We start from the raw sequence: 57,671 nt of genomic DNA, 5'->3' as shown, positions 1-57,671 counted from the left end.
TTCCATTGTGAGCTCCCGCCTGCTCAGCCATATTGCGCAGGCCCATGGGCTTAAAAGCGAACCCACGCTTACTGGTTTCAAGTGGATTGGCCGGGTGCCGCAGCTAAGTTTCGGCTATGAAGAGGCGCTGGGCTATTGCACGGACCCGGAGTTTGTGCGCGATAAAGATGGCATTAGTGCCTGCCTGAGGATGGCGGACCTCGCCGCCCGGCTACACGCCACCGGCAAGACCCTCCTCGAGCAGCTAGATGAGATCTACCAGAAGTACGGATACTTCCGCACCGAGCCGCTGACCTTGAGGTTTGAGGATTCTTCGCAGATCATGCCGCTTCTTCAGCGCGTGCAGGCACATCCCCCGCAACACCTCGCCGGCTCGCCGGTCGTGGAAACCACCAACCTCGCACACGGTTTCCATGGGCTACCGGGCACCCCCGGGCTGATGCTGCGCACCGCCGATGATTCCCGCGTCATTATCAGGCCTTCAGGTACGGAGCCGAAGCTCAAGTGCTACCTCGAGACCATCGATCAGGACCCCGCCCTCGCAGATCAGCGCATGCAGGGCCTGCTGAAGGATCTCCGCAGTGCATTGAGCTAGCCCCACCCAAAAATCCCGCACTCACAGGTGGTGCGGGATTTATTTTGCTTCCCCCGAGATCCGTGTGTTGCGGTGCGCACCCCAGCTCAGCGCCAGCAAGAAGCTGGGGCTTGCCACACCTAAAAAAAATTTTTTAACGCGAGTAGCTTAGGCTCTGGCCAGTGGCAGCGCCAGCTCCATCATGGTGGTAAACGCGGTTTGGCGTTCCTCAGCAGTGGTTTGCGCTCCGGTAACTAAGTTGTCGGAAACTGTGAACACACCTAAAGCCTCCGCACCGCAGGAAGCCGCCACCGCATAAAGCCCAGCAGATTCCATCTCTACGCCAAGTACCCCCATAGCTGCCCAGCGCGCCGGGACGGTGTTATCCGGGTTATAGAAAACATCGGAGGAAAGAATATTGCCCACATGGGTGCGCACGCCCTTGGCTTCGGCTTCTTTTTGGAAGTTATTGAGCAGATTCCATGACGCAATGGGCGCGTAGCTACCAGGTAGGTTGTATTGCTCAATAAAGCGTGAATCCGTACACGCCCCCTGGGCAACAATGATCTCATAGGTGTCAATGTCTTTTTGGAGGCTGCCGCAGGAGCCCACCCGGATAAGTTTCTTGGTGCCGAAGACATTAATGAGCTCCCAGGCATAGAGGGAAGCAGAGGGAATCCCCATACCGGATCCCATAACGGAGACTTCGGTGCCTTCATAGGTGCCGGTGTAGCCGAGCATATTGCGGACCTCGTTGAATTGGACAACATCCTCGAGGTAAGTATCGGCAATGAACTTGGCGCGCAGCGGATCGCCGGGCAGCAGCACGGTCTCCGCGATGGGGCGGCCCTTGGGGTCAATATGTGGGGTGGCGTGCGACTGCGAGTTGCTAGACATGGCGGGGATGCTTCCTTTCAACAGGGTGTCTCTTCCCAGGCTAGCTATCGCGGTAAGGTAACGCCCATGGAACTCATGATCGGGCGTGTTATCAAGCCGCATGGAATCAAAGGTGAGGTAGCCATTGAACCCACCACCGATGAACCAGAAATCCGCTTTGCCCTAGGCGAGGTCTTAGCCGGCCGCCAGGGTAATAAGGAAACGCAGCTAACCATTAAAGCGGTGCGCGCGCACCAGAATCGGCTTTTGATTACCTTCGAGGAAATCCCGGATCGCACCGCCGCGGAAAGCCTCCGCGGCATGCGCTTTTTCGCCGAGCCCCTAGAGCGTGAGGAGGAAGATGAAGAAGGCTTCTATGATCATGAGCTCATTGGCCTAAAGGTACTGGATGTTCAAGGTGCACACCTTGGGGAAGTAGCAGATGTGCAGCATGGGCCGGCGGGCACCTTATTAGAGGTAGATCTTGGGGGGAAAACAGCGTTGGTGCCTTTTGTGCATCAGATTGTGCCGGAGGTTGATCTTTATACCGGGCATGTGACCATTGACCCGCCGGAAGGGCTGCTGGATCTCTAATGCGCATTGATGTCATCACGATCTTCCCGGAGTACCTAGAGCCCATGCGGCACGCCCTATTGGGCAAGGCGATCGAACAAGGCCGCCTAGAAGTAGGTGTACATGATCTCAGGAATTGGGCTGAAGATAAGCACCGCTCGGTAGATGATTCCCCAGCTGGCGGTGGCCCCGGCATGGTGATGATGCCCACGGTGTGGGGTCCGGCTTTAGATGATGTGGCGGCAAAGAAGGTACCGGCGAACCTGGAATCCGCGGAAGCGCACTTAAATCGGCCGCGTCATGATGAACTTGAAGGTATCGAGCCGAAAGCCTATGAGGCGAAGGAAGACTCGGAACTCCCACTACTGATTGTTCCCACCCCAGCAGGTGCACCTTTTACCCAAGCTGATGCGCAGGCATGGTCTACCGAAGAGCACATTGTGTTTGCTTGTGGCCGCTATGAAGGGATTGATCAGCGGGTATTTGAAGACGCCAAGAAACGCTACCGCGTGCGGGAAGTCTCGATCGGTGATTATGTGCTCATCGGTGGGGAAGTGGCGGTATTGGTGATGAGCGAGGCGATTGTGCGCCTCATCCCCGGGGTGTTGGGGAATCGGCGTAGCCATGAGGAAGATAGTTTTTCCGATGGGCTTTTAGAAGGACCCTGCTACACCAAGCCACGCGTGTGGCGTGGCCTGGAGATACCAGAAGTGCTGCTCAGCGGTAATCATAAGCTGATTGAGGCCTTCCGTAAGTCAAACTCAGTTGCGCGAACAAAAAAGGTGCGGCCTGACCTGATAACCCGGGCGCTGAAGGAAGGCACTATCTCGCCGGCGGATCTCGAGCAAAGCTAATAGTAGACTCAGCGGGATGATTGTCTCGACCATCGCCCGTGAACTGGGTGTGCCTGCAGAAAATATTCGTGCCGCGATTCAGCTACTCGATGAGGGCAATACGGTGCCCTTTATTGCGCGCTATCGCAAGGAGCTGACCGGCGGGCTGGATGATACGCAGCTGCGCGCGCTGGAGGAGCGGCTCGGGTATCTGCGGGAGCTAGAGGATCGCAAGGCGGTGGTGATCGCGGCGATTGAGGAGCAGGGGAAGCTCACTGAGACGCTGCGCGCGCTGATTGAGGGGTGTGAGACCAAGGCGCGGCTGGAGGATTTGTATCTGCCCTATAAGAAGAAGCGGCGCACCAAGGCCGATGCCGCACGGGAAGCCGGGTTGGAGCCGGCACTGCGGGAGTTGGTGGAATCTGAGGATGCGGATCTGAGTAAGTATTTCTCGGAGGCCTACCCGGATGCGCAGGCTGTGAAAGAGGGGGCGCGGGCGATTTTGGTGGAGGAGTTTGCCACCGATGCGGATTTGGTGGGGGAGGTGCGCGAGAAGATGTATCGCACTGGGGTGATGGAAGCCTCGGTGGTAGAAGGCCAGGAAAACAGCGGCGCGAAATTCCGAGATTATTTTGATTTCTCGGAGAGTTTTGTGGATTTGCCTTCGCATCGGATTTTGGCGTTGTTGCGGGGTGAAAAAGAAGGGGTGTTGCGGCTGAATCTGAATGCGGGGGAGGATGCCGAATATCAGGGGATGATTGCCTCGCATTTTGATGTGGATACCGCGAATTCTTTTGTGGCGGATGCGGTGCGGTGGGGGTGGCGCACGAAACTTGAGGTTTCTTCGGCTTTGGATGTGCGGATGCGGTTGAAGGAAAAGGCTGAGGAAGGCGCATTGGAGGTATTTAAGAAGAATTTAAGAGATGTGCTCTTGGCGGCACCGGCCGGGCAGCGCGCCACCATTGGGTTGGACCCGGGGTTTAGAAATGGCGTGAAGTGCGCGGTGGTTGATGGCACCGGGAAGGTGCTGGATACCGTGATTGTGTATCCGCACCAACCGCAGAACCGCTGGTCGGAGGCGGTGCAAAAGCTGGCACATGTGTGTGCACAGCACCGCGTGGAGTTAATGGCGATTGGTAATGGCACCGCATCGCGGGAAACCGAGAAACTTGGTGCCGAGGTTGCGGGGTTGATTAAGCAAGCCGGTGGGAAGATTACCCCGGTGGTGGTCAGTGAATCTGGGGCATCGGTGTATTCGGCCTCGGAGATCGCGGCGCAGGAATTCCCGGATATGGATGTGTCTTTGCGCGGGGCGGTATCCATTGCGCGGCGGTTGCAGGATCCCTTGGCGGAATTGGTGAAGATTGATCCCAAGTCCATTGGGGTGGGGCAATACCAGCATGATGTGAACCAGGTGGCTTTAGCGAAAACCCTTAATGGTGTGGTGGAAGATGCCGTGAATGCGGTTGGGGTGGATGTCAATACCGCCAGCGCGCCGCTTTTAGAGCGCGTAGCTGGGGTGACTGCCACCTTGGCGAAGAATATTGTGGCCTACCGCGATGAACACGGTGAGTTTAATAATCGCAAGGAATTAAAGAAGGTTCCGCGATTAGGGCCGAAGGCTTTTGAGCAGTGCGCAGGTTTCTTGAGGATCCATGGCGCAGAGCCTTTGGATGCTTCAGCAGTGCACCCAGAAGCCTATGCGGTGGTGCGCCGTATTTCAGAGGCTACGGGATGCTCGGTGGCGGAGTTGATTGGTAACTCTTCGGTGTTGCAGCGCCTGCGGGCAGAAGACTTTGTGGATGAGATCCATGGGGTGCCGACGGTGAGCGACATTATTGCGGAGTTGGATAAACCAGGCCGTGATCCGCGACCGGAGTTTAGTACCGCGACCTTTAAAGAAGGCGTGGAGAAGATCTCTGATTTGCAGCCGGGGATGGTGCTTGAAGGCACCGTCACCAATGTGGCGGCTTTCGGGGCCTTCGTGGATGTGGGGGTGCACCAAGACGGTTTGGTGCATGTCTCAGCGATGGCGAATCACTTTGTTAAGGACCCGCATGATGTGGTGCGTTCCGGACAGGTAGTGAAGGTGAAGGTGCTGGAGGTCGATGTGGATCGCCAGCGCATTGGGCTAAGCATGCGCCTGGAGGATGAGCCGGAATCTGGTGATTCTGGTGCTGGTTCGCGTAGCGGTGGTTCACGGCAGAAGCCGCGTGGTGGCCAACGCGGGGGTCAAAACCGGGGCCAAGGGCGTGGCCAGGGACGTGGCCAACAAGCTGGGCGAAGTGGCGGCCAACAAGGCGCCCAGAAACCCCAGAACAGTGCCTTGGCGGAAGCCCTGAAGAAGGCTGGGTTCTAGAGTTTGAAAGGTGTAGGCCTACATGCAATAATGCTTGGGTTGCCTGCGAGCTAGATCAGGCGCACACATATGTCGTGGTCATGAACCGGCACGAGCGTTAGGCCGCCAGGGTCCTCTGATCAGAAAAAGTGAAGGATTGTTATGAACATTCTCGATAAGGTCGATGCAGCCTCCCTGCGCGACGATATCCCCGAGTTCCGCGCCGGCGATACCCTCGACGTTTGGGTCAAGGTTATCGAAGGTAAGACCACCCGTACCCAGCTGTTCAAGGGTGTTGTTATTCGCCGCCAGGGTGGCGGCATCCGCGAAACCTTTACCGTGCGTAAGGTCTCCTTCGGCATCGGTGTGGAGCGTACCTTCCCGGTTCACTCCCCGAACATCGATCGCATCGAGGTTGTGCGCCGTGGCCGCGTCCGTCGCGCCAAGCTGTACTACCTGCGCGATCTGCGCGGCAAGGCCGCCAAGATCAAGGAAAAGCGCTAAGCTTTCTCGCCTCTCGCCCTCAGCGCCCCGCCTTTGCGGTGGCCCTGGGGGCGTTTGTCATTTCCGCAGCGGTGCGAAGGTCGAACAGGAGTTAAGTAGCAAAATGTGTGTCTGGCCCCGGGCAATCTTGTTCCCCCACCAGCGGTTACCCCGAAAACAGGCACTTAACTAACCCCGCACCTGGAGAATTGCCATGACAAAGCAAACGCCCCCAGGCCGATGCCGAAGTGGCACGTCCCTGAGAGCTGACCTATCCCGTATTACTGATTTCTGTCGGGTTGTCTACCCCGCCGTCCTGCCATCGCGCTAGTGATCGGTTCAGGTGGAAGATGAGCGAGGATGTGATGCGTGGGGTCGATAGCGTTCCGATCATGCGGGCTCCCGGAAGAACTCAGGTTATTAGCCCCGGGCTACTCGCGTTCGAAAACGAATAAGGCGCGGCAAACCCCAGCTTCTTACCCGCCTTCAGCGGGCCTGTGGTGCCCAACCCCAGGATCTCAAGGAAAGCAAAGAGCACAGCACAGAGCCTGGTGCCGCAGCTTATCTGCGTGGGACGTGGGAGGGGGCGGTTATATCCGCAGGGATCACAGCTTAAAGTGCTAGGCTTCCTCAACGTGACTCATAGTGACGTGCCCTTTAATGAAGCGACCTCGAATGATGTGACGGCTGGCGGACAGCCGGAAAAAGAGAAGTCGCTGCCTTGGTATGTAGAGATTCCGGTCATCGTGGTGTTGACGATGCTGCTGGTGTTTCTTCTGCAGACCTTTGTGGGGCGGGTGTATGTGATTCCGAGTCAGTCGATGGAACCGACTCTGCATGGGTGTGAAGGTTGCGTGGGGGATCGGATTGCGGTGGATAAACTCAGCTACCGGTTTAGCGACCCTGAGCCGGGGGATGTGATTGTTTTTAAGGGCACGGAGTCTTGGGACACCACTTTTGTGTCGCAGCGTTCTGCGAACCCGGCATTAAGGGCTGTGCAAAATCTTGGGTCCTATGTGGGTCTGGTTGCGCCGGATGAAAATGATCTGGTGAAAAGGATTATTGCCACTGGTGGGCAGACTGTGAGCTGCCAAGAAGGTGACCCGGGGATCATGGTGGATGGCAAGAAGGTTGATGATTCCTATACCTTGCATCCGCTGTATTACCCGCCGAATCCGGCGACTGGTTCGGAGGAATGCGGTGGCCCCTATTTCGGGCCGATTACCGTGCCGGAGGACCATTACTTCATGATGGGCGATAATCGCACGAACTCGCTTGATTCGCGCTTCCATACTGGGGATGCCGAGCAGGGCACTATTCCGAGGGAAAATATCCGCGGCAAAGTGCAATTTATTATCTATCCCTTCTCGCGCATTGGTGGGGTAGAGGACTACGACATTCAGCACTAAAAGTAATAAGCGATAAGCATGCGCCGGCTGAAACAAAAGCGCACCTATGAGGTGGCATTAAGCTGCTTTGGGCATGTTGCTGGAGTAGATGAAGCGGGGCGTGGGGCGTGTGCTGGGCCGATCACCATTGCGGCGTGCATTTTGCCCCCGAAGATTATTCCGGAGTTGGATCGGCTGGCTGACTCTAAGAAGCTTTCTGCGAAGGTGCGTGAAGAATTAGCGGCGGTAATTAAAAAAGTGGCGCTGGCGTGGTCGGTGATTCATATTTCTGCCGAAGAGATTGACCGTGACGGGATTCAATGGGCGAATGTGTGCGGTATGCGGCGCGCGGTGGCGAACCTTCAGATCCAACCGGGCTATGTGGTGACCGATGCTTTGAAGGTCCCGGGTTTAAGTGTGCCGCACCTGCCGATTATTGGTGGTGACGATGCTGCGCGTTGTATTTCTGCAGCTAGTGTGTTGGCGAAAACCGCGCGTGACCAGGTGATGCGGGAACTGGATGAGCAGCATCCGGGCTATGGGTTTGGAAATCACAAGGGCTATGGGACACGAGTGCATATGGATGCGGTGCGCCGCCACGGTGCAAGCCCACAGCACCGCTACACTTATGCCAATGTGACCGCGGCACACCAGGAATGGTTGTCCCGCGGTTGCTGATCGCTAAGAAGTAGGGCATGAGGAGGCCAAAAGCATGAGCGCCGAAGAGCTCGACAACTATGAGGCAGAGGTTGAACTCTCCCTATACCGTGAATACCGCGACGTGGTCAGCCAATTCTCCTATGTGGTGGAAACCGAACGGCGCTTCTACCTCGCGAATGCTGTTGAACTGATTCCGCATAGCAATAACGGTGAGGTGTACTACGAAGTCCGTATGTCTGATGCTTGGGTATGGGATATGTACCGTCCCGCCCGCTTTGTGCGCTTCGTCCGCGTGATCACCTACAAGGATGTCAATATCGAGGAACTCGATAAACCAGATTTGGTCATCCCGGATTAAACCTGTGAATAACCGCGACTCGGCATAAGTTATCCACAAGCACAGGACCTAGCTCCTAGCGCTCCCCCGAAGAAGTAGTTCAAGCTGAGCTCATCGAGCACAGAATGCACAACCTTCGGGGGAGATTTTTTATGAGCAACCTCGCTACTTTGCCCAGCGGCGAAAGAATCGGGATCGAAGCACATGGCAGTAGTACTGCCGGCTACCGACTGGGTATTAGGGCCCATGGGGAGGTGAGGGATGGTGGGGCGGTAGGTGCTTTCACGAAGCCTGCCACTAACCTCGGCGCCTTCCACACCACCCAGATCTCCAACTACGCGCTAGGAAAACTCGGCGAAGATATCGCCGCCGGATACCTCCACCGCATCGAAGGCCTGGAGATCATCGAACGCAATGCCCACAGCACGGTAGGCGAAATAGACCTCATCGCTGAAGGTACAGATGAGCTTGTCTTCGTTGAAGTAAAAACCCGGCGCGGTTCCACCCGCGGGGCGCTATCGGTTAACCCCCGCAAACTCCACCGCATGAGACGCACCGCCGAAATCTGGTTAGCCCAGCGCAGTAACTATCTTCCGGCGCGCTTCGCAGTCATCGAGATTGAGCTACCGCGTACCCGCGGGTTTGGTTTCTTGCACTACTTCCCGGAGGTCGACAGTGGCACTCGCTAAAACACACTCCGTGGCCTTAGAAGGTGTCAGCGCCCTCCCGGTATTAGTGGAAGCCAATATCGGCCCCGGGTTACCAGGCTTCTACATGGTGGGCTTGGCCGATACCGCAGTAAGCGAATCCCGCGACCGCATCCGCACCGCGATCAGAAACCTCGACTTGGATTGGCCGCGCTCAAAGATCACCATCAGCTTAAGCCCCGGATCTTTACGCAAAGCCGGCTCTCACTTTGATGCCGCGATTGCGCTGGCCGTGTTATGCGCTCATTGTGGTCAGGCCGAACCCTACCGCGTGCTTGCCAACACCATGATGCTCGGTGAGATTGGTTTAGATGGTTCGCTGCGTGGTGTACCCGGGATCCTGCCGGCTTTGATTATGGCCAAACAGCAGGGGCTTCGCTGTATTGTGCCTTCGGAAAACCAAGCCGAAGCAGCTTTGATGGAAGGCCTGGAGATCTACCATGCCGCTAACCTCATGCAGCTATGGAATTGGCTTAATGGGGTCCCACTTCCCACCCCGAAAGGGGAAAGCCCGCAGGAACCACACATCCCTGATATGGCGGATCTAGCTGGCCAAGATGAAGCCAAATACGCGGCAGAAGTAGCAGCCGCTGGGGGACACCACATGGTCATCATTGGTCCCCCAGGTAGCGGCAAATCCATGCTCGCACAACGCCTACCCGGAATCCTGCCGCCCCTTAACCGGGAGCAAGCAATCGCTACCACCAGTGTGCATTCGGTGGCTGAAGATGGTTTCCACGGCAGTATCCACCACGCACCTTTTATCGCCCCGCATCACAGCATCAGTCGCGCCGGGCTACTTGGTGGTGGTTCCGGCAGGGTCCGCCCAGGGGCAGTATCTTTGGCACATAACGGGGTGCTCTTTTTAGATGAGATCTCTGAAATCCCCGCACGCATCCTCGATAGCCTGCGAATGCCATTAGAACAACGCCATGTTCGTCTACTTCGGGCGCGCCGGGAGATTATTCTGCCCGCTAATTTCCAACTCATTTTGGCAGCTAACCCCTGCCGTTGCGGGGCGGAGGAAGCCCAAGAATGCGAATGCACCTCACGCCAGCGCGCCACCTACTTGGATAATCTTTCCGGCCCTATGCGCGACCGCTTGGATATCCATCTAAGAACCACCGGGCATGGGGCGGTCCTTAACAGCGAGGCGGAAAGCTCCGCGAGTATCGCTACTCGGGTGGCGGCAGCACGGGAACGCTCCATCGCTCGGTGGGGTGTGCTTAATAGCCACATGGATCCGCATATTTTAAGAAAAAAGTGGCCAGCTGATGATGCCGGAATGGCGCTACTGGGGGTGTATTTGGCCGAAGGGCGGATCACCCAACGCGGGGTGGATAGGATCCTGAGCCTCGCGTGGACGCTCTGCGATTTAGAAGACATTAAACGACCACAGCTTGACCACATTGCGCGAGCACTGGAACTCGGGGAGGACCTCACATGATAGAAGCATGGGCATATCTCAATCGCGTTGTCGAAGGCCCACACCGCCGCATCCACGAACTTTTATTAGAAGGAAGAAGTGCTGATGAGATTGCCGCTGGCATTAAACAGCGCGACACCTGGATCGGCGAGGCCCTTTTGGCTAGCACCGAGCAGCGCTATCGCACCGCCGAACACGGGTTAAAGGAAGATCTCCAGGCTGCCCGCCGGCATAATATGCGCTTAATCCACCCCGGGCACCCAGAATGGCCAGCTGAAAAACTAGATCCTGCCTTCAGATTCCTCGCCCTTTCCGAGGGCACGACCACCCGCAAGGATCAAGCTGATGCGGTACCGCCACACGCTTTATGGGTACGTGGCGAAAGTCTCAAAAAGCTCACCCACCAAGCAGTAGCGATCGTGGGAACCAGGGCCATTACCGCCTATGGCAGAGCCGCCACCAGAAGCATTTGCAGCAGCCTCGCCCAACACCAATGGACCCTGGTTTCTGGTGGCGCTGCTGGGGTGGATCAGGTAGCCCACAGTGTGGCCTTGGAACACCAAACACCAACGGTGGTGGTGCAGGCTTGTGGGCTTGATCGCGCCTACCCCAGTAGCCACCGTGAACTCTATGAGCAGGTGGTCAAACAAGGTGGGGCAGTGGTCTCTGAATACCCACTCACCAGCTCACCCATGCGGCATCGCTTCTTAAGCCGTAACCGCTTAGTCGCAGCCCTTACCCGCGGCACCATCGTCATGGAAGCGGCGTGGCGATCCGGTGCTTTAAGTACCTTGACCTGGGCAGAGGCTTTTGGTCGTGCCACCATGGCAGTACCCGGGCCAATCTTGAGCGCGCAGTCTTTGGGGTGTCATCAACGCATCCGCGATGGCCGCGCCACCTTAATCTCTACCGCCGATGAGGCCAGAGAAATCATGAGCACCAGTGGGGCAGTGGATGTGGAAGCCAACTATGAACTCGTCTTCCCACCCACCAGCATCCAAGAGCTTTCACCTAATGAATTGAAGGTCTATGACGCCATCGGATTTGAGGCTTCCGATAGCGCCGCCATCGCCCATAAAGCCGGGCTTACATTGGCGCTAAGTATCCACCTTTTGGTGGAGTTAGAGCGGCGTTCCTTGGTGGTGCGTGAAGGGTCTTTGTGGCGGCGGCTTGAACTGGGTGCCGGTGACCTGCAATGATGGCGCTAGAAAAAATTTTTTGAAGAAATTTCGGTCTAGGGGTTGCGCTCAAACGAAAGTTGGCATATCTTAGGTAACGCAAGCCTAAGTGAAAGTCTTCTGGGGGCGGGCTGGTCCTCAAGAAGACGCTCCGGCCGAGAGCTTCTCACGGATCGCTAAGGTTGTGCACTATGGGTGAGTCAGTGCCGAAGGCGGCGGAGCGAGATGTTCCGCCGCCTTCGGTGATTTCCCTTATTGATGAGTTCTGCGACTACCTCGAACTCGTCAAAGGACGCTCCGCTGCGACCATTAAAGGCTACCGCCGCGACCTCCTCGACCTAGCCGACTACCTCGGCTCAGATGGACTCAAAGAATTCACCCTCCCGGAACTTCGCGCCTGGCTGGCACACTCAGCAAATAATGGGCTAAGTCGCGCCACCCTTGCCCGCCGTACCGCCGCCGCGCGTGTTTTTAGCACCTGGGCGAGCCGCCACGGGCATATCCCCAGCGATGAAGCCGCCCGGCTAGTCACCCCCAAGGTCAACCGCGAGCTACCCACCGTGCTGCGCCCAGACCAAGCCGAAGCCATGGTCACCAGCACCGCGGATAACGCCAGCAGTGATGACCCGGTTGCCATCCGCGATATCGCCATCATTGAGATGCTCTGGGCCACCGGCATGCGCGTGGCAGAACTATGTTCCTTGGATCTCGGCAGCATTGATCGCGCCGGTTCGAGCGCCCGCGTGATCGGCAAGGGCAACAAGGAAAGGGTGGTGCCCTTCGGCAAAGCCGCCGCCGAAGCACTGAAACGCTGGGAAACCGAGGCGCGCCCGAAACTGATGAAGAAAACCACCAATGCGCTTTTCTTAGGGGTTCGTGGTGGCCGCATCGACCCGCGTCAGGTGCGCCGCATCGTCGATACTGCCGCCCACAACGCCGGGGTATCGGCGCATATCTCCCCGCACTCGCTACGCCACACGGCCGCCACCCACCTCTTAGAAGGCGGCGCGGACCTACGCGTGGTCCAGGAGATGCTCGGCCATTCCTCCCTGCAGACCACGCAGATCTACACGCATGTCTCCGCCCAGCGCCTCAAAGACGCCTACCGCCAAGCGCATCCACGCGCATAGGCGCTTCCACGCGCATAGGCGCTTCCACGCGCATAGGCGCTTCCACGGGCGTAGGCCCATCCGCAGGCACTCGGGTCGCCTATCTCACCGGTTTTAAGCGAATCGTCGGCGCCTCTAAAAGATCCAGCGGATTGCGATACTCATCCTTACCCACCCGCGCACCCCAATGTAGCCCCGGATACCCATCACCTTGCTCCGGATACCCCAAAGTCCCAATCTCCTGACCCTCCCGCACCACCTCGCCAGCCTGCACAAACGCCCACACCGGCTGATAGGTTGTGCGCAACCCACCCTCCTCATGCTGAATCGACACCACCGGGGTGCCCGCCACCACCCCAGCAAAATGCACCACCCCATCCTCCGCAGCCCGCACCGGCGCCCCCGGCGCTAAGGCCAAATCCACCCCCCGATGCCCCGCCAACCACGGCTTCTCCGGCGCATCAAAGGTCCGCAATACACGCGTCGCATAAGGCAAACCCGTACTCGGATCCACCCACCCCAACGCCGCCGTCCCACGCAACATCACCAGCAGCGCAAGGAACACAATAGAGCACACTCTCATGTCTTAAGCATTCTCGAGATCGGGTGGCTAAAGTCCAGGGCTCCTGCGGGTTAACTGTGGATACTGTTAAGCAACACCACTTCTGTGACACGCGAGATTAAGTTATCCACCGTCGCTGCAGGAAGTGTTTGGTTTTTAAGCCCCAAGCGACTAGAATTCACCCGGCATGTGTGGCTACTTTTAGCCACGCAGTCAATTCGCGCGGCGTTCGTCTCATTCGAGGCACCAGCAGCCACTCGGTCCCACCTCGTGGGTGTGGTCGCAGGTTCGTCGCTAGGGTGCAGGACAAATACCAATAAAACCTGCATGAACACCTTCAAAAACCCAAAACTCACAATAGAAAGGGAGCACCTCATGGCAGTTGTAACCATGCGCGAGCTTCTCGACGCCGGCGTCCACTTCGGACACCAGACCCGCCGCTGGAACCCGAAAATGCGCCGCTTCATCCTCACCGACCGCAACGGCATCTACATCATCGACCTGCAGCAAACGCTGACCTACATCGATGAGGCCTTCGAATTCGTGAAGGAAACCGTCGCCCACGGCGGCACCATCCTCTTCGTTGGCACCAAGAAGCAGGCCCAAGAAGCCGTCCAGAACGAAGCCGAGCGCGTCGGCATGCCCTATGTCAACCACCGTTGGCTCGGCGGCATGCTCACCAACTTCCAGACCGTCTCCAAGCGTCTGCACCGCATGAAGGAACTGCAGGCCATGGACGCAGCCGAAGACGGCTACGAGGGCCGCACCAAGAAGGAAGTCCTCATGCTCACCCGCGAGCGCACCAAGCTGGAGCGCGTCCTCGGTGGCATCGCAGAGATGACCAAGGTGCCCTCCGCACTGTGGATCGTTGACACCAACAAGGAACACATCGCCGTCAACGAAGCTCACAAGCTCAACATCCCGGTCGTGGCCATCCTGGACACCAACTGCGACCCCGACGACGTCAACTTCCCGGTCCCGGGCAACGACGACGCCATCCGCTCCACCGCCCTTTTGACCCGCATCATCTCCACCGCCGTGGAAGAGGGCAAGAAGGCCCGCGAAGAGCGCGCCCTGGCCGCCGCCCGCGACGCCGCCGGTGACTCCGAGAAGATCGAAGCCACCACCGAAGACTCCAAGCCCGCCGAAGAGGCCAAGGCTGAAGAGCCCAAGGTTGACGCAGCTCCGGCAGAAGAGACCAAGGCCGAAGACGACACCAAGGCTGCCGAGTAAACACTCAGCACCTTCTAAAGTCCTAGTTTCACAAACCCCCAATGAGGAGGATCGCCTAATGGCGAACTACACTGCCGCCGACGTTAAGAAGCTCCGCGAGATCACCGGCTCCGGCATGCTTGACTGCAAGAAGGCCCTGGAAGAGTCCGCTGGTGACTTCGACAAGGCCGTTGAAATCCTGCGCATCAAGGGTGCGAAGGATGTTGGCAAGCGCGCTGAGCGCAACGCCACCGAAGGCCTGGTTGCCGTTTCCGGCAAGACCATGATCGAGCTCAACTCCGAGACCGACTTCGTGGCCAAGAACCAGGAATTCAAGGACTTCGCCGCCAAGATCGCCGAAGCCGCTGCCGCCGCCAAGGCCAACACCCCCGAAGAACTCGCCGCTGTTGACGTTGATGGCAAGCCCGCCGCCGAAGCTGTCCAGGAACTCTCCGCCAAGATCGGCGAGAAGCTGGAACTGCGTCGCGCCGCCACCATCGAAGGTGACAAGGTTTCCGTCTACCTGCACCAGCGCTCCGCTGACCTGCCGCCCGCAGTTGGCGTCATGGTTGCCTACGAAGGCGAAGGCGAAGCTGCCGAGCAGGCCGCCCACAACGCCGCCATGCAGGTCGCAGCTCTCAAGGCCGCTTACCTCTGCCGCGATGAGGTTCCGGAAGACGTTGTCGAAAAGGAACGCTCCATCGCCGAGCAGATCACCCGCGAAGAAGGCAAGCCCGAAAAGGCCATCCCGAATATCGTGAACGGTCGCCTCAACGGCTTCTACAAGGATGTCTGCCTCCTCGAGCAGGCTTCCGTTGCCGACAACAAGAAGACCGTCAAGCAGCTCCTCGATGAGGCCGGCTGCAAGGTCACCGGCTTCGTCCGCTTCGAAGTTGGCCAGCACTAAGCACCACTGCTTATGAACCAAGACCCAGGGATCACAGTCCCTGGGTTTTTTTTCACGGTATCGTTAGGCACAGCGTCGCCTTAGCGCGCCCGGCGGCCGGCAATCATCATGCCGTCTGGAGTTGGACCTAGAACCACACACTTTCTCTATCTACAAGGAGCACACCCCAAGTGTCAGAGAACACGAACACCACCAACACTCCCACTGAGAGAACGGCCTTCAAACGGGTCATGCTCAAACTAGGTGGTGAAATGTTCGGCGGCGGCAACGTCGGTATTGACCCCGACGTCGTAGAAAACGTAGCCCGCCAAATCGCGGACATCTCCAACGCCGGTACCGAAGTCGCCGTGGTCATCGGCGGAGGCAACTTCTTCCGCGGCGCCCAACTCCAAACCCGCGGTATGGACCGCGCCCGAAGCGACTACATGGGCATGCTCGGCACCGTCATGAATTGCCTGGCACTCCAAGACTTCCTTCATCAGCAAGGTGTTGACTGCCGCGTCCAAACCGCCATCAACATGGCCCAAATCGCCGAACCTTACCTCCCGCTACGAGCCGTACGCCACCTCGAAAAAGGCCGCGTAGTCATCTTCGGTGCAGGTATGGGCATGCCCTATTTCTCCACCGACACCACCGCCGCCCAACGTGCCCTAGAAATCGGCTGCGAGGTGCTGCTGATGGCCAAGGCCGTTGATGGGGTGTACTCCGATGACCCGCGCACCAACCCTGATGCCGAACTCTATGACAGCATCACCCCCCGCGAGGTCATTGAGAAGGGCCTCAAGGTTGCTGATGCCACCGCATTCTCCCTGTGCATGGACAATGACATGCCGATTCTGGTCTTTAATTTGCTCACCGACGGCAACATCGCCAAGGCGGTATCCGGGGAGAACATCGGCACCCTGGTAGCTTCCTGATAGATTTAGCACGTACGCAACTTAGAGGACGGAAAGACTCCACAATGATCGACGAGATCCTATTTGAAGCGGAAGAGCGCATGAGCGCCTCCGTTGAACACACCCGTGAGGACCTCACGACTATTCGCACCGGCCGGGCCAACCCCGCCATGTTCAACTCCGTGATCGCCGAATACTACGGTGTTCCCACCCCGATCACCCAGATGGCCACCATCTCGGTACCCGAACCACGCATGCTGCTCATCAAGCCCTATGAAATGAGCGTCATGGGGGATATCGAAAACGCCATCCGCAACTCCGACCTCGGCGTGAACCCCACCAACGACGGCCAGGTTCTGCGCGTAACCATCCCGCAGCTAACCGAAGAACGCCGCAAAGAAATGGTGAAAATCGCTAAGGCCAAGGGCGAAGACGGCAAGATCGCCATCCGAAATATCCGCCGCAAGGGCATGGATCAGCTCAAGAAGCTGCAAAAAGATGGCGATGCTGGCGAAGATGAAGTCAACGCAGCGGAAAAAGAACTCGACAAGATCACTGCCACTCAGGTGAAAGCCGTAGATGAGCTGGTAGATAGGAAAGAAGAAGAGCTGCTCGAGGTTTAGACACAAGCCACGACTCCAGGGCTACTAAACCCTGGGGTCTTTGTGTTGACTACACAAACGCCCGCACCTAGTTCTGAAGGGACGCCCACGCATGGAACCGCTTGAGCATCTGCCCAAGCCCAAAAACTCAGCCGGCAGAGACCTCAAATCTGCCATTGGTGTGGGCGCCCTGCTCGCCGGATTAGTCATCGCCGCCGCGCTATCTGGATACCTCGCCTGGTATATCTTCGTAGCCGTTGCCGCCGTTGCCGCCACCTGGGAAGTTACCGCCAGGCTCCGGGAAGCCGGCTATGTGATCCCCCGACTGCTGCTCATTGGCGCTGGGCAACTCATGGTGTGGATGTCGCTTTTCTATGGCACCTCCGGGTTGGTGGCTAGCTATGTCACCGGTGTGCTGGCGCTGATGTTCGGCCGCCTTTTCCACCACGGCCGGCACTCCGCCCCCAAGAACTATCTGCGTGATACCTCGGTGGGTATCTTCGTGCTCACCTGGATCCCGCTATTTGGATCCTTCGCCGCCATGCTGTCGCTTTTGGACTCAGCGGTAAGCGGTGCCTATATCATCACCTTCATCCTCTGCGTGGTTGCCAGCGATGTGGGTGGTTTCGCAGCCGGCGTGATGTTCGGCTCGCACCCCATGGCTCCAGCCGTAAGCCCCAAGAAATCCTGGGAAGGTTTCGCCGGCTCCATTGTCTTCGGCATGATCACCGGTGCACTCGCAGTGCACTTCCTGCTCCACTATGAGTGGGCTTTGGGTGTAGTACTCGGCGTGGTGTTGGTTATTTGCGCCACCTTAGGGGACTTGGTGGAAAGCCAATTCAAGCGCGAACTAGGGCTTAAAGATATGTCCGCAATGCTGCCAGGGCACGGCGGACTCATGGATCGCTTAGACGGCATGCTGCCCGCAGCCATGGTCACCTGGTTATTGCTCGGTGTCGTGGCTCGGGCAGCAGAAACAGTCTTTTAGGATCTGCGCGTCGCTGAAGTTTTAGCGGCGCGCATTCTTTTTCGCTTGGCGACGCAACTCCAGCATGCGCACCCCACCAACAAGCGCCATAATCAAGGCACCAACGATGGCGGCAAGCAGGAACCCAACACCTGCGGGGAAGCTAAACTCCCAGGTCCACAGCTTTAATTCCACCGGCTGCTGGTTCTGCAAAATAAAGGCCAGCAAAGCGATGAGAAGGAATAAGCCCACGATCATCGCCACCCAGGTGGAGCCCGCCAGCGAGCCCTTCACCTTCGGCTTAGCCGGCTTCTCCGGGGCAGTGGTTTCCACCGGTGCGGGCTCGGCGACTGGCTGCTCTTCACGCACTGCCGGCGGGTTAGTCACCGGGGTTTGAGCGTTAGCTGCGGGGTCATAGGTGGGCTCGGCATAAGTGGGTTCTGCGAGGTTCGGTTCGGCATAAGGTTCTTGGGGATCACGCGGAGGTGTGTTTGTCATACCTCATATTCAACGCGGTTTATAGGCGGGGTGGCAACTACCTCCCCCTACTCAATTCGAGTTGGCCCCCAGCACATGAGACAATAACCCGCATTATGGCTGAAACTCTCACCCTCCAGTTCGCAGCACCTAAGCGCAGCATGCCGCCCAAACATTTCGCTGATTACACCGAAGAAGAACGCATCGAATTACTCAAAGACCTCGGACTACCGAAATTCCGAGCCAACCAAATCGCCAAACACTACTATGGGCGATTCGAAGCGGACCCCCGCAGCATGACCGACCTTCCCGAAGCAGCCCGCGAGGAAGTCGCCAATGCCTTATTCCCGGTCCTGATGACCCCCGTGCGCACCGTCGCCGCCGATGATGGTGCCACCACCAAAACCTTATGGGAATTACATGACGGCACTCTGCTTGAGTCCGTTTTAATGCGCTATAAGGATCGCGCCACCTTGTGCATCTCCTCCCAAGCTGGCTGCGGCATGGCGTGCCCCTTCTGCGCCACCGGTCAAGGCGGGCTAAACCGCAACCTATCCTGCGCAGAAATCGTGGACCAGGTGCGTGCCGCAGCAGCCACCATGGCTGCCGAAGGCTCACGCTTATCCAATGTGGTGTTCATGGGGATGGGGGAGCCGCTAGCTAATTACAAGCGCGTGGTATCGGCGGTACGCCAAATTGTCTCGCCTGCACCGCATGGCTTTGGGATCTCCCAACGCAATGTGACGGTATCTACCGTGGGCCTAGCCCCTGCGATCCGCAAGTTAGCCGATGAGGATCTTTCAGTAACGCTCGCGGTATCTCTGCACACACCAGATGATGAGCTTCGCGACACCTTGGTGCCGGTGAATAACCGTTGGTCTGTGGAAGAAGTATTGGATGCGGCCCGTTATTATGCGGATCGTTCCGGGCGCCGGGTAAGTATTGAATACGCCTTAATCCGCGACATTAATGACCAAGACTTCCGCGCCGATATGTTAGGGCAGAAGCTGCACAAGGCGTTAGGGCCCTTGGTGCATGTGAACCTGATTCCCCTAAATCCCACTCCGGGATCGAAGTGGGATGCCTCCCCGAGGGAGCGTCAGGATGAGTTTGTGCGCCGCGTGATTGCTCAAGGCGTGCCTTGCACGGTTCGTGATACCCGTGGCCAGGAGATCGCCGCGGCGTGTGGACAGCTGGCCGCTGAAGGCGCCTAATCAAACTAAGGATTAACCCCTCAAAGCAACTTTTTGAGGGGTTAATGCATAGGAAAAAGCACCCGGGGTTTGGTGCCTCGGGTGCTTGATGAAGAAGGTTTAGCGGTTGTTCAGGGCCTTGCGCTCAGCTTCCGGAAGGGTGCGCAGGTGCTTCACGCGATCCGGGTCGATGTTCAGGGAGCGCAGCTGAGAATCAGTGAGCTCAGCATAGGGGCCGCCGACGGTGGCCTGCAGGTAGTTCCAGTCGGGCTCCACATGGCCAACCGGCTTGTTGTGGCCGGTGATGGTGCGCACCTGGCTACCAGCGGTGGGCTGGAAGAGGTGGATGAGCAGACCAACGGCAATAAGAGCAGCCAGGCCAATCAGCCAGATGGTCTCAACATGACCATGGTGGTTACCAAAGTTCATGCCGAGCAGGAAAAGGACAGAAAGCCAGCCACTGATTTGGATGGCGTTACGGCTTAAACCGTGCCAACCCCAACCAGCAGAGGGCTCATCAAGCGTCGAGACCCCGTTGTAAACCTCGGGAACGATCTCGTGGGAACCAGCCACGTTCTTACTCCTTCTTCAGCTCCGGCACTGTCAGCCATGCGGAAACAGCAACGCAGCACTAGAGAATTCTCGGGTGAATATTTGCCCCTCATTTTGGCATATTCGCCCTCAAGGTGCGAGTAGACACGAGCTATCCAATACCCCCGCCCGAAGCATGGAACAATGAGGTGCTGTGAACGCCTCAAAGACCGAAACACCGTCACGTCCCCGCCGAGTGCTCATCCTCGGTTCCACTGGCTCCATTGGCACCCAAGCCTTGGAGGTTATTGACGCCAACCCGGAGCTCCTAGAAGTTGCGGGTATTGCCGCGGCCGGTAGCCAACCAGAACTCCTGTTGGAACAAATCCGGCGCGGCAAACTTCACCCCAGCCAAGTCGCAGTCTCTGATGCCGACGCCGCGCACCGGATCTCGACAGAGCTTCAGGGCGAAGTATTACGCGACCCAGCTGAGCTAGTGCGCACCCAAGAATGCGATGTGGTGCTTAATGCGCTGGTCGGGTCCATGGGGTTGGCGTCGACGATGGCGGCGCTGGAAGCTGATCGCGTGCTGGCGCTGGCGAATAAGGAATCTTTGGTTGCCGGTGGGCAGCTGGTGATGAAAACCGCGAAGCCGGGGCAGATTGTGCCGGTGGATTCGGAGCATTCGGCGATGGCGCAATGTTTGCGGGCCGGGCGGCGAGAGGAAGTGGATCATTTTGTGTTGACCGCTTCTGGGGGACCATTTAGGGGTTGGACGCGTGAGCAGATGTGGGAGGTAACTCCGGAGCAAGCTGCGCAGCATCCGACCTGGTCGATGGGACAGATGAATACCTTGAATTCGGCCACGCTGATTAATAAAGGCCTAGAGCTGATTGAAGCGACCCTGCTGTTTGATCTGGCGCCGGAAGATATTACGGTGAGCGTGCACCCGCAATCCATTGTGCATTCCATGGTGAGTTTTGTGGATGGGGCAACGATTGCGCAGGCCTCGCCGCCTTCGATGAAATTGCCGATTAGTTTGGCGCTGAATTGGCCGAATAGGGTGAAAGATGCGCAGCCTTTATGTGATTTCCGGGAGGCCTCAACCTGGACTTTTGAGCCGGTCGACGATGAGGCTTTCCCGGCGGTGCACTTAGCGCGCCAGGCCGCGGAGCAAGGCGGCATGTATGGCGCGGTATATAACGCGGCGAATGAGGAAGCTGCGGCAGCGTTTTTGGCGGGTCGAATTAAATTCCCGCAGATTGTGGACATTGTTGGGCGCGTGATGGATAAGGCCGCGTATGCTGCGAAGTCCCCGGAGAATATTGAGGATGTTTTAGCCTGTGAAAAGCAGGCCCGCGGGGAAGCTAATGCGTTGATTGATCAACTCGAAAGGGAAGCTAAGTGACGGCATATGCCTTAGGTGCGTTCCTCTTTGCCTTGGGGATTGCGCTGACTATTGCGCTGCATGAGTTCGGGCACCTCATCGTGGCGCGGCTATGCCACATGCGGGTGCGACGCTACTTCATTGGATTCGGGCCCACCTTATTTTCCTTCCGCAAGGGGCATACCGAATATGGGCTTAAAGCCGTGCCCTTAGGCGGGTTTTGCGATATTGCGGGGATGACCAACCAAGATGAGGTCACCGCCGAAGAAGCCCCGCATGCGATGCGGAATAAACCCTGGTGGCAGCGGATTTTAGTGCTCTCAGGTGGGGTGGCGATGAATATTCTCATCGGCGTGTGCATCATCTATGGGCTGGCGGTTTCCGCGGGCATCCCGAACCCGAATGCGGATCTATCTGCGCGGGTAGGGGAGACCACCTGCGTCAGTGATCAGGTGGATGCCCAAAATGTGGCACCTTGTGCGGGTGCCGGCCCGGCCGCTGAAGCTGGGGTGCAAGCAGGCGATATTATTCGCAGCCTTAATGGCCAACCGGTGGCTAATTTCGTGGAATTACGCGACCGCCTATGGCAGCTACCTGGTGAAGACGCCACCTTGGGTATTGAACGTGGGGATCAGCAAGTAGAGATCGTGGTGCCAGTACGCCCCGTGATCCGGCTAGATAGTGAAGGCAATCAGCTGACCCGTGGGGCGATTGGTATTGCCTCAGCACCGCCGAAGGATGCGATTAAAACCTATGGTCCGGTGGAAGCTGTGGGTGCTACCACGCAGTTCACCGGGCAGCTTTTGAGCGCCACCTTAAAGGGCTTGGCGGCTTTCCCGGGGAAGGTTCCGGCAGTGGTGGGCTCCATTTTTGGTGGGGAACGCGAAGCTGATGGGCCAATCAGCGTGGTAGGCGCTACCCGGATTGGTGGGGAAGTGGCGCAGCATTCCGCTTGGAGCATGTTCTTTATGATGCTTGCGAGCCTGAATTTCTTCCTCGCGCTCTTTAATATTGTGCCGCTGCCGCCGCTTGATGGTGGGCATGTTGCGGTGGTGCTTTATGAGAAGATCCGCGATGCCGTGCGTAAAGCCCGCGGCTTGGCTCCCGCGGGGCCGGCGGATTATGGTCCGCTGTTGCCGGTGACTGCTTTTGTGGCGGCGGCATTGATGCTTGTGGGTGGGTTGATCATCATTGCGGATGTGGTCAACCCGGTGCGGCTCTTCCACTAGGGATATACTCAGCCGGAGAGAAAAAACCTCACCCAATAATTAGGAGAATGTCAACGTGCCAACCCCGATCGGTCTCGGTTTGCCTGATGCACCGCCGCCAGTATTGGCGCCGCGGCGCCGTACCCGTCAGATTATGGTCGGTTCGGTAGGAGTGGGCTCCGATTATCCGATTTCGGTCCAGTCCATGACGACCACCAAGACGCACGACATTAATGCCACCTTGCAGCAGATCGCCCAATTAACGGCCACTGGCTGCGATATTGTGCGTGTTGCTTGCCCGAAGACGGTAGATGCTGATGCGCTGCCGGCAATCGCGAAGAAATCACCTATCCCGGTGGTTGCGGATATTCACTTCCAGCCCAAGTATATTTTCGCCGCGATTGATGCTGGTTGCGCTGCTGTGCGTGTGAACCCCGGAAATATCCGTGAGTTCGATGGCCGCGTGAAGGAAGTAGCGAAGGCTGCCGGCGATGCCGGTATCCCGATCCGCATTGGTATTAACGCCGGATCTTTAGATAAACGCATGCTAGAAAAGTACGGCAAGGCCACCCCGGAAGCCCTGGTGGAATCCGCGGTGTGGGAAGCCGGACTTTTTGAAGACTGCGGCTATGGCGATATCGCCATTTCGGTGAAGCATAATGACCCGGTGGTCATGGTGGAGGCCTATCGCCAGCTCGCCGAACAAACCGACTATCCGTTGCACCTTGGTGTGACCGAAGCTGGTCCTGCCTTCCAGGGCACCATTAAGTCTTCTGTGGCTTTTGGTGCGCTTTTATCCCAGGGCATTGGCGATACTATTCGCGTCTCGCTTTCGGCGGACCCCGTGGAAGAAATCAAGGTGGGCGACCAGATTCTACAGTCTTTGAACCTGCGTCCCCGCAAGTTAGAGATTGTGTCTTGTCCTTCCTGTGGTCGCGCCCAGGTGGATGTTTATACCCTTGCCGAGGAGGTCACCGCTGGCCTAGAGGGCATGGAGTTCCCGCTGCGTGTTGCCGTAATGGGCTGCGTGGTCAATGGCCCTGGTGAAGCACGTGATGCTGACCTTGGTGTGGCTTCCGGTAATGGCAAGGGCCAGATCTTTGTGAAGGGCGAGGTCGTAAAAACCGTGCCGGAATCACAGATTGTGGAAACCCTCATCGAAGAGGCCATGCGCATTGCAGAGGAGCAGGGCCTCGAAGAAACCCCGGGTGCTAAGCCTGAGGTGAAGGTCACCGGCTAGAAAGCAGCAAACGTTCGGAGCTTAAGCATTGTGTCTGAGCCGCGGAGCGGTTGCCTTGGAGTAGTCGCTTCGGCGCGGATGCTTCGGCGCGTAAGTCCCAGGTCGATGCGGAGCAGTAGTAACTTTTAGACTATGACTCCTCGTCGGCCCCGGGGCTTTATATTTTTGCTGGCTTGCACGCTGGGTGCCACCACCTTAGTAGGGTGCACCCCCAAGCCAGATACTGCTGACCCCATTGCCAAGGAGTTCCTCGCTGCCTTAGAAAGCGGCGATGAGGACACCATTAAAGAACTCATTGACCGCCCACAGGACGCCTTGCCGCTTATCGAGAGCACCAAGAAGGGCTTGCAGGCTGAAAAACTTGAGGCGAACTTAGAGCAGGTTGATGGCGGGGAGAACCTGGCTACCGCGCGCTATAGCTTGAAGTGGATTCTGCCGCGAGAACGCGTGGTGGAATACCAAACGCAGATGACGCTGACCAAGGCGAAAGAGAAATGGAGGGTGCGTTGGCAGCCGACCATTATGCATCCGCGGCTAGGGGCACACCAGCACCTCGAATTACGATCCGTGCCGGCTAAGCGCGCCAATATTGTTAGCTCTGATGGGGTGTCCATCTATGAGCCGGGTATTAATTACCGCCTCTTAGTAGATGCGAAGGGGCTGGATGCTCGCGATATCTCCACGGTGTCTTTTAAAGTCTCCGAAGCCTTGCGCCACGCCCATCAAACTGACCCGCGGGTGGTCGAGCGCAGCCCAGAAGAACTAGCCGGTGCCTTCCAAGGTTCGGCTGGACCCTACTCAGTGGCACTTCTAGGGGAAAAGGAATACGCGGTCACAAAAGATGAGTTAGCGGGACTGCCTTCGGTGCGCTTTAACCCGGAAGCAGCGATTGTTTCCAAGGAGCCTAACTTCGCACCGGATATTATGTCGCGCGTGGTCAAGATCGTGGAGGACCGCCTTGATGGGGATAATGGCTGGAAGGTCACCATCGCCACCCAAGATGGTGCACCGATTGATGATGTGGAATACCACGATGCCAAACCCGCGCCCTCGATTCGGGTGTCTTTGGATCGCAATGTCCAACAGGCTGCCCAAGATGCGGTGAACCTGCGCCCAGAAATGCAAGCCATGATGGTGGCGATCCGCCCTTCAACCGGTGAGCTCCTCGCCGTTGCCCAAACCGCGGAAGCTGATAAGGATGGTCCGCTAGCGCTGATGGGGCAATACCCGCCGGGCTCGACTTTTAAGATGATTACTGCGGCTTCGGGCATGGAAAACCATGGTCTCAATCCCGGTAGTCCCGTCCCATGCCCCGGCACCATGGATATTTATGGCCGCATTGTGAGCAACTACAACCAATTCGGTTTAGGCACGGTGCCCATGGAAACTGCCTTCGCACGTTCCTGTAACACCACCTTTGCCAAAGTATCCACCGATCTAGCCCCAGGCCAGCTCAAGGCCACAGCGAAGGAATTTGGGCTTGGCGTGGACTACACCATTGCCGGTATTGATACCGTGACGGGTTCTGTTCCTGAAGGGGAAACCCCATTGGATCGCACCGAAGCTGGTTACGGCCAGGGTCTGGATTTGGTGAGCCCCTTCGGAGTCGCCTTGGTGGCGGCAACCGCTGCGGCGGGTAAAACTCCGCTACCTAAACTCATTGATGGACTTCCCACAGAGGTCAGTGAGGTAGTAGGGGCACCGCCGCAGCATGTGATCGACAATTTACGGCAGATGATGCGCAGCGTGGTTACCCACGGCACGGCTGCTGGGATGCAAGCGGAAGGCATTATTCGCGGTAAGACGGGTGAAGCCGAAATCAATGATGGCTCGCATGCCTGGTTTGCTGGCTACCGTGAAGATGACATTGCTTTTGCGACCTTGATTGTTCGCGGCGGTGGATCTGAGTCGGCGGTTGCTATCACCGATAACTTCTTCATCAACTTGGACAAGCTACGCAGCGGGGTTCCACCAGCAGAGGAAGAAGGGGAAGTTCCGCCACCTCCGCCGGGAGATGCATCACCGGCGCCGGCACCAGCAGCGCATTAGGTGCCCCGTAGCCTCATACCCTGGCCGCCAGATCTTTCCGGGTGGTGCTTAAGGATACTAGCGTTGTCGTCGCGACTAAGACCTGTCAACGCACCTCGTTACTTGAAGGACTACCATGGCCCCCATGTCTATGTCTCGTGCACCCCTACGTCCTGCCAAACCCACTCCGATTCGCACTGTGCCTAAGCACATCGAGCGCCCGGAGTACGCCTGGAAGGACAGCGTGCAAGAAAATATCGGGGAGCCGTTTATCCAAACCCCTGAAACCATTGAGGCCATGCGCGAAGCCTCCCGCATTGCCGCTAATGCCCTGCAGGTTGCTGGCGCGGCTGTAGCCCCCGGTGTCAGCACCGATGAATTAGACCGCCTGGCCCACGAATACATGTGTGACCATGGTGCATACCCTTCGACGCTGGGGTACCTGAACTTCCCGAAGTCCTGCTGCGTTTCGCTCAATGAAATCGTGTGCCACGGTATCCCCGATAGCACCATCATTGAAGACGGCGACATCGTTAATATCGATGTCACCGCTTACAAGAACGGGGTTCATGGCGATACGAACGCCACTTTCTTAGCTGGCGACGTGTCCGAAGAACACCGCCTCCTGGTTGAGCGCACCAAAGAAGCGATGATGCGCGGTATTCGCGTGGCAAAGCCAGGTCGCCAGATCAATGTGATTGGGCGGGTTATCGAATCCTATGCCAAGCGCTTTGGTTATAACGTGGTCCGCGACTTTACCGGCCACGGTGTGGGCCCCACCTTTCACAACGGCCTGGTAGTGCTGCACTATGACTCCACCGCCTACACCGATGTCCTGGAGCCGGGCATGACGTTAACCATCGAGCCGATGATTAACCTCGGTGAGCTGCCCTACACCATTTGGAAGAACGGTTGGACCGTGCAGAACAACGATTTCAAGTTCTCCGCACAATTCGAGCACACCCTGGTAATCACCGAAGATGGAAATGAGGTCCTCACCCTTCCGGATGAGGACCTCATGGAAGAACTCCACGGCTAAACAAGCGGCCTCGCAAGCGACAGCGGCTCCGCAGGCGACAGCTCCGGAGGGGATATGCCCGCGGAGGTATCCTCGCGGCCTCGGGCCTAGCTGATCTACGCACATCTAGCTAGGCCGCGCTGGGATGAGATTTAGTCGAACTCCAGCCCCAGCAAAGCGTTCTCGGTAACCTCCGGGAGCGCGGGGTGGATCCAATACTGATCACGAGCAACCTCGCGTACATCCAACCCGAAAGCCATCACCGTGATCAACTGCTGAATCAAGGAGCTAGCCTGCGGGCCCATAAAGTGTGCGCCCAAAAGCTTGCCGCTCTTACGATCAGCAATCAGCTTCACAATGCCGGTGCGATCTTCCATCGCCCAACCAAAAGCCACATCCCCGTACTTCTGGATCTTCACGCTAATGGGATAGCCGGCATCCTTAGCTTCCTGCTCCGTCATTCCCACCGTGGCAATCTGCGGATGCGTGAACACCGCGGAAGGCACGTAATCATGCGGCATCTTCTTCAGATCCTCGGGGTGCAAAAGATTATGGCGCACCGCCCGCATCTCCGCGTTGGCCACGTGCTTGAGCTGATAAGGCGAGCTCACATCACCTAAAGCCCACACCCCTTCAGCGGTAGTGCGGCCATAGGAATCCACCTTGATCCGATCGCCATCCATCTCAATGCCAGCAGCATCCAGGTTCAAACGATCCCCATTGGGGGTTCGGCCAGTAGCCACCAGTAGCTTCTGGGCACTAACGGTGGAGCCGTCATCCAAGGTCACCGTGACCTGCTGCTCATCGCCTTCCACCTTGGTGACGGTGTGACCCAAATGAAGATCAAAGCGCGGCTTGATGGCCTCATTGAAGTGCTGCACCAGATCCTCATCGAGGTGGCGCAGCACCCGCGGGGAGCGGTTAATTATGCTCGTTGTGGTACCCAAAGCCTGGAAGACGTGGGCGAACTCCATGGCAATAAAGCCACCACCCATCACAATCAGAGATTCCGGCTGCTCCGGCAGGCGCATAATCGTCTCATTGGTCTCATAAGGCACTCCGGAGTTTTCCACTACTTCTGGGATATTCGGGCGCGCCCCAGCAGCAATCACAATGCGATCACCGGAAATAATCTTTTCCTCATCGCCTTGACCAGTCTTCAAGGTCCGCTCAGCCACAAAGTGGGCTTCCTGGTCATAAACATCAATATTCGGGGTTTCATCTCCGCGGCGATAAGCCTCCCCGCCTTCGGCAATCGCATCCACGCGATCGGCGAAGATCCGCTTTTGTAGATCCTGCCAATCCACCCCCTTATAAGAAGTGTCCAAGCTCAGCCGCGAAGAATCCTGGGCCTCTAGCGCCACATCAGCGGCATAGACATACATTTTGGTGGGAATACAGCCCACATTCAGGCAGGTGCCACCAAAAGCACCTTTCTCCACGATGGCGATGGACTGATCATCAAACTCTGGTCCCGGAATGGAGTTACCGGAACCGGTACCAATGATGATCAAGTCATAGTGCTGATCAACCTTGATCTGGGTTGCCTGATCGCCTGGCTGATTAGTGTGCAGGTCGTTGCTCACTCGGAGTTCGCACCTTTCTGTGGAAAATGTAAAAACGGGGTAAAGACACTCAGATCATTCAAAGTCACTGCCACGCGGTTTATTCCTCAGCGGCCGCGCTTCGCTCAGGAACCCCACCGGGGGTATTTAAAATCCAATCCGCGGCCACCTTCATCGCCTCATCCCGCACCGGGCGAGGGGAGAGGAAGAGATCATGGCAGCCCTTCTCAATCACCTGTAATTCAGTGTGATCGCTAAGCAGCCCCTGGCGCTCGCGGATCTGACGAACATCTAATACGGTGTCCGCTTCCTTCACAGCCGGGGTATAGCGCCGGCGATATAACAGCGACTGCGAAGAACACATAGTTAATACTGGCACCCGGCAATTAACCTTCCCGGCGCCCACCAAATCCTGGAATTCCAGCACCGCCCCTAGCCACCCGAAATACTTCTCGTGGCCCTGGATGGGCTTCATTGTAAGGTCAAAGTCCCACTCACCATTGCACTCCCGGTGCAAGGCCTGCCCGTACACTCCCAGGTTCCCACCCGGGGCGGGCATCAGTGGCCGGCGCTTAGCTAAAAGCTTGGCCACCGGGCCCAAAGTATTCAGCAGCACCTTCGGATACATCATGTCCAACCAGGGGCTATTGAGAACAACTCGTTTAATAAGAGCGGCCTCTGGCGCGCCGGTTTCCTGCAAATGTGAAACCCACACCGGCGCAATAAGCCCACCGGTGGAATGCGCCAAAACCGTGACATCGCCATACATCTCACCGACGATGCTCAGGGCGGTGGTGAGTTCCTTAAAGTATTGACGGAAATCGGGGCTGTAATGCCAGCGCTGCCCTTCGCGGTGCGAACGCCCGCATTTCCGTAAATCCACCGCATAAGTCGCAATATCGCGCGTCGCGAAGTATTCCGCCACATGCGCCTGAAAGAAATAATCAGTCATACCGTGCACATAAAGCACGGCGCGTGGCTTCTCGATAGCTGGTTTATAGCGAACCAGGGTGGCCACAATTTGCCCTTCCCCATCCGGGTCGCGTCCTAGTTCCAGGGTCATGTTTTCAAAGTCTTCGCCGAGCATATCCGGGTGCCAGGTAATTGGCTTCCGCGCTGCGTCATGGGTCATGCTCCCCACTGTAGTGGGGGAGTGCCCACCAACGCTCACACGGCGCACAGCACGCAACGCCAACCCAACAGCAACACCCCGCCACCAAACACCAACGCCCCAAGACCCCACTCGCCCTCAGACCCAACTCAACACCAAGACCAACCCAGCCAGCCCCATAACCGCACACAACCCACCTTCACCCCCTGCCACACCCTGTTTTATCCCCCGCTAGGGGGTAGAGGGCGTAAGGTGGATATGCGCGCGATGTGGGTTCAGCGCGGCGCAACCCTTGTTGTACAACGCTCCAACACGCTGTACGCCCGTCCGGCCGCGCCACACCATGAACCCAGAAAGCTCACCCCTATTAACCCGAATATAACGAGGTAGCCAAAAGTGTCAGATAGCAACAGCACGCCCACGAAGGTTACTGACGAGGTCGATGTTGCCCTCGTCGGTGCGGGCATCATGAGTGCCACCCTCGGCGCCATGCTTCGTCAGCTGGAACCTGGCTGGTCACAGGTCATTTTTGAGCGTTTAGATGGCCCTGCTCTGGAGTCCTCCTCCCCCTGGAATAACGCCGGTACCGGCCACTCCGCTCTCTGCGAGCTCAACTATACCCCGGAGAAAAACGGCAAGGTCGACATCACCAAGGCCGTTAATATCAACGAGAAGTTCCAGGTCTCTCGCCAGTTCTGGTCCCACCAAGTGGAACATGGCATCCTGCCCAGCCCGCGGGAATTTATTAACCCAGTTCCGCACGTTTCCTTCGGCCGCGGTGCCGATCAGGTCGGTTACCTCAAGCGCCGTTATGAGGCACTAAAGGAACACCCGCTTTTCCCGAGTATGCAGTTCAGCGATGACCGCGAGGTCTTCGCCGAGAAGCTCCCGCTCATGGCCGAGGGCCGTGACGCCTCCGAGAAGGTTGCGATCTCCTGGACCGACGCCGGCACCGACATTAACTATGGTGCCCAGACCCGCCAATTCCTCGCCGCTGCCGAAAAGGGCGGCACCGAGATCCGTTATGGCCATGAGGTCAAGGACATTTCCCGTGATGGTTCCGCTTGGAAGATCACCGCAAAGAATGTCCACACTGGCGATATCTCCACTGTGCGCGCGAAGTTCGTCTTCGTCGGCGCCGGCGGCATGGCTTTGCCGCTGCTCCAAAAAGCCGGCATCCCCGAGATCCGCGGCTACGGCGGCTTCCCGGTTTCTGGCCAGTGGCTGCGCTGCACCAACCCCGAGCTCATCGAAAAGCATGCCGCCAAGGTTTATGGCAAGGCTTCTGTTGGTGCCCCGCCCATGTCCGTCCCGCACCTGGATACCCGCGTCATTGATGGCGAAAAGGGCCTGCTCTTTGGCCCCTATGCCGGCTGGACCCCGAAGTTCTTGAAGAAGGGCACTGTCCTGGATCTCTTCAAGTCCCTGCGCCCGGCTAACCTGCCTTCCATGGCTGGTGTCGGTGTGCAGGAAATGGCCCTGACCAAATACCTCATCACCGAGGTTCTCAAGGACCAAAAGGCCCGCATGGAAGCTCTGCGCGAGTACATGCCTACCGCCCGCGATGAGGATTGGGAGCTGATTACTGCTGGTCAGCGCGTGCAGGTCATTAAGCCTGCGGGCCTGCCCAAGCTCGGTTCCCTGGAATTCGGCACCACCTTGATCAACAATGCGGAAGGCTCCATCGCTGGTCTACTCGGTGCCTCCCCGGGTGCCTCCATTGCGCCGGCTGCCATGCTGGAGCTGCTGGAGCGTTGCTTCGGTGACCGCATGATCGCCTGGGGCGACCAGATCCGCGAGATGGTTCCCTCCTATGGCAAGAAGCTTTCGGAGGACACCAAGCTCTTCGATGAAATGTGGGAGTATTCCACCAAGACTTTGCAGCTTGATCAATAAGCTTTAAGTCCACATTCAGGAGGCTCATGAAACCATGGGCCTCTTTTGTGTTTCCTAAGTTCCGCAATAAGTGACGTAATGGAAATTCTTTGGGGCTTCCATCGAGATCTCGGGGTGCGGGGAATAGGGATCCTTTAAGGCCCCAAGTAAACGCTTTGCCTCACCAACATCTGATAAAGCTGAGTCAATCACATGATTAGCCGGCAGCACAGAAGGATTATTGTTTTTGACCTCCGCCATATCCGGATCTAATTCCTGCCAGAGTTTAGTCCACTCCCGGCTTAAACCTTCACCTTCGGCTAGTTTTCGCCCACTGCTAATAATCGGTTGGCCTAACAGCAATTCATGGTGAGCATCAATGATGCCTTCTACCTCTTCGGTTGGGTAACGCGATAGCCCCAAGGGGGCCTTCATGCTTTCTAACCAGGCGTCCCGCCAGATCTGTGGATAGTGCGCCATTAACTCCTGAGCGATACCTAGTGCCTTATCCTCATCGGGATCAAAGAGCGGCAGCAGGGTTTCTGCTAGGCGCGCTAAATTCCAGGCCAGAATATGAGGTTGTTGGCCAAAGGCATAGCGGCCGTGGTGATCAATGGAGCTAAAAACCGCCTTCGGATCGTAGGTGGCAGTAAAAGCACAAGGCCCAAAATCAATGCTTTCGCCAGAAATAGTTGTGTTATCGGTGTTCATCACCCCATGAACAAAACCCACCCGCATCCACGTGGCCACAGTAGCGGCTTGGCGTTTCATAATTCGGCTCAACCACTGCGCGTAATCCGAGCAATCCGGGTCATGGCGGCGCATCCCGAAATCCGCAAGCTGCTTAGTTAATTCCAGCCCATGCAGGCGCGCATATTGGAAACTTCCCACCCGCAGGTGCGAGGCTGCAACCCGCACCAAAATCGCGCCTTCTTCGGACTGTTGGCGAAGAACTGTCTTGCCAGTCTTAATCACCGCCAAGGCTCGGGTAGTGGGGATGCCCAAGGTGTGGAGTGCTTCGGCAATCAGGTACTCGCGCAGCATGCTGGGCAAAGTGGCCCGGCCATCACCACCGCGGGCAAAAGGCGTGGGACCGGAACCTTTGAGATGAATATCTTTGCCTGCAACTTCACCCAATAAAACTGCGCGGCCATCACCTAGGCGGGGAACAAATTGCCCGAATTGGTGCCCGGCATACCCCTGGGCCACGGCATGTTCTTTGATATCTGCTCTTTGCCCCAACAGCACATCGAGATCTGCTGGGATCCCTAGTTCTTTGCCGAGTTCTTCATTAAAAAGCACCAGCTCAGGGTTGGGGCCGGAGTCAGGGGAGTAGGGGATAGAAAGCTCGGGGAATTCGGTGGCGAAGTTATGGCTAAAAACTGGGGATGTATCAGGCGGCATGCTCTTCAGGCTAGTTATGTACGGGGGCGGGTGGTTGACCCACCGAGCAAGTTTCAATTAGTTTGAATCCCGAATTAGGACAACCTTCTCTACATGGAGTGAGGTGTTAACCCCACTATGCGTACTCACCGCATCCTGATGACGTTCACTACTCCCATCCTCGCGCTATCGCTCTGGCTAAGCGGATGCTCAGCCGACCCGGACGCAACAGACAACCCCAGCCCCACGATCTCGGGGAAAGCCCCCAAAACTTAACCGAAGCGAGCCTGGAGTATTCTCCACACTACTTTCAAGGGGGTAAGAATAGACCCCCTGGCAATAGTGGTTGCCTAAAAGGTAGCTACTTAAAACCCCAGCTAGTCAGTGTTTAGTAACTCTTACCTAAGCTAAGTCGAAGATCACACAACCAAGGATGCATATTTTTTGGATCTGGTGTGCTCACAATAGATACCGAGGTGCGCGGGGAGAATGTGGGTTCTCCCGCGCACTCTCATATCCCTTTTGGGGAGGGGTTAGTCCCGCACCACCATCGTGAGAGTTTCCTTTTTGGCCGTGCCCACCTCAACTTCCAAACCCGCCTCAGCGGCGATGCGCGCAACCTCCTCGGCAGTGTGCGCATCCTGAGAACTCAAGGCCAATTCGCGGGCTAATAACCCCTTGTAGTGCTTATTGAAGTGGCTGACGACCTTGCGCGAACCATCCGGGCGAACATGCTCAACCCGCACCGTCACCGCATCTTTCAAGGGCCCTAGCGATTGGTAGGTCCCGGAGCGCAAATCCACTACCAGCTGATCAACCTGCTCTAAAGCTTGGGTGAGGTGTTTGCCCCAACGAGCCTTCATGGTCGGTAGGCTGCCATTGCGGTGTGGGCTGCCATTGCGGCGTGGGAGCTTGGAACCACCAGAAAGCCGGTAGTGCGGGATGAGGTCTTGGGCCCCAACCACCCCAAAGAAGGCGGAACCCACTGCCAAGCGGGTGCGGGCAGCATCATCTAAAGAGGCCGCCTGGAGGGCGTCATAGAGCACCCCGGTGTAGCGCTCGATCGCGGGTATGGTGGCAGAGGAGAGCACCTGTTGATTAGCGGCCGCCTCATCGCGCAGTTTCTCGGATAAACCCAGCGCAGCTAAGGTTTCATCCACGCTTAAAGCTTGCAAATCAGCGGCGATATCGCGGCGAATATCAGTTAATTCCGGAAAACGCAGGGAATCGAAATCCAGAGGTGGGAAAGAACCCCCACTAGCTTTAGTTTCCGAAGGCGGCAGAACAATCAGCATGCCCATGACAGTACCTTTTGTTGCCTTTTGCTTGTGGGCAGGACGTGTAGGAGAGTGACACCACAACATAAATGGGTGGCTGTTGGTGGTTGTCTTAGACCCACTACGGCATAATTCACAGACATGATCACTCGCATGTCCTCCCTATTCCTGCGCACCCTGCGCGAAGACCCCGCGGACGCGGAAGTACCCAGCCACCGCCTGCTGGTGCGCGCCGGATATATCCGCCGCGTAGCCCCCGGCATTTACTCCTGGCTGCCGCTTGGCCTGCGCACCCTGCGCAAGATCGAAACCGTGGTGCGCGAGGAAATGGAAGCCATCGGCGCCCAAGAGCTCAGCTTTCCCGCGCTGCTGCCGCGCGAACCCTATGAAACCACCGGGCGCTGGGAGGAATACGGCGACGCGCTCTTTCGCCTGAAGGACCGCAAGGGCAATGACTGCCTGCTGGGCCCCACCCACGAGGAGCTCTTCACCGCCACGGTGAAGGACATGTACAACTCCTATAAGGACTTCCCGGTACTGCTCTACCAAATCCAAACTAAGTACCGCGATGAAGAACGCCCTCGCGCCGGGATCCTGCGCGGCCGGGAATTCGTGATGAAGGATTCCTACTCCTTCGACATGGATGATGCCGGGCTGGACCGCGCCTATGCGGATCACCGCCAGGCTTATCAAAACATTTTCAACCGCCTGGGCGTGAATTACGCCATCTGTAAGGCCACCTCTGGGGCTATGGGTGGTTCGGCTTCCGAAGAATTCCTGGCGATCTCCCCGAATGGCGAAGACACCTTCGTTTCTGCCACCGAAGGCGATTATGCCGCCAACGTGGAGGCTGTGATCACCCCACGCGGTGAGGAACAACCCATCGAAGGCCAACCCGCTGCTGAAGTACGCGAAACCCCTGGTGCTGCCACTATGGAAGCGCTCCTGGAATGGGCAAAGGGCGAGGACCTACGCCGCGAAGATGGTACTGCTGTGGAACTCTGCGACACCTTAAAGTGCCTGGTGGTGAAGACCACCGCGCCGGGTGCTGAGGAATCCGAGCTTTTGGGTGTGCTGATTCCGGGTGATCGCGAAGTGGACATGAAGCGCCTGGAGGCCTCCTTAGAGCCCGCTAGCGTGGAGATGGCTGAAGCCGCCGACTTTGAAAAGCATGACTTCTTGGTGAAGGGCTTTGTTGGCCCGGTGGCCTTGCAAAACAATGAGGTGCGCATCCTGGCTGATCCACGGGTGGTGAAGGGCACGCGCTGGATTATTGGTGCGGATCAGGCTGATCACCACATGGTGAATGCTGTAGTGGGCCGCGAATTTACCCCGGATGGTTTTATTGAGGCCGCGGAGATCCGCGAAGGTGATCCGGCCCCGGAGAATATGGGCACCTTGACCCTGGAGCGCGGCATTGAGATTGGCCATATCTTCCAGCTGGGGCGTAAGTACACCGAAGCTTTTGATGTTCAGATTCTGGATGAAAATGGCAAACGCTGCGTGCCCACCATGGGGTCTTATGGCATTGGCGTGTCCCGCCTGATGGCGGTGCTAGCTGAGCAGCGCCATGACGACAAGGGCCTGAACTGGCCGCTGGAGGTCGCACCCTTCCAGGTGCACATGGTGATTGCCAATAAAGACGAAGCTGCCCGCGCAGCCGCGGAGAAGCTTGCCGCGGACCTGGATGACAAGGGCGTGGAAGTTATTTTGGATGATCGGCCGAAGGTGAGTCCCGGCGTGAAATTCAAGGATGCGGAACTACTGGGCATGCCGCTGATTGTGGTGCTGGGCCGCTCCTTCAAGGAGGGGCTGCTGGAAGTGCGGGTTCGCGGTGGGGAGACCTTGGAGATTCCCGCGGATCAGGCGATTGAGAAGATCAGCGAGTTGCTGGGGTAGGGGTGTGTGCGGGGCGTGCGTGGGGCGTGCGCTGTGGCAGCTGTGGGTAGCGTGCGTGAGTCGCGTGCATGAGACGCGCGTGACGCGGTGAGGCGCGCGTGCTTTGACCTCCGCTGATCTCTCCGGCATGGCGTTGGAGATTCAGCACCCCGCACCCCGCACCCGTCTGTAAGCAGATAAGAATCTTAAAGCCGTTTCTTCCGAGAGGATGAACGATGGGCAAATGGTTTGATCAGGCTCGAGAAATCGAGCGTTTACAGCGCGAGAATCAGCGACTCTTGGCGCTCGTCACGCAATTAAAGGCATGCCTCGGTGAGGAGGGCCTCGGTGAGGAGGGCCTCGGTGAGGAGGTAAGCAACGTCGATGTCTTCGGCGTGTCAGCCGAGGAGCGTCAGCTTGTTGCGGCAGGACGCAAGGTCGAAGCCATCAAGGCCTACCGTGAACGCACAAGGACAGACCTTGTGACAGCGAAGAACGCCATCGATTCCATCTCCTAAGGGGTGTAGACCCGAGATACGTGTCGCCCCGAGGGGCTCCTAATACCTGTGCCCCGAGGGACTTGCCTCCCAGCAGTATTCGCACAACGGGTGGGCTACGAGGCAGGCGGCGCGGATCCTGCGCCACCTGGAACCGTAGCGGCGGTTGATCTTCGGATCACGCTAATAGCGGCGGTAGCGCTGCTAGGTGGCTAGCTCGTAATTAGCTGCCACCGCAATGCAATAGCCCCGCCATGCATCCGTGCTGGCATAGCGCGCGGCTTTTACCCAGTGGTCATAACTTAGGGCCTCAATGTCTGAAATGAAGGCATTGGGGTCCTGTTCTGCATCTGCAGTATCAGAGAACAACCAACCAGCTTCCGCTGCTGGCGCCTGATCACCCAAGGCCTGCGCTAGTTGCTCAGCACGCTTACGGTGCACTTTGACTAAGTTATCGATGTGCTCTTGATCGGCCATAAAAGCACGCGCATAATCCAGCGCCCAGATCGCCCCATACTCGGTCTGCAGCAACTCAGCGGCGGAATCCTGCACATCAGCGTTGCTGATCGGATCAAGTGCTGGGACCTCAACCTGCTGCTCCTTCGCCAACTTCAGAGCCTGGGTTAGTACTAAGTCCTTGGACTCCTCCGGGGCTTTAGCCACCGTCTTAATCAAGGTGTCCAGCACATCACCTTCAGCTGGTTCTAGCTCATAGGTGCAGCTTTCTGGAATACGCCCATCAGCATGGTGCCCACAGAGCCGCAAGACCTCCTCATGCAAGGTGTTGGCAATATCTTCCTGCCCAGCGGCGTGCGCAACCGCTTCCGCGCGAGTGAGTTGCGCATTTGGCTGCGGGCCCAGCAAAGCACAGCCACCAAGGCTTGTGGCACCAAGCGCGAAGGTGGTTGTCAGGGCAAGATGCAAGCGAAATTGACGAGGAAAGGTCACCCAATGGATCGTAGTGATCACACCAAGACCAATGCAGGTTAGGGTGGAACACATGGCTTTCCCAAGTGCTGCCCAAGTTGAAGAATTGATCACCCCAACGGTGAGCTCCTATGGACTCGATGTCGAAGAAGTGCGTGCCACTCGCGCCGGGAAGAAATCCGTGATCGCCGTTGCGGTTGATGGGGATACGCGCCCTGATCTGGATGTGATTGAGAAGCTTTCTAAAGATCTTTCGGCAGTACTGGATGAAAGCGAAGACCAAGGGCTATACAGCTATGGTGCTTCCTACTCCCTGGAGGTCTCCACCCCAGGGGTTGACCATCCGCTGAGCAAACCACGGCATTGGCGGCGGAATCGTCACCGCTTGGTGCGCTTCGCCGACCGTGATGAAGTTTGGCGCATTGGTGCCTTAGATGAGTCTGAGTCCTCGGTGGTGTTGGTGCGTGGAAAGAGCATTAAGACCATGCAGTTGGCTAGTGCCCCTAAGGCAGTGGTAGAAATTGAATTCGCTTCGGCATCGGAAAATGAACTGGTGTTGACGCGGAAAGACTACGCTGAAGTAGCCCCGGAAGAAGATCGATTTGATGCTGCTGAAAAGCAGGAGGACAACAAGTGAATATTGATATGCGCACCCTCAAGGCAATCGAGGAACAGCAAGGCATCGCCGTACGTGACCTGCTGGAAACCATTGCCGGCGCTTTGCTTTATGCCTACCGTGAATTCCGCGGTGACACGAACCGCGAGGCTCGTGCCCGGGTAGATATTGACCGTGACACCGGTGAAGTCAATGTGATCCTCAGCGAAGTTGATGAGGATGGGGAAGTGATCTCCGAGTGGGATGACACCCCTAATAATTTCTCGCGGGTTGGTGCCCAAGCTGTGCGCGACGCCATTATGCGCCGACTGCGCGAAGCCGAAGCCGGCCGCGCCTATGATGCCTACTCTGCCTATGAACACACCGTGGTGTCTGGTGTGGTGCAACGCGATGCCCGCGCTAATGAGCGCGGCATTGTGGTTATCCAATTGGGTACCGAATTGGATTCCCAGGACGGCATTTTGCTCCCCGCGGAACAAATCCCCACCGAAAAGCTCAAGCACGGTGACCGCGTGAAGGCCTTCGTGGTGGAGGTGAACCGCGGCACCCGCAATATCCAGGTGAACCTCTCGCGCACGCACCCCGAGCTCGTCAAGGGGCTTTTCGAATTGGAAGTTCCCGAGGTTGCCGATGGTTCGGTAGAGATCACCGGCATTGCCCGTGAAGCCGGGCACCGCTCCAAGGTTGCGGTGATTGGTCGCGCTAAGGGTTTGAATGCCAAGGGCGCATGCATTGGCCCGCGTGGGCAGCGTGTGTCCAATATCATGCGCGAGCTCGGTGGCGAGAAAATCGATATCGTTGACTACTCCGATGACCCCGCAGCCTTCGTCGGAAACGCCTTGGCCCCAGCCAAGGTCATCGATGTGGAAATCATCGATGAAGAAAACCAAATGGCCCGCGTTATCGTGCCGGACTATCAGCTTTCCTTGGCGATTGGTCGGGAAGGCCAGAACGCCCGCCTGGCGGCGCGTCTTACCGGCTGGCGTATTGATATCCACTCTGATCAAGACCCCAAGCTAGAAGAGCTGCGCGCCCAAGATAAGCAACGCCGCGAAGAACAAGCCCGCGAACGCGAAGCCGCTGCTCAAGCAGAAGATACTTATGCCGAAGGTGGCTATGACGATGAAGGCTACGCCGATGATGGCTATGGCCACCAGCCCGAGGTCGATGCGCGCCCGGAGCAAGCAGAGCGCTCGGAAGCTGCCCAGGATGACGCCAACGCTGACGCACTAGCTGCCGAGGAACCCGCCGAATCCCCGGAAACTACATCGATGTTGTCCACCCAGCAGGACGCTGAAGACAGCTCCGAACCCGCTTCCGAATCCTCCACCAGCCCCGAGGTTCAACCCGAAGGTCAGGAAAATTCCGAAGACTAGGCGACTAGCTGCATCTTTGAGCTAGCTACGGGGAAGCTTCGGCAGGGCTTTGACTTAGCCCCGCCGAAGCTTTCTCGATTACACATAAGGCCCCTTGGTGCTCTAAAGTCTATGAGTGGCCCACATGCCCCTGTGGGGCCTATTCACTATGTGTTATCTCGAGGCTAGGAGGACGATGAAGGAGCGAATCCGCACCTGCATCGCTACTCGTCGTCCCATGCCAGACCACCAGTTACTGCGAGTGGTCTTGGACCCTGATAATCCCACTGTCGTCATACCCGACCCGCGGCGTCACTTGCCCGGTCGAGGCGCGTGGATCACCCCAACTCTAGGGGCAGTGGAGCAAGCCGATAAGCGCAAGGCATTCCGCCGCGCGCTCCGGGCGTCGACAGCTGTTGACGCCGGTCCGTTGCGTGCTTACCTCCAAAAGGTAGAAGCAGCAGACCCGACACCGACCAGAAAGAAGACCGAACACTGATGAGCACACGATGAAGCATCAGCGATGAACGTCACGAACAACCTCCGCACAGGTGTCGCCAGCCTTGGGTAAAACCCAAACGGGTAAAACCCCAAGGCACTTAGGACTCTAGAAGAGTTCCTGGGCACCACACCTTGCGGAGACACACCAAGGAGAAAAGTGCCAGGAAAACTACGAGTCCATGAACTAGCTAAGAAAATCGGCATTACCAGCAAGGAACTGCTGGGCACGCTGAAAGAACAAGGCGAGTTCGTTAAGACCGCATCGTCCACCATCGAACCCCCGGTGGTGAAGAAGATGCTGTCTCACTATGAAAAACTTCAGGCCGAACAAGCACCTGCTGAAGGTGCTGATACGGCCAAGGGCGCTAAGGCCTCCGCAGCTAAGTCTGCCGCGAAGCCGGGCGCCAAGGCAGCTGAAGCTAAGAGCTCTGCCGCCAAGAAGCCGGCCGCCGCACCGAAGCCCGGTGCTAAGAAGCCGGCCGCACCCAAGCCGGCCGCTAAGGCCACGCCCGCTGCAGCTGCCGAGAAGGCTGACGCTCAGCCGGCAGATGCCGCCAAGGCAACCCCCGGGGCAAAGCCAGCCGGGGCAAAGCCCGCCGGGGCAAAGCCCGCAGCCGCCAAGCCGGCCGCTGCCAAGCCGGCAGCCGCTGCTTCCGCCAAGCCCGGTGAGGCAGCTAAGAAGCCTGCTTCGCCCAAGGCCAGCCCCGCAGCCCCGGTCTTCAAAGCCGCCGAAGACAAGCCCGGCGCCCAACAAGGCGCCCAAGCTGCCGATGCCGCTAAGTCGGATGCCAAGAAGCCTTCCGAGGCTATGCCGCGCCCGATGCCTAAGCCAGGCCCCAAGCCTGGTGCCCGCGCACCGCGCGTAGCCAATAACCCCTTCTCTTCGGGTACTGAGCGCCACTCCCCGCGCCCCGGCGGTGGCCGTGGTGGTCAACCTCGCCCCGGCGGCCAACCTCGCCCGGGTGGTCAGCCGCGCCCCGGTGGCGGTCGCCCCGGTGCCGGTGCACAGGGTAAGCCCAAGTCCGATGGCCAGCGCGGTGGCGCTGGTGCCGCTCAGGGCGGCGGTCGTCGCCCCAACCCGGCCATGATGCCCCCGAACCCGGCCCAAATGCCGCGCCAAGCCGCCACTTCCGGTGGCCCCGGTGGTGGCCAGGGTGGTCGTGGTGGCCGTGGTGGCGGACCCGGCGGCGGCCCTGGTGGTCCCGGCGGTTTCCGCGGTGGCCGTGGTGGTCGCCGTGGTGGCACCGCAGGTGCTTTCGGTCGTCCCGGTGGCGCACCGCGTCGCGGACGTAAGTCGAAGCGCCAGAAGCGTAATGAATACGAGGCAATGAAGGCGCCAAAGGTCGTCGGCGGCGTTCGCCTGCCTGATGGCGGCGGACAAACCCTTCGCCTGCGTCGGGGCGCTTCCTTGTCGGACTTCGCCGAAAAGATCGGTGCCGAGGCATCGGCCCTGGTACAGGCCTTATTCAACCTTGGTGAGATGGTCACCGCCACTGCTTCTGTTTCCGATGAAACGCTGCAGCTGCTCGGTGAGGAAATCAACTACAAGGTTGAAGTTGTCTCCCCCGAAGATGAAGATCGCGAGCTGCTCGAAAGCTTCGACCTGCAATTCGGTGAAGACGAAGGTACCGAAGATGATCTCGCCAAGCGTCCGCCAGTGGTCACCGTCATGGGTCACGTCGACCACGGTAAGACCCGCCTGTTGGACACCATCCGTAACACCAACGTTGGTGGCCGCGAATCCGGCGGTATTACCCAGGGCATCGGCGCCTACCAGGTTCAGGTCAATATCGAAGACCGTGACCGCACCGTCACCTTCCTCGATACCCCTGGTCACGAGGCCTTCACCGCCATGCGTGCCCGTGGCGCTAAGTCCACGGATATCGCCATCCTGGTGGTTGCCGCAGACGATGGCGTCATGCCGCAGACCGTGGAAGCCATTAACCACGCCAAGGCCGCTGATGTGCCGATCGTGGTGGCAGTAAACAAGATCGATAAGCCGGAAGCTTCGCCGGAGAAGATCCGTGGCCAGCTCACCGAATACGGTCTGGTTCCGGAAGAATATGGTGGCGACACCATGTTCGTGGATATCTCCGCTAAACAAGGCATCAATATTGATGGCCTGCTCGAAGCTGTCCTGCTTACCGCCGATGCGGAACTCGATCTGCGCGCCAACCCCGAGATGGATGCTCAGGGTGTCGCCATCGAAGCGCATCTGGACCGCGGTCGCGGCCCCGTTGCCACCGTTATTGTGCAGCGCGGTACCTTGCGCGTGGGTGACTCCATTGTCGCCGGCGATGCCTATGGTCGTGTGCGCCGCATGATCGACGAATACGGCGATGACGTGGAAGAAGCCGGCCCCTCCCGTCCGGTGCAGGTCCAAGGCCTCAACGGTGTGCCCGGTGCTGGCGATAACCTCCTGGTGGTCGAAGATGACCGCGTTGCCCGCCAAATCGCGAACCAACGTAATGCGCGTAAGCGCAACGCCATGGCTGCCAAGCAGCGTAAGCGTGTCTCCCTGGAAGATCTGGATGCCGTGCTCAAGGAACACAGCAGCCTCAACCTCATCCTCAAGGGCGACAACGCGGGTTCCGTGGAAGCCCTGGAAGAAGCCCTCCTCAAGCTGGACATCGACGATGAGGTGCAGCTCAACATCATCGACCGTGGTGTTGGTGCCGTCACCCAAACCAACGTGTCTCTGGCTTCTGCCTCCGATGCTGTGATCGTTGCCTTCAATGTTCGCGCCGAAGGCAAAGCCACCGAGGAAGCCAATTCCGAAGGCGTGGATATCCGCTACTACACGGTTATCTACAAGGCACTGGAAGAAATCGAAGCTGCGCTTAAGGGCATGCTCAAGCCGATCTACGAGGAGCGCCAAATCGGTACCGCCGAGATTCGTGCCATCTTCAAGGCTTCGGCTATCGGCCTGATCGCCGGCTGCATGGTGGAAACAGGCAAGGTGCGCCGCAACGCCACCGCCCGCCTGATTCGCGACGGCAATGTTATTGCCGAAAAGTGCACCATCGAATCGCTGCGTCGCGAAAAAGACGATGTCACCGAGGTAGCCAAGGGCTACGAGTGCGGCATGGTTTTGAGCTACCCCAATATTGAGGTTGGCGACAAGATCGAAGCATTCGAAATGGTTGAGGTCCCCCGCGACTAATACCCGCGCTTAAGAATTCCCCACGTCGCCGGCCTCTGGCGCGTGGGGAATTTCTTTTGCTTTCCCCGATACCTACGGGCTGGGGTTTATCTCCCCCGTGACCGGGGTGCAGAATCAAAGCTTTGCCGCGCCTGGTTTAAGATGGGGCGCGAGTCTGAGAAAAAGAAGAGTTTAGAAGAATCACCAACTCATAGCGGTGATTAAAAGGAGAAGACCATGGTAGATAAGGCACGCGCGGCCCGTTTGGCCAAGCGAATCCAAACGATCGTCGCTTCCGCAATTGAACGCCAGATCAAGGACCGCCGACTCGAATTGGTCACCATCACCGACTGTCGAGTCACCGGAGATCTCCACGACGCCACCATCTACTACACCGTGCGTGGCCGCAATATCGAGGACGAACCCGATATCCCCATGGCCGCTGAAGCCCTCAAGAAGGCCCGTGGCCAACTGCGCAAAATCGTCGGCGATGAACTCGGCGTACGTTTCACCCCCACCTTGGCCTTCGAGCATGACACCGTGCCGGAAACCTCCGCGCACCTTAATGAAATCCTCGAACGCGCCCGCAAGCGCGACGCGGAGCTTGCTGAATTAAAACGTAAGGCCAAACCAGCAGGGGACCCCAACCCCTATAAGATCGACGACGACGAGGAAGCCTAAGATGCAGCGGGCAGCAGAACTGCTGCGCTCTGCTACCAAGGCTGTCGTCATTGGCCATATCCGGCCCGATGCAGATGCCATCGGGTCCATCGGCGGCATGATTATCGGTCTGGAAAAACTCGGTATTCCCTGCCAGGGGCTTATTGGGCAAACCACACCCATCCCCGACAATATGCTGAGCATCCCGCGTGCCGAAACGATCTCCTGCACCGAAACCCTCCCGGAAGCAGACCTCGTGGTCATCGTGGACTGCGGTTCCATCGACCGCACTGGGGCACTGGCTCAGCAGGTCGCCGCACACCCGAACACCTTGGTGCTAGACCACCATGCTTCCAACACTGGTTTCGGCAACCACAATGTGGTGGCGAAGGTGGAATCCACTACTTCTTTGATCGCCGAGCTCTTTGAAGAAATGGGCATCGAGCTTGATGTGGAATTAGCCCACGCACTTTATGCCGGGCTGGTAACCGATACCGGGAGCTTCCGTTGGGGTACCTCACGGATGCACCTTCTAGCCGCCAAGCTCATGGACACCGGACTTAATGTGCGCATCATCGGTGAAGAACTCATGGACAACACCACCGTGCGCGATACCCGCCGGATCGGTGCTGTCCTTGCCAACCTGCGCACCTACACCGTCGGCGACATTAAAGTCGGTGTGCTGGTTGCCAACCATGGGGTGATCTCCACCTGCTCGGATGCTGCTGTGGAATCCCTCGTCGATGCGGTCCGTGCTCTCGATGGCGTAGAACTAGGGGTGGTCTTAAAAGAAAACGACCCCGATATTTGGTCCGTATCCTTGCGCTCCACCAGCATGAACGTCGCCAATATCGCAGTGAAACTTGGCGGCGGAGGCCATATCCCAGCTGCTGGTTATACCGCCCGCGGTGATCGCGATCGTGTTCTCAAGGAGCTACTCGCTAACCTATGACCCCCGCCTCAACCCAACAATCGCAGGCGGACACAACCCATAATGTGTCTGCCCGCGATATCTTTGCACTCGCTTTCCCCGCACTCGGCGTGCTGGCAGCCACCCCGCTCTACCTCCTGCTTGATACCGCAGTAGTCGGCCGACTCGGCGCCACCGCACTCGCAGCCCTCGGTGCAGCCACCACCATCCAAGCCCAAGTCACCACCCAGCTCACCTTCCTCAGCTACGGCACCACCGCCCGCGCTTCCCGCCTTTATGGTTCCGGCAAGCGCGATGAAGCCATCGAAGAAGGCGTACAAGCCACCTGGGTGGCCTTAGGTGTGGGCCTGGTGATCGCCACCATCGTGATCCTCGGCGCCCCCTGGCTTACCAGCGCTATCGCGGTGGATAGTGCCGTAGCCGCCGAATCCACCCGCTGGCTTCGCATCGCCGCTATCGGCGTGCCCTTCATCTTGTGCATCATGGCCGGCAATGGGTGGCTCCGCGGCATCCAAGACACCAAACGCCCCCTCTATTTCACCCTCGCCGGTGTCATCCCCGGGGCCTTGTTGGTGCCCTTCTTAGTGGGGCGTATGGGTATCCAGGGTTCCGCTATTGCCAACCTCACCGGGGTGCTTATTACCGCCGGGCTTTTCCTTTTCACCTTATGGAAAGAACACCACGGCACCTGGGCACCAAAACCTGAGGTGATGAAACAACAGCTCATCCTAGGCCGCGACCTGATTCTTCGTTCCCTAAGCTTCCAGGTGGCCTTCATTTCCGCCGCCGCCGTAGCCGGACGCTTTGGCCAACACGCGCTGGCCGCACACCAGGTGCAACTCCAACTCTGGAACTTCATCACCCTTATCCTGGATTCCCTAGCCATTGCCGCCCAAACCCTTACCGGCGCAGCCCTTGGGCGCGGCAGCGTTGAGATCGCCAAGAAGGTCGGCATCCGGGTGACCTTCTATTCCTTCGTATTCTCCATTGGGGTGGCAGGCGTTGCTGCTGCCGGGGTGGGCATTATCCCCGGGATCTTCACCCACGATGAAGGTGTTATTCACGCTATGACCTCCGGGCCCTGGTGGTTAATGGTGGGCATGATTATTGCCGGTGGTGTGGTCTTCGCCCTCGATGGGGTGCTTTTGGGTGCCTCCGATGCAGTATTCCTACGCAATGCCACCATGGTCTCGGTACTCTTAGGTTTTATCCCTGGTGTGCTGATCGCTTATCTCGTTGACGGTGGCCTCACCGGCATCTGGATGGGCCTCACCGCCTTCATCTTGCTGCGCCTCGTCTTCGTGGTGTGGCGCTTTAAGTCCATGAAATGGGCAAAATAATATGACCACCACGCTCTGGGCAGTTGCAGACTTGCACGCCTCGGTGCCCGCCAACTTAGAAAGGGTGCCAGATATTCAACCAGCCGACCCCTCGGACTGGTTGATTGTCGCTGGTGATGTCGCAGAGCGAACCGAATTAGTCCTCGATATCCTCTCGGATCTCAAAGCCCGCTTCCACACCGTCATCTGGGCACCCGGGAACCATGAACTCTTCTCCCGCGCCAATGACACCCACCGCGGCCGCGATAAATACACCCAACTGGTTGATGGCTGCCGTGAGATCGATGTACTCACCCCAGAAGACCCCTACGCGGTTTTCGATGGGGTGACCATCGCACCGCTTTTCACCCTCTACGACTATTCCTTCCGGCCTGCTGGAATGACCGTGGAAGCAGCGCTGGAACAAGCCCGCGAAAAACGCATCCTGATGACCGATGAATTCGCCATCGCACCTTTCGCAGATATCCGGGCGTGGTGTTGGGATCGACTGACTTACTCCATTAAGAGGCTCAGTCGGATCGAGGGCGAAACAATTTTGATTAACCACTGGCCCTTGGTCCAAGAACCAACGGACCGCCTCGCCCAAGCAGAACTCGCCTTATGGTGCGGAACCCGACACACCCGCGCCTGGGCGACCCGGTACCGTGCCCGCGAAGTCATCTACGGGCACCTGCACCTACCCGGGACCATCAAGGTCAATGGGGTGCCGCATACTGAGGTCTCCTTGGGCTACCCACGTGAGTGGGAGAAAAGGAAACACCCACAACCCTGGCCCTATCCGGTGATGACGATGGGGGAGGGGAGGAACTAATGCTTGACTCCGCTCTTTTCCCAGCCGAAGCACGCTGGTGCTATGTCACAGTCGACATGAGCAACCCCGATTTAGAAAACTTCCGGCACCTTCACCCCCTAGAGCAAGCCGTGGTGTCGCATTCTGTGCGCCTACGCAAAGCCGAATTCGGTGATGCCCGCTGGTGCGCCCACCGCGCCTTAAAAGAACTAGGTTTAGGCAATGGCCTACCAGTACTTCGCGGGGACCGCGGCATGCCACTATGGCCTGATGGTGTGTGCGGCTCCTTAACCCACACCAATGGTTTCCGCGCCGCTGTTGTCGCCCCCACCTGGTCGGTGCGCTCCATGGGCTTAGATGCCGAACCAGCAGAACCCCTGCCAGAAGGAATCCTGGGCTCTATTGCGCGCCCCGGGGAACTCCCCAGGCTCGAAAAACTTGCTGATGCTGGGATCCCAGCCCCGGATCGCTTGTTGTTCTGCGCCAAGGAAGCAACCTATAAAGCGTGGTTCCCGATGACGCATCGCTGGTTAGGTTTCGAAGACGCGGAAATTGATCTGCGCCTAGATGGCACCTTCGTGTCCTATCTTCTGGTTCGCCCCACTCCGGTTCCCTTTATCCGTGGGCGGTGGATGATTCGCAATGGTTATGTCATTGCCACCACCGCGGTGCCAGCGGAAGGACAGGAAGATAATGGCCCCTTCCACCAGGTACTTTCCTAATTCTTCGAAACCCTAGGCGATAACTGATCAGGGTGTGACCCCTCAGCGTTGCTAAGGTCCCCAATAGTTAAAAACACCAAGTGAAAACTTGCTCAATAAACCCAGCCAGATAAATGCTCCTGGCCACTGAGGAGATCTAGCAATGAATAGTCCATCTTTTGCTGTCCTGGACTTCGAAACGACCGGTTTTAGGCCCTCGGATCGCGTCCTAGAAATTGGGGTGGTCACCCTTGATGCTGAAGGCAACGCGCAAGAAAAATGGCAAACCCTGGTGCAACCAGACCGCCACTTCGATAACGCCAACGTCCATGGCATCCAACCCAGCATGGTCGCTGGGGCACCACGGTTTTCCGAAGTAGCGAAAGAATTCGCCCAACGCATCAATGGCCGCGTTATGGTCGCCCACAACGCCCCCTTTGAAACCCGCTTCCTGCGCAATGAATTCCAACGCCTCCAGGTGCAGCTTCCAGAAAATATTGATTGGACGCTATGCACCCAAGCTATGGCGCAGCGCTATCTCGATGGGCATGTCCGCAAACTCTCTGACTGCCTCAAGGTTGCTGGTATTAATAATCGCCACCCGCATGCCGCTTTAGGTGATGCGGAAGCTACCGCTGAACTATTTAGGCACTTCCTGCCGAAAATGCGTGGCTACCTTGATAGCTGCGAGGTACTCAACCTCAACCTCGATGCTCTGAACGGCCTCGATAGCGCCCCAGTGCTGCCGCGCAAGGATACGAGCGTTGATGTTGCTAAGGAACATTGGCTTGCCCGCTTGGCTGCTAGCACCTCCTCCTATAACAGTGATGAAGCTGCCCGTGAGTACCTCAACCTCTTAGCTGATGTGTTGGTTGATGGCCGCCTTGATGAAGGTGAAGTCGAAGCCCTCGTTGAGCTGGCCTCTAAGTACCAGCTTGGCGCCGATGATGTGGCCGAACTACATGATCGCTTCCTGCGTTCCCTGGCTGTTGATGCCTGGGCTGATGGGGTCGTCACCCCAGCTGAACGCAGCTGGATTATCCGTATCGCCGATGAACTCCAGGTGCCGCATTCCCGCGTCACCAAATTGCTGGCCACCCCAGCAGAATCCCGCAAGGCCGGCTCCTTCAACGAGTCCGCCCTTGAGCTATTACCTGGTGATCGCGTGACCTTCACCGGTGCCTTGGCGCTACCTCGTGAAGAGTGGGAAGCCCGCGCCACTGCTGCTGGTCTTAATGTCGGCGGTATTCGACAAAACTCCAAACTGCTTGTAAGCGCAGACCTGGATTCGATGTCCGGCAAAATGCAGCGTGCCCGCCGCTTTGGGGTGCCGGTGGTTGATGAACCCACCTTCACCCGCCTGCTTCAAGATCTGGTGGACCAAGAACCTGATCTTGCCGAGATCAGCGCCGAAGATACTGCCGAGACTGCTGAGCAGACCACTGAGCCCACCGCTGCTCATGGCGTGAAACTTGAAGAGATGCTGAAGGAGGCAGATGACACCCGCAACTCTGCTTTCAATGTGCTTCAAAAACTAGGGGAGCCCGCAGCAGAATCCCCAACCGGCACGGGTGCCGGTTATCGCGCGTATCTCAATGCGCGCAGTGAGCCAGAGGCACAAGAGGAAGCAGCTAAAAGCACTCAACCCCACAGCAGTGATGCTACGGCGGATTCCCTCAGTATTCAGTGGCAGGAGATTTTCCCCTGGCTGGTAGTTGATCCGCGGATCACGCACACTGCCACCAATGTGGCTGAAGAGTGGCTCACTCAACACCACGATGAGCAGCTTTCCGATATCAGTCCGGCGTTGACCCCGCAGATGCGGCCTACTGGTTTGCAACCAGATCAACTGGTGGTTTCCCGCTGGTTCGCTCGCTACCCAGAACCGCTACGCGCTCGGGTTAGTGACCTTGAAGGTGTGCCCGGTGTGGGCCGTATGCGGCTGCAAAGCCTGGTCTATAGCGTTGTGCTCCTAGCGCTTGATGAATGGGACTCCGGTGATGATCAATCCGAGGAACTTACCGAAGAAATCAACCCGGAACTGCTCGATGGTGACCTAGAAAGCATCTATGAAGAGCCCGGCGATGAACTGATCACCCCAGATGTTTATCACGCTGATGATGAGGGCCAAACCGTTGAGTCGCATCTTCGTCTGCTGAGCGGTTGGGCGGCACTGACCGGCCAATGGCCGAACAAGGATGATGAGAATCTACCTACCGCGGTACGCCAGGCCATGGCCATTACTGACCCCACCGCGGAGATCATCGAAGAAGCTCGCCTAGAGTTCCTCCGCGCGCTCGGTGCCGATGAGCGCTATGCCTTCATCTTCCAAAAGCGCTTCCAGGGCAATAAAACCCTCGAAGATATTGGCAAGAAACTGCGGGTCACCCGCGAACGCGTCCGTCAACTTGCACGTGCTCTTCAAGCTGAGGTGGATGAGAACTGCCCGGCGCTTAATGTGCTGATCACTGCGATAGGGCAGCGCATTGATCCTTGGATGCGCAAAGAAGAACTCCTCGATGCGCTCCCAATGCTCAAGGAACCCACGGCTACCAGCCGGCATTTCCTGCTGGATCTTGCTGCCTTGGCGAAGCAGCAGTGGCGTTTGGACCAAGAGTGGTTGATCCTCGAAGGTGCTGATGAACGCCTAGAAGAAGCCATTGACAGATTCGCTGATCAATATGGTGTTGCTGATGTCTCGGAGCTTGCCGAAGCTATGGGCACCAGCCCCAAAGATCTCACCGCCCGGCTACGCAAAACCCAACGCGCTTGGGTACGTGGCGGGTTAGCCCGCACCAAACAAGGCACCGTGGTGGACCGCGCAATCGCTGAACTGTCCATTCGCAATAACCCCATGAGTGGCGATGCCCTGGCGAAGATGATGAAGGATCGTTCCAAGCGATCCATCGCCAATGCTCTTAGCCTGGACCCACGGGTGCACCGCTGCGGGTTAGACCGTTGGGCCTTAACTGAGTGGGGGCTAGAAGAGTGGACCACCATCACTGATTTCCTACGCCGCCGCATTGAAGAGGCCGGTAGCCAAGGAGCTTCCTTAAAGAAGCTCCAACGCGAAGTAGTCCGATACGGGGCCTCCCCGAAGTCCCTGCTGTCTTATGCCAGTAGCCCGGAGTTCGAGATCCGTAATGGGCGCGTATTTAAATCCACTGTTGAGGCAGTCAATGAGGCAACCCCTCAAGAAGCCCGCGGCCTTTATCTTCGCGATGGCGTGTGGTCCTTGCTCCTCACCGTCAACTCGGATGCACTACGTGGCTCCGGAATGCCGGTGCCCGGCGCTATCGCCGCGCTTTATGACGTGCCCTTCAATGGGCAAGTGCAGGTACCGAGCGAACTGGGGCCGCAAACCTTTAGCTGGCGTGCGAACACTTACGCCACCTCCACTATCCGGCGTTTCCTCGAACACCTTGAGGTAGAAGAAGGCCAACGCGTGTGGCTGCACTTTGGTCCCAATAAATTCGAGGTCACCAAAGCCACCGATAGCGTTGAGACCAGCGAGCCGGTAGCCAAACTCCTCAATGCCACTGGCTTCGATGATCTGCATGATCCCACCCAACTCGATGGGGCAGCGGCCATGAAGATTCTTGCTGAAGCCATTGGCTTAACCCCTGAGACCCCACGCCGCAGGATCATTTCTGCCATGTGGGATCGCCGCGATCAAGAACTCGAGGATCTGCTCCGATCCCTCTAGCAAATAGTCGCTGCGACATACCGAGGTGAGCTTTGGGCCCTTATTAACCCGGAAAACACTCTCGGTAGGGGATAATAAGCGGGCATTGCCACACAAGCACCGAAGTGCACAGTCACACAAAGTGCACAAGCACATAGGTGTAGGGCAATGCCCGCTTTATGTTTCACCGCCCAGCGATGTTCCATACGCGCGAGGTCCCTCCTCGCGATCAGTAGAAGAAAGCCCACCGAACACCACACACCATGGCCAAACAGGAAGACGCGCTCATTGAGCTGCCCGGACGCGAAAGAATTCTCGCTGCCGCGCGCACGCTCTTCCCCCAACGCGGCTTCAGCAAAACCACGGTGCGAGATATCGCACAGGCCGCAGAAGTAGATGTGGCACTGATTGCCCACCACTTCGGCAATAAAAGAAACCTCTACGAAATCGCCACCAAAACCCCCATTGATCCATTGGATCTCGCCAAACGGCTCAAAGACATCGGCCCTGATACCGCTGGAGAAGCAGTCACCCGCCTTATGGCCGAACTGTGGTTGTCACCAATGGGGCCTAGCTATATCGCCCGCGTACGCGCCATCGTGGAAGAACCCGGTTCTTTTAGGGATATGCGCGAACGCCTCGATATTGTCTTTTGGGGTCGTATCCGCCGCGAACTTAGCGCCGCCGGCTACCCCGATGCAGACCTTCGGGTAGACCTCGCCCAAACCACACTCTTCGGGTTCTTCGCCGGCAAAGTCTTCCTTGAACAACCAGAACTAAAGCGCCTCGATATTGAAGGCATTGTGGATTGCTGCGCTCCGGTGGTGCAATGGCACCTCACCGGCCGCCCTGTGCGCGAAGCCGATGCACACCCTAATGCCGAGCACGACCCTGACCCCAACCAATTCCCCCTCTTTTAGCAAGGCGGCATCAACAAACACATCATGCGTCTATGGAGCATTCACCCCAGCCTGCTAGATAGCAAAGGCCTCGTTGCGTGCTGGCGAGAAACCCTCCTGGCCCAAAAAGTTTTAGCCGGCCACACCCGCGGCTACCGCCAACACCCGCAACTCCTACGCTTCCGGGAACAAGAAGACCCACTTGCCAGCATCGGCTGTTACCTCCAGGGCATTCATGCCGAGGCTTGCGCACGTGGCTATAACTTCGATGCCACAAAAATTCTTTTCCCCCACACGCAGGCCTCAAAGATCATGGTTACTAAGGGACAAGTCGACTTCGAAATCCAGCACCTGCGCAAGAAACTTCAAGAACGTGACCCGCAGTGGCTAGAAAGCAGTGCTTGGCACTACTCCCAGCCACCACTAAACGCACTCTTTACTCTCATCCCGGGGCCCATCGCCGAATGGGAGCGCCCCTAAACACAGCCCTATTCTTCAGGCGGCGGCGGGGGAGTAGGAGCGCCCTTCGGCGGGGCAATCTTCGGGTAATCCCGCACGGTCCCGACGGCGCCCACAGACTCAGCAGCCGATCCGCATGCCGCCTCCCCATCAGCACGCCCACCAGCACCGCCAGCAGCAGCACCAGTAACCACAGCGGTTGCCGCACCCACCTTCGGCCGATGCGGTGCCGGATCCCAATGCCCATCAACGGCCTTGCGTTGCACCACAATCGCCACCGCCAAGAGCACAAGCCCAATCAGCAGCACCGCGAGCGCCCCCAGGTTCCCACCAAGCTTCGTAGCCCCAGCAGCAAGAATGCCGATCCAACCAAAATCAGCATCCCCGAAGGTCGTGTTCTCCTCACCAAAGGAGCCCAACACCAACACCAAGAAGCCCGGCAACAGCGTAATTAACACGCCATTAGCAAAGGCCCCGAATACCGCACCGCGGCGCCCGCCGGTCGCATTGCCATAAACACCGGCAGCACCACCGGTAAAGAAGTGGGGCACCAACCCCGGCAAAATCAACGCCGCCCCAAACATTGGGTTCAACCAGGTCGCCAGTAAAGCCAACCCCACCAAACCACCAATGAAGGAAGAAATAAACCCAATCAGCACCGCATTTTGGGCATAGGGGAACACAATCGGGCAATCCAGTGCCGGAATCGCGCCGGGCACAAACTTCGCCGCAATGCCTTGGAATGCGGGGATCAACTCACCCAAGATGGTGCGCACACCAAACAGAATCACAGCCACACCCACACCGAATTTCAGGCCTTGATTCACCGCCTGCATAAAGTAATTCCCCGTCGAGGTAGCCCCACCATCAAAAGCCGCAAACGCCACCTCTTCACCAGCGCGGAATAACAAAATCACCGCCAACACCAGGTACATCAACACCATCGATAGCGCGGTCGACACCATCGAATCCCGCAGGAAGCGCAAACCCTCCGGCAAGCGCAATTCCTCCGTAGAAGGGGAGTTCTTCCCCACCAAAGACCCCACCGCACCGGCCGTAATATAGCCGGCTGTCCCAAAGTGCCCAATCGCAATCGAATCATCCCCACTAATCCGACGCGTCCATGGGTGCGCCAACGCCGGCAAAGACACCATCATGATGCCCAGCACCACCGCGCCAACACCCACCACAATCCAGGCGTTATAACCCGCCAGCGCCAACACCATGGTCAACAAGGTCGCCATAAAGAGCACATGGTGGCCCGTTAAAAACACATAGCGCAGCGGAGTGAAGCGTGCGAGCAACAAACTCACCGCAAACCCCAAAATCATCAGTCACGCCACCTGGCCACCAAATTGATCCTGCGCGATCCCCACAATCGCCTCATTAGTAGGCACCACTCCATGCGCCCCGGTAGGGCCTTCCACCATCACCCCCAAAGGTTCCAGCGAAGCACTCACCAACCCCGCTCCCCCAGCGATCAGCAAAAACCCGAGGGTGGCTTTAATCGCCGCTCCCACAACCTGCCCGAAGGGTTTCTTCAACGCCGCTAAACCAACAGCGGTAATAATGCCGATCAAAAACGCCGGAACAGCCAAAATCTCATTGACCACGAACTGGGCAATACTCATCACAATATGCATGTCAGCCTGCCTTTAAACGTCATAAAGATCGCGCAGCGCCGCGTCGATCTCCCGCGTATCCGTAAAATCCTCAACTACCCGCACCGGGATCCCCACATCCCCCAACGCGCGCGCAATCTCGCCGGAAGTCAGCACACAATCCGCTTCCTTCGCCTTACCCTTCGCACTAATCGTGTCGGTGGCTTCCACCTGAATAAACCGCGCCCACCCCCAGCGCTCCAGCACCGTCTCCAAGGTGTTCTTCAAAAACAAGGAAGTACCCAACCCATTGCCACACACCGTGAGGATCTTGTCGTGCGTACTCGACACCGCACTCTGCTCAACCTTTCGGGCAGTGCTTTCCGAGCTCGGCGTCCCAGACTCCCCAGGAATGCTGGCGAGAATGCGGTGGACTTCGCTTGCCGAAGCGGCTTCATTTAAACGCGAGTAGGTGTCCTTATCCCCGATGATGCGCGCCAGCTGCGCCATTGCCCTGGTGTGCGCCGAATCATCCACCGCCGCTAAGGCAACCACCACACTCACTGGATCATTGCGCTTATGCCCAAACTCCACCGGGGTAGCCAGACGCACCCACGAGATCGCCGTGTCATGCACCGCAGCGCTGGGCCGGGCATGCGCAAAAGCGAAGCCCGGGGCAATCACAATATAGGGGCCTTTATCGACCACCATGTCGATCATCGCCTGGGTATAAGCCGGCTCAATAATCCGGTCATTTTCCAATAACCCACCGGCCAGGCGAATAGCTTCTTTCCAATCCTTCACCGGTGCATCAACCCGGATGCGCGAAGGATCCAACAAACTACTCAAGGTATTCATAGGCTGGATCCTAAAAGGACTTTTAGAGCTTGCCAATACCCCTTTTAAGGGCTACAGCTACAAAGTCGAAGGACGCGCCACAAACACCGTGGCCAAACGCTTACCTTGCTCTTTCACCAACGCCACCGCACGGCCCTCCGGATCCACCGCGGCAAAGGTCCCCTTCAACCCACGCGGCTCTAGCCATTTACCCATCGCCAAATCAGCAGCCTCCTGGGTAGTGACCTCAAGGACCGGGAAACACAGCGGAAGCGCCTCATCTAAAGACATAAACTTCGGTTCCTCTTCCAATAGCGCCAACTCCGTGGCCTGCTCAATGGAAAAAGAGCCCACCGCGGTACGCCGCAATGCAGTGAGATGCCCACCAACCCCTAAAGCCTCACCCAGGTCACGAGCCAACGCCCGAATATAGGTGCCCGAAGAACACGCCACATCCACATCCAGATCAATAAAACCCTCGCCCCGGCGAATCTCATGCACCTTAAAACTGTCGATGCGCACCGGGCGCGCCGGGATCACAACATCCTCACCTTCACGCACCCTCTCGTGGGCGCGCTTGCCATTAATCTTGATGGCACTCACCGCGGTGGGACGCTGCATAATATCGCCGCTTAAATCCGCCACCCCTTGAAGAATCCGCTCATCCTCAATCGCAGCGATAGCAGCCGGCTTAGCCTGCGAAATAATCTCGCCTTCTCGGTCATCAGTGGTGGTAGCCGAACCCAAGCGGATCGTGCCCTTATAACGCTTATCGGCTTTGGTGAGATGCGCTAAAAATTTTGTGCCGCGATTAATACCCGCGACCAATACCCCCGTAGCCATCGGGTCCAAGGTTCCGGCATGCCCAACCTTGCGGGTACCGAAGTATCGGCGCAGCGTGGACACAACATCATGGGAGGTCATCCCCGCGGGTTTATCAACAATGGCGATCCCGCCCAGTACCTGTGAACTCATGGCACAAGCCTATGTCGTAATCTGTTGCAGTGGAGATTCGGCAGCAGATTTGGCACGGACTAGAAGATGTACCCGCAGACCTCGTGGCCTCCGTGGTCACAATCGGGGTCTTCGATGGGGTGCACCGTGGACACCGCACGCTCATTGATCGCGCCATCCAACGCGCTCGCGAACTCAATGTTCCCAGCGTGCTCGCAACCTTCGACCCGCACCCGCTATCAGTAGTGCGCCCCCAAAATGTTCCACCCATGCTCTCCACAGTGGATGACCGCGCCCGCTTAGCCCACGAACTGGGAATCAACGCAGTGCTCGCCTTCCGCTTCACCAAAGAGATGGCCGCACTCTCACCAGAAGAATTCTTCAGCTCCGTTCTCGTAGACACCCTCAAAGTCAAAGCCGTAGTTGTGGGCGAGAACTTCACCTTCGGCCACAAAGCCGCCGGCACTACCGACACTCTCCGCGAACTCGGCGAACGCTATGGCGTCGAGATTGATGTCCTACCGCTTCTCAATGACGGCCCCCAACGGGTCTCCTCCTCCGAAATCCGCGGGCTGCTCAACCACGGTGACCTCACCAAAGCCGCCGAAGCACTCGGTCGCCCCTATAGCGTGTGCGGCGAAATTGTCCGCGGTGCCGGCCGCGGCGGTAAGGAATTGGGTTACCCAACCGCCAACCAATACTTCCCAGACTCCGTCGCCCTCCCCGGTGATGGTGTCTATGCCGGCTGGTTCGAAATCGTCGATGCCAAAGGCCCTACCGGAGACATGGAAGAAGGCGTGGCCTACCCAGCTGCCATCTCCATTGGCACCAACCCCACCTTCGGTGATGAACGCCGCAGCGTGGAATCCTTCGTGCTCGATCGCGACGCCGACCTCTACGGCCGGATCGCGCGAGTAACCTTTGTGGAAAAGCTAAGGGACATGCATAAGTTCCACGGCGTAGAAGAACTCCTCGATGCCATCGGGGCTGATGTGGAAGCCACCCGAAAGGCGTTAGGAGCCTAAAACAGAAAGGTCGCCTTTCCACAGATGGCTGCTCCCACAAAAATCATCCTCGATCTCGACACCGGCATCGACGATGCCATGTGCTTGACCTACGTCCTGGGATCCCCAGAAGTTGAACTCATCGGGGTCACCGGAGTCTTCGGCAACGTCCAAGTCGAACAAGGTGTGCGCAACGCACGCGCAATTCTCGCTCTCTATAGGCAAAATCACATCCCAGTCATTGCTGGTGCTTCCAGACCAGAACAGGGCAGTGGCCCCTATGAAGTCGAAGAGATCGTGGAATTCATCCACGGCCACAATGGAATCGGCAATATCGACATTCCCGATGCCAGCGAACCGGCCACCACCGACGCCAAAGACGCCGCAGATTTCCTCATCCAGGCCTACCACCGCTTCGGCCAAGATCTCATCATCGTGCCCACCGGACCAGAAACCAATATCGCCGAAGCCATGCGGCGCGACAAAGACTTCGCACACGGCGCCCGTATCGTGCTCATGGGCGGAGCAGTCACCATCCCCGGCAATGTCCGACCCTGGTCGGAAGCAAATATTTTTGGCGACCCCGATGCCGCTAACTACCTGCTGCGCACCGCCCCGCAGATCACCATGGTTGGGTTGGATGCCACCCAACAAGTCCGGCTCACAAAAGAAGACACCGCCCGTTGGCGAGGCAACCCCAAAGGTGATTTCCTCGCCGATGCCGTCGACTACTACATCGACGCCCATGATCGCACCGCGCCGGGACTAAACGGCTGCTACCTGCATGATCCACTGGCCACCGCGATTGCGATTGACCCTAGCTTGGGCCGCTATGTGCCGCTTAATCTCAAGGTCGATACCGATGGCCCCACCCGTGGGCGCACCATCGCCGATGAAACCAGGTTGAGTAAAACCCCTAAAACCTGCCACGTCACGGTCGGTGTGGACAAGGAGCGTTTCCTGGCGGAGCTTA

Annotated in this window: 51 protein-coding genes and 2 pseudogenes (2 of these 53 cut by a window edge); 41 read left to right on the top strand and 12 right to left on the bottom strand. The window is 57.8% G+C overall.

What is annotated here, in order from left to right:
* Window positions 1-595 carry the 3' end of a phospho-sugar mutase gene (locus BMZ01_RS03400; protein ID WP_092284440.1) on the top strand. The gene continues 1,022 nt to the left of window position 1, outside the view, so the window shows 595 of its 1,617 coding nt (coding positions 1,023-1,617); its start codon lies beyond the left edge, outside the window; its stop codon occupies window positions 593-595.
* Between the two features lie 147 nt (window positions 596-742).
* Here the strand turns inward: BMZ01_RS03400 and deoD are convergent, their stop codons facing one another.
* A complete protein-coding gene (gene deoD, locus BMZ01_RS03395; RefSeq protein ID WP_092284438.1) occupies window positions 743-1,471 on the bottom strand; it encodes a purine-nucleoside phosphorylase in 729 nt (242 codons plus the stop codon).
* Window positions 1,472-1,537: 66 nt separating this feature from the next.
* Between deoD and rimM the strand changes: the two genes are divergently transcribed.
* From rimM to BMZ01_RS03340, 11 genes are all read left to right on the top strand, one after another.
* The gene (gene rimM / locus BMZ01_RS03390) at window positions 1,538-2,044 is read left to right on the top strand and encodes a ribosome maturation factor RimM (RefSeq protein ID WP_092284436.1); all 507 of its coding nucleotides are present in this window, start codon (window positions 1,538-1,540) and stop codon (window positions 2,042-2,044) included.
* The gene (gene trmD, locus BMZ01_RS03385) at window positions 2,044-2,877 is read left to right on the top strand and encodes a tRNA (guanosine(37)-N1)-methyltransferase TrmD (RefSeq protein ID WP_092284434.1); all 834 of its coding nucleotides are present in this window, start codon (window positions 2,044-2,046) and stop codon (window positions 2,875-2,877) included. The genes rimM and trmD overlap by 1 nt, the downstream gene beginning before the upstream one ends.
* 16 nt (window positions 2,878-2,893) lie before the next feature.
* Window positions 2,894-5,215 carry a Tex family protein gene (locus BMZ01_RS03380; protein WP_092284432.1) on the top strand — a complete coding sequence of 774 codons (2,322 nt, stop codon included), beginning with the start codon at window positions 2,894-2,896 and terminating at the stop codon, window positions 5,213-5,215.
* Window positions 5,216-5,356: 141 nt separating this feature from the next.
* Window positions 5,357-5,698 carry a 50S ribosomal protein L19 gene (gene rplS, locus BMZ01_RS03375; protein ID WP_092284430.1) on the top strand — a complete coding sequence of 114 codons (342 nt, stop codon included), beginning with the start codon at window positions 5,357-5,359 and terminating at the stop codon, window positions 5,696-5,698.
* A 629-nt stretch (window positions 5,699-6,327) separates the two neighbouring features.
* Window positions 6,328-7,086, top strand: a complete 759-nt coding sequence (lepB, locus tag BMZ01_RS03370) for a signal peptidase I (RefSeq protein ID WP_223845864.1) — start codon at window positions 6,328-6,330, stop codon at window positions 7,084-7,086.
* An 18-nt stretch (window positions 7,087-7,104) separates the two neighbouring features.
* Window positions 7,105-7,743 (top strand): ribonuclease HII, encoded by a 639-nt coding sequence (locus tag BMZ01_RS03365; RefSeq protein ID WP_092284428.1) that lies wholly within the window; start codon window positions 7,105-7,107, stop codon window positions 7,741-7,743.
* A 34-nt stretch (window positions 7,744-7,777) separates the two neighbouring features.
* Window positions 7,778-8,083 (top strand): DUF2469 domain-containing protein, encoded by a 306-nt coding sequence (locus BMZ01_RS03360; protein WP_092284426.1) that lies wholly within the window; start codon window positions 7,778-7,780, stop codon window positions 8,081-8,083.
* A 131-nt stretch (window positions 8,084-8,214) separates the two neighbouring features.
* A complete protein-coding gene (locus tag BMZ01_RS03355) occupies window positions 8,215-8,751 on the top strand; it encodes a YraN family protein (RefSeq protein ID WP_092284424.1) in 537 nt (178 codons plus the stop codon).
* On the top strand, window positions 8,738-10,216 hold the full coding sequence (locus BMZ01_RS03350; protein WP_092284422.1) for a YifB family Mg chelatase-like AAA ATPase: 1,479 nt from the start codon (window positions 8,738-8,740) through the stop codon (window positions 10,214-10,216). Before BMZ01_RS03355 ends, BMZ01_RS03350 begins: the two co-directional genes overlap by 14 nt.
* Window positions 10,213-11,394 (top strand): DNA-processing protein DprA, encoded by a 1,182-nt coding sequence (gene dprA / locus BMZ01_RS03345; RefSeq protein ID WP_092284420.1) that lies wholly within the window; start codon window positions 10,213-10,215, stop codon window positions 11,392-11,394. Before BMZ01_RS03350 ends, dprA begins: the two co-directional genes overlap by 4 nt.
* Window positions 11,395-11,564: 170 nt before the next feature.
* Window positions 11,565-12,503 carry a tyrosine recombinase XerC gene (locus BMZ01_RS03340; RefSeq protein ID WP_092284418.1) on the top strand — a complete coding sequence of 313 codons (939 nt, stop codon included), beginning with the start codon at window positions 11,565-11,567 and terminating at the stop codon, window positions 12,501-12,503.
* A 79-nt stretch (window positions 12,504-12,582) separates the two neighbouring features.
* On the opposite strand, the gene BMZ01_RS03335 is transcribed toward BMZ01_RS03340, so the two are convergent.
* Window positions 12,583-13,065 carry a M23 family metallopeptidase gene (locus tag BMZ01_RS03335; protein WP_092284416.1) on the bottom strand — a complete coding sequence of 161 codons (483 nt, stop codon included), beginning with the start codon at window positions 13,063-13,065 and terminating at the stop codon, window positions 12,583-12,585.
* Between the two features lie 354 nt (window positions 13,066-13,419).
* On the opposite strand from BMZ01_RS03335, the gene rpsB reads away from it, so the two are divergent.
* From rpsB to BMZ01_RS03310, 5 genes are all read left to right on the top strand, one after another.
* Entirely contained in the window at window positions 13,420-14,277 is an 858-nt protein-coding gene (gene rpsB / locus BMZ01_RS03330; RefSeq protein WP_092284414.1) for a 30S ribosomal protein S2, read from the top strand.
* A 58-nt stretch (window positions 14,278-14,335) separates the two neighbouring features.
* On the top strand, window positions 14,336-15,163 hold the full coding sequence (gene tsf, locus BMZ01_RS03325; RefSeq protein ID WP_092284413.1) for a translation elongation factor Ts: 828 nt from the start codon (window positions 14,336-14,338) through the stop codon (window positions 15,161-15,163).
* 230 nt (window positions 15,164-15,393) lie between these two features.
* Window positions 15,394-16,080, top strand: coding sequence for a UMP kinase (gene pyrH, locus BMZ01_RS03320; RefSeq protein WP_218140936.1), 687 nt, complete (start codon window positions 15,394-15,396; stop codon window positions 16,078-16,080).
* A 44-nt stretch (window positions 16,081-16,124) separates the two neighbouring features.
* Window positions 16,125-16,682 carry a ribosome recycling factor gene (gene frr / locus BMZ01_RS03315; protein WP_092284409.1) on the top strand — a complete coding sequence of 186 codons (558 nt, stop codon included), beginning with the start codon at window positions 16,125-16,127 and terminating at the stop codon, window positions 16,680-16,682.
* 91 nt (window positions 16,683-16,773) lie between these two features.
* The gene (locus BMZ01_RS03310; RefSeq protein ID WP_092284407.1) at window positions 16,774-17,649 is read left to right on the top strand and encodes a phosphatidate cytidylyltransferase; all 876 of its coding nucleotides are present in this window, start codon (window positions 16,774-16,776) and stop codon (window positions 17,647-17,649) included.
* Between the two features lie 21 nt (window positions 17,650-17,670).
* Here the strand turns inward: BMZ01_RS03310 and BMZ01_RS03305 are convergent, their stop codons facing one another.
* Window positions 17,671-18,126 (bottom strand): LapA family protein, encoded by a 456-nt coding sequence (locus tag BMZ01_RS03305; protein ID WP_092284405.1) that lies wholly within the window; start codon window positions 18,124-18,126, stop codon window positions 17,671-17,673.
* A gap of 95 nt (window positions 18,127-18,221) precedes the next feature.
* Here BMZ01_RS03305 and rlmN point away from each other — a divergent pair, with 95 nt between their 5' ends.
* Window positions 18,222-19,319, top strand: coding sequence for a dual-specificity RNA methyltransferase RlmN (gene rlmN, locus BMZ01_RS03300; RefSeq protein WP_092284403.1), 1,098 nt, complete (start codon window positions 18,222-18,224; stop codon window positions 19,317-19,319).
* A gap of 99 nt (window positions 19,320-19,418) precedes the next feature.
* Here the strand turns inward: rlmN and BMZ01_RS03295 are convergent, their stop codons facing one another.
* Window positions 19,419-19,871 (bottom strand): DUF2631 domain-containing protein, encoded by a 453-nt coding sequence (locus BMZ01_RS03295; protein ID WP_092284401.1) that lies wholly within the window; start codon window positions 19,869-19,871, stop codon window positions 19,419-19,421.
* 172 nt (window positions 19,872-20,043) lie between these two features.
* Here BMZ01_RS03295 and dxr point away from each other — a divergent pair, with 172 nt between their 5' ends.
* The 5 genes from dxr (at window position 20,044) to map (ending at window position 26,731) form a co-directional block, all read left to right on the top strand.
* On the top strand, window positions 20,044-21,237 hold the full coding sequence (gene dxr, locus BMZ01_RS03290; RefSeq protein WP_092284399.1) for a 1-deoxy-D-xylulose-5-phosphate reductoisomerase: 1,194 nt from the start codon (window positions 20,044-20,046) through the stop codon (window positions 21,235-21,237).
* Window positions 21,234-22,445: a M50 family metallopeptidase gene (locus BMZ01_RS03285; RefSeq protein ID WP_092284397.1), complete on the top strand. Its 1,212-nt coding sequence runs from the start codon at window positions 21,234-21,236 to the stop codon at window positions 22,443-22,445. The genes dxr and BMZ01_RS03285 overlap by 4 nt, the downstream gene beginning before the upstream one ends.
* 55 nt (window positions 22,446-22,500) lie before the next feature.
* A complete protein-coding gene (gene ispG / locus BMZ01_RS03280) occupies window positions 22,501-23,664 on the top strand; it encodes a flavodoxin-dependent (E)-4-hydroxy-3-methylbut-2-enyl-diphosphate synthase (protein WP_092284395.1) in 1,164 nt (387 codons plus the stop codon).
* A gap of 132 nt (window positions 23,665-23,796) precedes the next feature.
* Window positions 23,797-25,713 (top strand): penicillin-binding transpeptidase domain-containing protein, encoded by a 1,917-nt coding sequence (locus BMZ01_RS03275; protein ID WP_092284393.1) that lies wholly within the window; start codon window positions 23,797-23,799, stop codon window positions 25,711-25,713.
* A 115-nt stretch (window positions 25,714-25,828) separates the two neighbouring features.
* Complete coding sequence (map, locus tag BMZ01_RS03270; protein ID WP_395890726.1) at window positions 25,829-26,731, top strand: type I methionyl aminopeptidase; 903 nt, start codon at window positions 25,829-25,831, stop codon at window positions 26,729-26,731.
* 131 nt (window positions 26,732-26,862) lie between these two features.
* On the opposite strand, the gene mtr is transcribed toward map, so the two are convergent.
* Both mtr and BMZ01_RS03260 read right to left on the bottom strand, forming a co-directional pair.
* Window positions 26,863-28,248, bottom strand: a complete 1,386-nt coding sequence (mtr, locus tag BMZ01_RS03265) for a mycothione reductase (protein WP_092284709.1) — start codon at window positions 28,246-28,248, stop codon at window positions 26,863-26,865.
* A gap of 127 nt (window positions 28,249-28,375) precedes the next feature.
* Window positions 28,376-29,407 carry an alpha/beta hydrolase gene (locus tag BMZ01_RS03260; protein ID WP_092284391.1) on the bottom strand — a complete coding sequence of 344 codons (1,032 nt, stop codon included), beginning with the start codon at window positions 29,405-29,407 and terminating at the stop codon, window positions 28,376-28,378.
* Window positions 29,408-29,782: 375 nt separating this feature from the next.
* On the opposite strand from BMZ01_RS03260, the gene mqo reads away from it, so the two are divergent.
* Complete coding sequence (gene mqo / locus BMZ01_RS03255; RefSeq protein WP_092284389.1) at window positions 29,783-31,282, top strand: malate dehydrogenase (quinone); 1,500 nt, start codon at window positions 29,783-29,785, stop codon at window positions 31,280-31,282.
* 54 nt (window positions 31,283-31,336) lie between these two features.
* Here the strand turns inward: mqo and BMZ01_RS03250 are convergent, their stop codons facing one another.
* Window positions 31,337-32,665, bottom strand: a complete 1,329-nt coding sequence (locus BMZ01_RS03250) for a protein adenylyltransferase SelO family protein (RefSeq protein WP_092284387.1) — start codon at window positions 32,663-32,665, stop codon at window positions 31,337-31,339.
* Between the two features lie 117 nt (window positions 32,666-32,782).
* Here BMZ01_RS03250 and BMZ01_RS11115 point away from each other — a divergent pair, with 117 nt between their 5' ends.
* Complete coding sequence (locus tag BMZ01_RS11115) at window positions 32,783-32,920, top strand: hypothetical protein (RefSeq protein ID WP_177180040.1); 138 nt, start codon at window positions 32,783-32,785, stop codon at window positions 32,918-32,920.
* Window positions 32,921-33,177: 257 nt separating this feature from the next.
* On the opposite strand, the gene yaaA is transcribed toward BMZ01_RS11115, so the two are convergent.
* Window positions 33,178-33,939, bottom strand: a complete 762-nt coding sequence (gene yaaA / locus BMZ01_RS03245; protein WP_092284707.1) for a peroxide stress protein YaaA — start codon at window positions 33,937-33,939, stop codon at window positions 33,178-33,180.
* A gap of 123 nt (window positions 33,940-34,062) precedes the next feature.
* On the opposite strand from yaaA, the gene BMZ01_RS03240 reads away from it, so the two are divergent.
* Both BMZ01_RS03240 and BMZ01_RS03235 read left to right on the top strand, forming a co-directional pair.
* Window positions 34,063-35,820 (top strand): proline--tRNA ligase, encoded by a 1,758-nt coding sequence (locus BMZ01_RS03240; protein ID WP_092284386.1) that lies wholly within the window; start codon window positions 34,063-34,065, stop codon window positions 35,818-35,820.
* A 215-nt stretch (window positions 35,821-36,035) separates the two neighbouring features.
* Complete coding sequence (locus BMZ01_RS03235; RefSeq protein WP_092284384.1) at window positions 36,036-36,317, top strand: hypothetical protein; 282 nt, start codon at window positions 36,036-36,038, stop codon at window positions 36,315-36,317.
* A gap of 183 nt (window positions 36,318-36,500) precedes the next feature.
* Here BMZ01_RS03235 and BMZ01_RS03225 read toward each other — a convergent pair whose 3' ends face one another.
* The gene (locus BMZ01_RS03225) at window positions 36,501-37,244 is read right to left on the bottom strand and encodes a DEAD/DEAH box helicase family protein (RefSeq protein ID WP_143067435.1); all 744 of its coding nucleotides are present in this window, start codon (window positions 37,242-37,244) and stop codon (window positions 36,501-36,503) included.
* 52 nt (window positions 37,245-37,296) lie between these two features.
* Here BMZ01_RS03225 and rimP point away from each other — a divergent pair, with 52 nt between their 5' ends.
* The 12 genes and pseudogenes from rimP (at window position 37,297) to BMZ01_RS03165 (ending at window position 52,323) form a co-directional block, all read left to right on the top strand.
* Entirely contained in the window at window positions 37,297-37,860 is a 564-nt protein-coding gene (rimP, locus tag BMZ01_RS03220; protein WP_092284380.1) for a ribosome maturation factor RimP, read from the top strand.
* Window positions 37,857-38,849, top strand: a pseudogene (nusA, locus tag BMZ01_RS03215) (transcription termination factor NusA); the annotation flags it as partial. The gene rimP and the pseudogene nusA, both read left to right, overlap by 4 nt.
* A gap of 514 nt (window positions 38,850-39,363) precedes the next feature.
* Window positions 39,364-39,693, top strand: a complete 330-nt coding sequence (locus BMZ01_RS03210; RefSeq protein ID WP_177180039.1) for a YlxR family protein — start codon at window positions 39,364-39,366, stop codon at window positions 39,691-39,693.
* A 159-nt stretch (window positions 39,694-39,852) separates the two neighbouring features.
* Window positions 39,853-42,858, top strand: coding sequence for a translation initiation factor IF-2 (infB, locus tag BMZ01_RS03205; protein WP_092284374.1), 3,006 nt, complete (start codon window positions 39,853-39,855; stop codon window positions 42,856-42,858).
* Window positions 42,859-43,074: 216 nt separating this feature from the next.
* The gene (gene rbfA / locus BMZ01_RS03200) at window positions 43,075-43,518 is read left to right on the top strand and encodes a 30S ribosome-binding factor RbfA (RefSeq protein ID WP_092284372.1); all 444 of its coding nucleotides are present in this window, start codon (window positions 43,075-43,077) and stop codon (window positions 43,516-43,518) included.
* Between the two features lies 1 nt (window position 43,519).
* Window positions 43,520-44,449 carry a DHH family phosphoesterase gene (locus tag BMZ01_RS03195; protein ID WP_092284371.1) on the top strand — a complete coding sequence of 310 codons (930 nt, stop codon included), beginning with the start codon at window positions 43,520-43,522 and terminating at the stop codon, window positions 44,447-44,449.
* Complete coding sequence (locus tag BMZ01_RS03190; protein ID WP_092284369.1) at window positions 44,446-45,768, top strand: MATE family efflux transporter; 1,323 nt, start codon at window positions 44,446-44,448, stop codon at window positions 45,766-45,768. Before BMZ01_RS03195 ends, BMZ01_RS03190 begins: the two co-directional genes overlap by 4 nt.
* A gap of 1 nt (window position 45,769) precedes the next feature.
* On the top strand, window positions 45,770-46,579 hold the full coding sequence (locus BMZ01_RS03185; protein WP_092284367.1) for a metallophosphoesterase family protein: 810 nt from the start codon (window positions 45,770-45,772) through the stop codon (window positions 46,577-46,579).
* A complete protein-coding gene (locus tag BMZ01_RS03180; protein WP_092284365.1) occupies window positions 46,579-47,280 on the top strand; it encodes a 4'-phosphopantetheinyl transferase family protein in 702 nt (233 codons plus the stop codon). Before BMZ01_RS03185 ends, BMZ01_RS03180 begins: the two co-directional genes overlap by 1 nt.
* Before the next feature lie 142 nt (window positions 47,281-47,422).
* Window positions 47,423-50,965: an exonuclease domain-containing protein gene (locus BMZ01_RS03175; protein ID WP_092284363.1), complete on the top strand. Its 3,543-nt coding sequence runs from the start codon at window positions 47,423-47,425 to the stop codon at window positions 50,963-50,965.
* Window positions 50,966-51,207: 242 nt separating this feature from the next.
* Window positions 51,208-51,864 (top strand): TetR/AcrR family transcriptional regulator, encoded by a 657-nt coding sequence (locus BMZ01_RS03170; RefSeq protein WP_092284361.1) that lies wholly within the window; start codon window positions 51,208-51,210, stop codon window positions 51,862-51,864.
* A gap of 24 nt (window positions 51,865-51,888) precedes the next feature.
* Entirely contained in the window at window positions 51,889-52,323 is a 435-nt protein-coding gene (locus BMZ01_RS03165; RefSeq protein WP_092284359.1) for a pyrimidine dimer DNA glycosylase/endonuclease V, read from the top strand.
* 8 nt (window positions 52,324-52,331) lie between these two features.
* On the opposite strand, the pseudogene BMZ01_RS03160 reads toward BMZ01_RS03165, so the two are convergent.
* The 3 genes and pseudogenes from BMZ01_RS03160 to truB all read right to left on the bottom strand — a co-directional run bounded on the left by BMZ01_RS03160 (window position 52,332) and on the right by truB (window position 55,715).
* Window positions 52,332-53,945: pseudogene (locus tag BMZ01_RS03160) on the bottom strand (PTS ascorbate transporter subunit IIC).
* Window positions 53,946-53,957: 12 nt separating this feature from the next.
* Entirely contained in the window at window positions 53,958-54,761 is an 804-nt protein-coding gene (locus BMZ01_RS03155; RefSeq protein WP_092284357.1) for a PTS sugar transporter subunit IIA, read from the bottom strand.
* Window positions 54,762-54,818: 57 nt separating this feature from the next.
* Window positions 54,819-55,715: a tRNA pseudouridine(55) synthase TruB gene (gene truB / locus BMZ01_RS03150; RefSeq protein WP_092284355.1), complete on the bottom strand. Its 897-nt coding sequence runs from the start codon at window positions 55,713-55,715 to the stop codon at window positions 54,819-54,821.
* 29 nt (window positions 55,716-55,744) lie between these two features.
* On the opposite strand from truB, the gene BMZ01_RS03145 reads away from it, so the two are divergent.
* Both BMZ01_RS03145 and BMZ01_RS03140 read left to right on the top strand, forming a co-directional pair.
* A complete protein-coding gene (locus tag BMZ01_RS03145; protein WP_395890713.1) occupies window positions 55,745-56,719 on the top strand; it encodes a bifunctional riboflavin kinase/FAD synthetase in 975 nt (324 codons plus the stop codon).
* 24 nt (window positions 56,720-56,743) lie between these two features.
* Window positions 56,744-57,671 carry the 5' portion of a nucleoside hydrolase gene (locus BMZ01_RS03140; RefSeq protein WP_092284353.1) on the top strand. It continues 32 nt past the right edge of the window, so only the first 928 of its 960 coding nucleotides appear in the window; the start codon lies at window positions 56,744-56,746; its stop codon lies off the right edge, out of view.

It is taken from the genome of Corynebacterium spheniscorum (genome assembly GCF_900113445.1).
GTDB lineage: Bacteria > Actinomycetota > Actinomycetes > Mycobacteriales > Mycobacteriaceae > Corynebacterium > Corynebacterium spheniscorum.
The sequence above is the reverse complement of the archived record's forward strand: the minus strand, read 5'-3'. Positions and strand labels throughout refer to the sequence as shown.

Bases quoted from the DNA above. Each gene is read 5' to 3' on its own strand.
- dprA (WP_092284420.1), top strand. From the start codon at position 10,213: ATGATAGAAGCATGGGCATATCTCAATCGCGTTGTCGAAGGCCCACAC.
- BMZ01_RS03190 (WP_092284369.1), top strand. From the start codon at position 44,446: ATGACCCCCGCCTCAACCCAACAATCGCAGGCGGACACAACCCATAAT.
- BMZ01_RS03250 (WP_092284387.1), bottom strand. From the start codon at position 32,665: ATGCCGCCTGATACATCCCCAGTTTTTAGCCATAACTTCGCCACCGAA.
- rpsB (WP_092284414.1), top strand. From the start codon at position 13,420: ATGGCAGTTGTAACCATGCGCGAGCTTCTCGACGCCGGCGTCCACTTC.
- truB (WP_092284355.1), bottom strand. From the start codon at position 55,715: ATGAGTTCACAGGTACTGGGCGGGATCGCCATTGTTGATAAACCCGCG.
- BMZ01_RS03180 (WP_092284365.1), top strand. From the start codon at position 46,579: ATGCTTGACTCCGCTCTTTTCCCAGCCGAAGCACGCTGGTGCTATGTC.
- rbfA (WP_092284372.1), top strand. From the start codon at position 43,075: ATGGTAGATAAGGCACGCGCGGCCCGTTTGGCCAAGCGAATCCAAACG.
- tsf (WP_092284413.1), top strand. From the start codon at position 14,336: ATGGCGAACTACACTGCCGCCGACGTTAAGAAGCTCCGCGAGATCACC.
- BMZ01_RS03165 (WP_092284359.1), top strand. From the start codon at position 51,889: ATGCGTCTATGGAGCATTCACCCCAGCCTGCTAGATAGCAAAGGCCTC.
- BMZ01_RS03355 (WP_092284424.1), top strand. From the start codon at position 8,215: ATGAGCAACCTCGCTACTTTGCCCAGCGGCGAAAGAATCGGGATCGAA.
- rplS (WP_092284430.1), top strand. From the start codon at position 5,357: ATGAACATTCTCGATAAGGTCGATGCAGCCTCCCTGCGCGACGATATC.
- BMZ01_RS03185 (WP_092284367.1), top strand. From the start codon at position 45,770: ATGACCACCACGCTCTGGGCAGTTGCAGACTTGCACGCCTCGGTGCCC.
- BMZ01_RS03275 (WP_092284393.1), top strand. From the start codon at position 23,797: ATGACTCCTCGTCGGCCCCGGGGCTTTATATTTTTGCTGGCTTGCACG.
- BMZ01_RS03175 (WP_092284363.1), top strand. From the start codon at position 47,423: ATGAATAGTCCATCTTTTGCTGTCCTGGACTTCGAAACGACCGGTTTT.
- BMZ01_RS03170 (WP_092284361.1), top strand. From the start codon at position 51,208: ATGGCCAAACAGGAAGACGCGCTCATTGAGCTGCCCGGACGCGAAAGA.
- BMZ01_RS03155 (WP_092284357.1), bottom strand. From the start codon at position 54,761: ATGAATACCTTGAGTAGTTTGTTGGATCCTTCGCGCATCCGGGTTGAT.
- trmD (WP_092284434.1), top strand. From the start codon at position 2,044: ATGCGCATTGATGTCATCACGATCTTCCCGGAGTACCTAGAGCCCATG.
- BMZ01_RS03360 (WP_092284426.1), top strand. From the start codon at position 7,778: ATGAGCGCCGAAGAGCTCGACAACTATGAGGCAGAGGTTGAACTCTCC.
- BMZ01_RS11115 (WP_177180040.1), top strand. From the start codon at position 32,783: ATGCGTACTCACCGCATCCTGATGACGTTCACTACTCCCATCCTCGCG.
- BMZ01_RS03235 (WP_092284384.1), top strand. From the start codon at position 36,036: ATGGGCAAATGGTTTGATCAGGCTCGAGAAATCGAGCGTTTACAGCGC.
- yaaA (WP_092284707.1), bottom strand. From the start codon at position 33,939: ATGCTGATTGTTCTGCCGCCTTCGGAAACTAAAGCTAGTGGGGGTTCT.
- rlmN (WP_092284403.1), top strand. From the start codon at position 18,222: ATGGCTGAAACTCTCACCCTCCAGTTCGCAGCACCTAAGCGCAGCATG.
- BMZ01_RS03210 (WP_177180039.1), top strand. From the start codon at position 39,364: ATGTGTTATCTCGAGGCTAGGAGGACGATGAAGGAGCGAATCCGCACC.
- BMZ01_RS03260 (WP_092284391.1), bottom strand. From the start codon at position 29,407: ATGACCCATGACGCAGCGCGGAAGCCAATTACCTGGCACCCGGATATG.
- BMZ01_RS03195 (WP_092284371.1), top strand. From the start codon at position 43,520: ATGCAGCGGGCAGCAGAACTGCTGCGCTCTGCTACCAAGGCTGTCGTC.
- rimM (WP_092284436.1), top strand. From the start codon at position 1,538: ATGGAACTCATGATCGGGCGTGTTATCAAGCCGCATGGAATCAAAGGT.
- BMZ01_RS03310 (WP_092284407.1), top strand. From the start codon at position 16,774: ATGGAACCGCTTGAGCATCTGCCCAAGCCCAAAAACTCAGCCGGCAGA.
- BMZ01_RS03305 (WP_092284405.1), bottom strand. From the start codon at position 18,126: ATGACAAACACACCTCCGCGTGATCCCCAAGAACCTTATGCCGAACCG.
- BMZ01_RS03365 (WP_092284428.1), top strand. From the start codon at position 7,105: ATGCGCCGGCTGAAACAAAAGCGCACCTATGAGGTGGCATTAAGCTGC.
- BMZ01_RS03240 (WP_092284386.1), top strand. From the start codon at position 34,063: ATGATCACTCGCATGTCCTCCCTATTCCTGCGCACCCTGCGCGAAGAC.
- rimP (WP_092284380.1), top strand. From the start codon at position 37,297: ATGGCTTTCCCAAGTGCTGCCCAAGTTGAAGAATTGATCACCCCAACG.
- deoD (WP_092284438.1), bottom strand. From the start codon at position 1,471: ATGTCTAGCAACTCGCAGTCGCACGCCACCCCACATATTGACCCCAAG.
- BMZ01_RS03340 (WP_092284418.1), top strand. From the start codon at position 11,565: ATGGGTGAGTCAGTGCCGAAGGCGGCGGAGCGAGATGTTCCGCCGCCT.
- pyrH (WP_218140936.1), top strand. From the start codon at position 15,394: ATGCTCAAACTAGGTGGTGAAATGTTCGGCGGCGGCAACGTCGGTATT.
- map (WP_395890726.1), top strand. From the start codon at position 25,829: ATGGCCCCCATGTCTATGTCTCGTGCACCCCTACGTCCTGCCAAACCC.
- BMZ01_RS03380 (WP_092284432.1), top strand. From the start codon at position 2,894: ATGATTGTCTCGACCATCGCCCGTGAACTGGGTGTGCCTGCAGAAAAT.
- frr (WP_092284409.1), top strand. From the start codon at position 16,125: ATGATCGACGAGATCCTATTTGAAGCGGAAGAGCGCATGAGCGCCTCC.
- BMZ01_RS03335 (WP_092284416.1), bottom strand. From the start codon at position 13,065: ATGAGAGTGTGCTCTATTGTGTTCCTTGCGCTGCTGGTGATGTTGCGT.